At 59.2% G+C, this 54,400-nt stretch carries 56 protein-coding genes (1 of these 56 cut by a window edge); 32 read left to right on the forward strand and 24 right to left on the reverse strand.

Annotation, left to right across the window (positions count from 1 at the left end):
- The 3 genes in view from ytfR to yjfF are tightly spaced (at most 10 nt apart) and all read left to right on the forward strand, a layout consistent with a single transcriptional unit that may run on beyond the window.
- Positions 1–1,335: the 3' portion of a galactofuranose ABC transporter, ATP-binding protein YtfR gene (gene ytfR / locus BHE81_RS25155; protein ID WP_004177669.1), read on the forward strand. It extends 168 nt beyond the left edge of the window; only the last 1,335 of its 1,503 coding nucleotides appear in the window; the start codon falls outside the window, past its left edge; the stop codon is at positions 1,333–1,335.
- Positions 1,336–1,345: 10 nt separating this feature from the next.
- Positions 1,346–2,371, forward strand: a complete 1,026-nt coding sequence (gene ytfT / locus BHE81_RS25160; protein WP_004152011.1) for a galactofuranose ABC transporter, ATP-binding protein YtfT — start codon at positions 1,346–1,348, stop codon at positions 2,369–2,371.
- Positions 2,358–3,356 carry a galactofuranose ABC transporter, permease protein YjfF gene (gene yjfF, locus BHE81_RS25165; protein ID WP_002886825.1) on the forward strand — a complete coding sequence of 333 codons (999 nt, stop codon included), beginning with the start codon at positions 2,358–2,360 and terminating at the stop codon, positions 3,354–3,356. The genes ytfT and yjfF overlap by 14 nt, the downstream gene beginning before the upstream one ends.
- Positions 3,357–3,398: 42 nt before the next feature.
- Here the strand turns inward: yjfF and fbp are convergent, their stop codons facing one another.
- The gene (gene fbp / locus BHE81_RS25170; RefSeq protein ID WP_002886827.1) at positions 3,399–4,397 is read right to left on the reverse strand and encodes a class 1 fructose-bisphosphatase; all 999 of its coding nucleotides are present in this window, start codon (positions 4,395–4,397) and stop codon (positions 3,399–3,401) included.
- Between the two features lie 175 nt (positions 4,398–4,572).
- On the opposite strand from fbp, the gene mpl reads away from it, so the two are divergent.
- A complete protein-coding gene (mpl, locus tag BHE81_RS25175; RefSeq protein WP_002886886.1) occupies positions 4,573–5,946 on the forward strand; it encodes a UDP-N-acetylmuramate:L-alanyl-gamma-D-glutamyl-meso-diaminopimelate ligase in 1,374 nt (457 codons plus the stop codon).
- Between the two features lie 68 nt (positions 5,947–6,014).
- On the forward strand, positions 6,015–6,542 hold the full coding sequence (locus tag BHE81_RS25180) for a GNAT family N-acetyltransferase (protein WP_004178368.1): 528 nt from the start codon (positions 6,015–6,017) through the stop codon (positions 6,540–6,542).
- 43 nt (positions 6,543–6,585) lie between these two features.
- On the opposite strand, the gene BHE81_RS25185 is transcribed toward BHE81_RS25180, so the two are convergent.
- Positions 6,586–7,794, reverse strand: coding sequence for an aldose 1-epimerase family protein (locus BHE81_RS25185; RefSeq protein WP_004894708.1), 1,209 nt, complete (start codon positions 7,792–7,794; stop codon positions 6,586–6,588).
- Positions 7,795–7,978: 184 nt separating this feature from the next.
- Between BHE81_RS25185 and BHE81_RS28400 the strand changes: the two genes are divergently transcribed.
- Positions 7,979–8,095: a hypothetical protein gene (locus BHE81_RS28400; protein WP_032410133.1), complete on the forward strand. Its 117-nt coding sequence runs from the start codon at positions 7,979–7,981 to the stop codon at positions 8,093–8,095.
- 328 nt (positions 8,096–8,423) lie between these two features.
- On the opposite strand, the gene yjgA is transcribed toward BHE81_RS28400, so the two are convergent.
- Positions 8,424–8,975: a ribosome biogenesis factor YjgA gene (gene yjgA, locus BHE81_RS25190; RefSeq protein ID WP_023288159.1), complete on the reverse strand. Its 552-nt coding sequence runs from the start codon at positions 8,973–8,975 to the stop codon at positions 8,424–8,426.
- A gap of 95 nt (positions 8,976–9,070) precedes the next feature.
- Here yjgA and pmbA point away from each other — a divergent pair, with 95 nt between their 5' ends.
- Both pmbA and cybC read left to right on the forward strand, forming a co-directional pair.
- Positions 9,071–10,423 carry a metalloprotease PmbA gene (gene pmbA / locus BHE81_RS25195; RefSeq protein ID WP_004152265.1) on the forward strand — a complete coding sequence of 451 codons (1,353 nt, stop codon included), beginning with the start codon at positions 9,071–9,073 and terminating at the stop codon, positions 10,421–10,423.
- A 36-nt stretch (positions 10,424–10,459) separates the two neighbouring features.
- Positions 10,460–10,846 carry a cytochrome b562 gene (cybC, locus tag BHE81_RS25200; RefSeq protein WP_002886893.1) on the forward strand — a complete coding sequence of 129 codons (387 nt, stop codon included), beginning with the start codon at positions 10,460–10,462 and terminating at the stop codon, positions 10,844–10,846.
- Positions 10,847–10,900: 54 nt separating this feature from the next.
- Here cybC and BHE81_RS28405 read toward each other — a convergent pair whose 3' ends face one another.
- Positions 10,901–11,032 (reverse strand): hypothetical protein, encoded by a 132-nt coding sequence (locus tag BHE81_RS28405; RefSeq protein ID WP_004146765.1) that lies wholly within the window; start codon positions 11,030–11,032, stop codon positions 10,901–10,903.
- 103 nt (positions 11,033–11,135) lie between these two features.
- Between BHE81_RS28405 and BHE81_RS25205 the strand changes: the two genes are divergently transcribed.
- The 12 genes from BHE81_RS25205 to BHE81_RS25260 all read left to right on the forward strand — a co-directional run bounded on the left by BHE81_RS25205 (position 11,136) and on the right by BHE81_RS25260 (position 20,306).
- Positions 11,136–11,474: a PRD domain-containing protein gene (locus BHE81_RS25205; protein ID WP_002886894.1), complete on the forward strand. Its 339-nt coding sequence runs from the start codon at positions 11,136–11,138 to the stop codon at positions 11,472–11,474.
- Positions 11,475–11,484: 10 nt separating this feature from the next.
- Entirely contained in the window at positions 11,485–11,847 is a 363-nt protein-coding gene (locus BHE81_RS25210; RefSeq protein WP_002886895.1) for an SFCGS family glycine-rich protein, read from the forward strand.
- 2 nt (positions 11,848–11,849) lie between these two features.
- Entirely contained in the window at positions 11,850–12,149 is a 300-nt protein-coding gene (locus BHE81_RS25215) for a DUF4312 family protein (RefSeq protein WP_002886896.1), read from the forward strand.
- 21 nt (positions 12,150–12,170) lie between these two features.
- Positions 12,171–12,947 carry a DUF4311 domain-containing protein gene (locus BHE81_RS25220; RefSeq protein WP_002886897.1) on the forward strand — a complete coding sequence of 259 codons (777 nt, stop codon included), beginning with the start codon at positions 12,171–12,173 and terminating at the stop codon, positions 12,945–12,947.
- Between the two features lie 13 nt (positions 12,948–12,960).
- Positions 12,961–13,593, forward strand: coding sequence for a DUF4310 family protein (locus BHE81_RS25225; protein ID WP_023302387.1), 633 nt, complete (start codon positions 12,961–12,963; stop codon positions 13,591–13,593).
- The gene (locus BHE81_RS25230; protein ID WP_004152268.1) at positions 13,586–14,719 is read left to right on the forward strand and encodes an amidohydrolase/deacetylase family metallohydrolase; all 1,134 of its coding nucleotides are present in this window, start codon (positions 13,586–13,588) and stop codon (positions 14,717–14,719) included. The genes BHE81_RS25225 and BHE81_RS25230 overlap by 8 nt, the downstream gene beginning before the upstream one ends.
- Entirely contained in the window at positions 14,703–15,821 is a 1,119-nt protein-coding gene (locus BHE81_RS25235; RefSeq protein WP_023302388.1) for a DgaE family pyridoxal phosphate-dependent ammonia lyase, read from the forward strand. Before BHE81_RS25230 ends, BHE81_RS25235 begins: the two co-directional genes overlap by 17 nt.
- Entirely contained in the window at positions 15,818–16,558 is a 741-nt protein-coding gene (gene dagF / locus BHE81_RS25240) for a 2-dehydro-3-deoxy-phosphogluconate aldolase (protein WP_002886899.1), read from the forward strand. Before BHE81_RS25235 ends, dagF begins: the two co-directional genes overlap by 4 nt.
- A 66-nt stretch (positions 16,559–16,624) precedes the next feature.
- A complete protein-coding gene (locus tag BHE81_RS25245; protein ID WP_023302389.1) occupies positions 16,625–17,779 on the forward strand; it encodes a lactonase family protein in 1,155 nt (384 codons plus the stop codon).
- A gap of 22 nt (positions 17,780–17,801) precedes the next feature.
- On the forward strand, positions 17,802–19,712 hold the full coding sequence (locus BHE81_RS25250; RefSeq protein WP_009486549.1) for a BglG family transcription antiterminator: 1,911 nt from the start codon (positions 17,802–17,804) through the stop codon (positions 19,710–19,712).
- 77 nt (positions 19,713–19,789) lie between these two features.
- A complete protein-coding gene (locus BHE81_RS25255) occupies positions 19,790–20,032 on the forward strand; it encodes a type II toxin-antitoxin system RelB/DinJ family antitoxin (RefSeq protein ID WP_002886901.1) in 243 nt (80 codons plus the stop codon).
- Complete coding sequence (locus BHE81_RS25260; protein ID WP_002886902.1) at positions 20,022–20,306, forward strand: type II toxin-antitoxin system RelE family toxin; 285 nt, start codon at positions 20,022–20,024, stop codon at positions 20,304–20,306. The genes BHE81_RS25255 and BHE81_RS25260 overlap by 11 nt, the downstream gene beginning before the upstream one ends.
- Before the next feature lie 3 nt (positions 20,307–20,309).
- On the opposite strand, the gene nrdG is transcribed toward BHE81_RS25260, so the two are convergent.
- The 4 genes from nrdG to BHE81_RS28410 form a co-directional block, all read right to left on the reverse strand.
- Positions 20,310–20,774, reverse strand: a complete 465-nt coding sequence (gene nrdG, locus BHE81_RS25265) for an anaerobic ribonucleoside-triphosphate reductase-activating protein (RefSeq protein ID WP_023302390.1) — start codon at positions 20,772–20,774, stop codon at positions 20,310–20,312.
- A 308-nt stretch (positions 20,775–21,082) separates the two neighbouring features.
- Positions 21,083–23,221: an anaerobic ribonucleoside-triphosphate reductase gene (gene nrdD, locus BHE81_RS25270; RefSeq protein WP_004186701.1), complete on the reverse strand. Its 2,139-nt coding sequence runs from the start codon at positions 23,219–23,221 to the stop codon at positions 21,083–21,085.
- A gap of 356 nt (positions 23,222–23,577) precedes the next feature.
- On the reverse strand, positions 23,578–24,321 hold the full coding sequence (locus tag BHE81_RS25275) for a MurR/RpiR family transcriptional regulator (protein ID WP_021441079.1): 744 nt from the start codon (positions 24,319–24,321) through the stop codon (positions 23,578–23,580).
- A gap of 2 nt (positions 24,322–24,323) precedes the next feature.
- Positions 24,324–24,497, reverse strand: coding sequence for a hypothetical protein (locus tag BHE81_RS28410; protein ID WP_032410138.1), 174 nt, complete (start codon positions 24,495–24,497; stop codon positions 24,324–24,326).
- An 84-nt stretch (positions 24,498–24,581) separates the two neighbouring features.
- On the opposite strand from BHE81_RS28410, the gene BHE81_RS25280 reads away from it, so the two are divergent.
- The 3 genes from BHE81_RS25280 to celB all read left to right on the forward strand — a co-directional run bounded on the left by BHE81_RS25280 (position 24,582) and on the right by celB (position 27,667).
- Positions 24,582–24,890, forward strand: a complete 309-nt coding sequence (locus BHE81_RS25280) for a PTS sugar transporter subunit IIB (protein WP_012737232.1) — start codon at positions 24,582–24,584, stop codon at positions 24,888–24,890.
- A gap of 90 nt (positions 24,891–24,980) precedes the next feature.
- Positions 24,981–26,288 carry a 6-phospho-beta-glucosidase gene (locus BHE81_RS25285; protein ID WP_023302391.1) on the forward strand — a complete coding sequence of 436 codons (1,308 nt, stop codon included), beginning with the start codon at positions 24,981–24,983 and terminating at the stop codon, positions 26,286–26,288.
- A 26-nt stretch (positions 26,289–26,314) separates the two neighbouring features.
- Positions 26,315–27,667: a PTS cellobiose transporter subunit IIC gene (celB, locus tag BHE81_RS25290; protein WP_004146783.1), complete on the forward strand. Its 1,353-nt coding sequence runs from the start codon at positions 26,315–26,317 to the stop codon at positions 27,665–27,667.
- A 55-nt stretch (positions 27,668–27,722) separates the two neighbouring features.
- Here celB and treC read toward each other — a convergent pair whose 3' ends face one another.
- The 3 genes from treC to treR all read right to left on the reverse strand — a co-directional run bounded on the left by treC (position 27,723) and on the right by treR (position 31,926).
- Positions 27,723–29,378: an alpha,alpha-phosphotrehalase gene (gene treC / locus BHE81_RS25295; protein ID WP_023302392.1), complete on the reverse strand. Its 1,656-nt coding sequence runs from the start codon at positions 29,376–29,378 to the stop codon at positions 27,723–27,725.
- A 51-nt stretch (positions 29,379–29,429) separates the two neighbouring features.
- Positions 29,430–30,848 (reverse strand): PTS trehalose transporter subunit IIBC, encoded by a 1,419-nt coding sequence (treB, locus tag BHE81_RS25300; RefSeq protein WP_004177659.1) that lies wholly within the window; start codon positions 30,846–30,848, stop codon positions 29,430–29,432.
- Positions 30,849–30,978: 130 nt separating this feature from the next.
- Positions 30,979–31,926: a trehalose operon repressor TreR gene (gene treR / locus BHE81_RS25305; protein ID WP_004177658.1), complete on the reverse strand. Its 948-nt coding sequence runs from the start codon at positions 31,924–31,926 to the stop codon at positions 30,979–30,981.
- A gap of 180 nt (positions 31,927–32,106) precedes the next feature.
- On the opposite strand from treR, the gene mgtL reads away from it, so the two are divergent.
- The gene (mgtL, locus tag BHE81_RS29170; protein ID WP_219340445.1) at positions 32,107–32,160 is read left to right on the forward strand and encodes a mgtA regulatory leader peptide MgtL; all 54 of its coding nucleotides are present in this window, start codon (positions 32,107–32,109) and stop codon (positions 32,158–32,160) included.
- A 145-nt stretch (positions 32,161–32,305) separates the two neighbouring features.
- Entirely contained in the window at positions 32,306–35,014 is a 2,709-nt protein-coding gene (gene mgtA / locus BHE81_RS25310) for a magnesium-translocating P-type ATPase (protein ID WP_009309303.1), read from the forward strand.
- A 73-nt stretch (positions 35,015–35,087) separates the two neighbouring features.
- Here mgtA and ridA read toward each other — a convergent pair whose 3' ends face one another.
- The 5 genes from ridA to BHE81_RS25335 form a co-directional block, all read right to left on the reverse strand.
- A complete protein-coding gene (gene ridA / locus BHE81_RS25315) occupies positions 35,088–35,474 on the reverse strand; it encodes a 2-iminobutanoate/2-iminopropanoate deaminase (protein ID WP_002886926.1) in 387 nt (128 codons plus the stop codon).
- Between the two features lie 152 nt (positions 35,475–35,626).
- Positions 35,627–36,088, reverse strand: a complete 462-nt coding sequence (gene pyrI / locus BHE81_RS25320) for an aspartate carbamoyltransferase regulatory subunit (protein WP_002886927.1) — start codon at positions 36,086–36,088, stop codon at positions 35,627–35,629.
- 13 nt (positions 36,089–36,101) lie between these two features.
- The gene (gene pyrB, locus BHE81_RS25325; protein WP_002886928.1) at positions 36,102–37,037 is read right to left on the reverse strand and encodes an aspartate carbamoyltransferase; all 936 of its coding nucleotides are present in this window, start codon (positions 37,035–37,037) and stop codon (positions 36,102–36,104) included.
- Positions 37,038–37,039: 2 nt separating this feature from the next.
- Positions 37,040–37,099: a pyrBI operon leader peptide gene (locus BHE81_RS29175; RefSeq protein WP_227650304.1), complete on the reverse strand. Its 60-nt coding sequence runs from the start codon at positions 37,097–37,099 to the stop codon at positions 37,040–37,042.
- Complete coding sequence (locus BHE81_RS25335) at positions 37,074–37,178, reverse strand: pyrBI operon leader peptide (RefSeq protein WP_002886930.1); 105 nt, start codon at positions 37,176–37,178, stop codon at positions 37,074–37,076. Before BHE81_RS25335 ends, BHE81_RS29175 begins: the two co-directional genes overlap by 26 nt.
- A gap of 194 nt (positions 37,179–37,372) precedes the next feature.
- Here BHE81_RS25335 and BHE81_RS25340 point away from each other — a divergent pair, with 194 nt between their 5' ends.
- Positions 37,373–37,825, forward strand: a complete 453-nt coding sequence (locus tag BHE81_RS25340) for a YhcH/YjgK/YiaL family protein (protein WP_009309302.1) — start codon at positions 37,373–37,375, stop codon at positions 37,823–37,825.
- A gap of 61 nt (positions 37,826–37,886) precedes the next feature.
- Here the strand turns inward: BHE81_RS25340 and argF are convergent, their stop codons facing one another.
- Entirely contained in the window at positions 37,887–38,891 is a 1,005-nt protein-coding gene (argF, locus tag BHE81_RS25345; protein WP_004178387.1) for an ornithine carbamoyltransferase, read from the reverse strand.
- Positions 38,861–38,956: a putative translational regulatory protein ArgL gene (argL, locus tag BHE81_RS29180; RefSeq protein ID WP_370736902.1), complete on the reverse strand. Its 96-nt coding sequence runs from the start codon at positions 38,954–38,956 to the stop codon at positions 38,861–38,863. The genes argF and argL overlap by 31 nt, the downstream gene beginning before the upstream one ends.
- Positions 38,957–39,054: 98 nt before the next feature.
- On the opposite strand from argL, the gene rraB reads away from it, so the two are divergent.
- Together rraB and miaE are read left to right on the forward strand one after the other, a co-directional pair.
- Entirely contained in the window at positions 39,055–39,477 is a 423-nt protein-coding gene (gene rraB, locus BHE81_RS25350) for a ribonuclease E inhibitor RraB (RefSeq protein WP_002886947.1), read from the forward strand.
- A 58-nt stretch (positions 39,478–39,535) separates the two neighbouring features.
- Positions 39,536–40,300: a tRNA isopentenyl-2-thiomethyl-A-37 hydroxylase MiaE gene (gene miaE / locus BHE81_RS25355; RefSeq protein ID WP_004186726.1), complete on the forward strand. Its 765-nt coding sequence runs from the start codon at positions 39,536–39,538 to the stop codon at positions 40,298–40,300.
- Between the two features lie 272 nt (positions 40,301–40,572).
- Here miaE and BHE81_RS25360 read toward each other — a convergent pair whose 3' ends face one another.
- The 4 genes from BHE81_RS25360 to pepA form a co-directional block, all read right to left on the reverse strand.
- Complete coding sequence (locus BHE81_RS25360) at positions 40,573–41,076, reverse strand: GNAT family N-acetyltransferase (protein WP_004152275.1); 504 nt, start codon at positions 41,074–41,076, stop codon at positions 40,573–40,575.
- Between the two features lie 120 nt (positions 41,077–41,196).
- Entirely contained in the window at positions 41,197–44,052 is a 2,856-nt protein-coding gene (locus BHE81_RS25365) for a valine--tRNA ligase (protein ID WP_002886952.1), read from the reverse strand.
- Entirely contained in the window at positions 44,052–44,495 is a 444-nt protein-coding gene (gene holC / locus BHE81_RS25370; protein ID WP_002886953.1) for a DNA polymerase III subunit chi, read from the reverse strand. Before holC ends, BHE81_RS25365 begins: the two co-directional genes overlap by 1 nt.
- A gap of 119 nt (positions 44,496–44,614) precedes the next feature.
- On the reverse strand, positions 44,615–46,126 hold the full coding sequence (gene pepA, locus BHE81_RS25375; RefSeq protein WP_002886954.1) for a leucyl aminopeptidase: 1,512 nt from the start codon (positions 46,124–46,126) through the stop codon (positions 44,615–44,617).
- A 389-nt stretch (positions 46,127–46,515) separates the two neighbouring features.
- Between pepA and lptF the strand changes: the two genes are divergently transcribed.
- Positions 46,516–47,613: an LPS export ABC transporter permease LptF gene (gene lptF, locus BHE81_RS25380; protein WP_002886955.1), complete on the forward strand. Its 1,098-nt coding sequence runs from the start codon at positions 46,516–46,518 to the stop codon at positions 47,611–47,613.
- Positions 47,613–48,695, forward strand: coding sequence for an LPS export ABC transporter permease LptG (gene lptG / locus BHE81_RS25385; RefSeq protein ID WP_002886956.1), 1,083 nt, complete (start codon positions 47,613–47,615; stop codon positions 48,693–48,695). Before lptF ends, lptG begins: the two co-directional genes overlap by 1 nt.
- 48 nt (positions 48,696–48,743) lie before the next feature.
- On the opposite strand, the gene BHE81_RS25390 is transcribed toward lptG, so the two are convergent.
- Positions 48,744–50,246 (reverse strand): helicase HerA-like C-terminal domain-containing protein, encoded by a 1,503-nt coding sequence (locus BHE81_RS25390; RefSeq protein ID WP_002886957.1) that lies wholly within the window; start codon positions 50,244–50,246, stop codon positions 48,744–48,746.
- A 98-nt stretch (positions 50,247–50,344) separates the two neighbouring features.
- A complete protein-coding gene (locus BHE81_RS25395; RefSeq protein ID WP_002886958.1) occupies positions 50,345–51,166 on the reverse strand; it encodes a TIM barrel protein in 822 nt (273 codons plus the stop codon).
- A 350-nt stretch (positions 51,167–51,516) separates the two neighbouring features.
- Between BHE81_RS25395 and BHE81_RS25400 the strand changes: the two genes are divergently transcribed.
- Together BHE81_RS25400 and iolB are read left to right on the forward strand one after the other, a co-directional pair.
- Positions 51,517–53,022: a CoA-acylating methylmalonate-semialdehyde dehydrogenase gene (locus tag BHE81_RS25400; protein ID WP_004177655.1), complete on the forward strand. Its 1,506-nt coding sequence runs from the start codon at positions 51,517–51,519 to the stop codon at positions 53,020–53,022.
- Positions 53,023–53,040: 18 nt separating this feature from the next.
- A complete protein-coding gene (gene iolB / locus BHE81_RS25405; RefSeq protein ID WP_004186731.1) occupies positions 53,041–53,850 on the forward strand; it encodes a 5-deoxy-glucuronate isomerase in 810 nt (269 codons plus the stop codon).
- The last annotated feature ends 550 nt before the right edge of the window (positions 53,851–54,400 follow it).

The following is a 54,400-nucleotide window of genomic DNA, read 5'->3' on the forward strand; positions in this document are numbered from 1 at the left end:
GGCGTTTACCATGCCGATCGCGGCACTATCTGGCTGGAAGGCCAGGCTATTTCGCCCAAAAATACCGCCCATGCCCAGCAGCTGGGGATCGGCACCGTCTACCAGGAAGTGAACCTGCTGCCCAATATGTCGGTGGCGGATAACCTGTTCATCGGCCGTGAGCCGCGGCGGTTTGGTCTGCTGCGACGTAAAGAGATGGAGGCCAGGGCGACGGCGCTGATGGCCTCCTACGGCTTTTCCCTCGACGTGCGCGAGCCGCTGAACCGCTTTTCGGTGGCGATGCAGCAGATCGTCGCTATCTGTCGGGCCATCGACCTGTCGGCCAAGGTGCTGATCCTCGACGAGCCCACCGCCAGCCTCGATACCCAGGAGGTGGAGATGCTGTTCACCCTGATGCGCCAGCTCAGGGATAACGGCGTCAGCCTGATCTTCGTCACCCATTTTCTCGACCAGGTCTATGCGGTCAGCGACCGCATCACCGTGTTGCGTAACGGCACATTTGTGGGCTGCCGTGAGACCCGCGAGCTGCCGCAGATTGAGCTGGTGAAAATGATGCTGGGTCGCGAACTGGACCACAATGCCCTGCAGCGGGCGGGCCGTACCCTGCTGAGCGATAAACCGGTAGCGGCGTTTGAAGGCTACGGTAAAAAAGGAACCATCGCCCCGTTCGACCTGCAGGTCCGCCCGGGAGAAATTGTAGGCCTCGCCGGCCTGCTGGGTTCCGGACGCACGGAAACCGCCGAGGTGATCTTCGGCATTAAAACGGCGGACAGCGGGAAGGCGTGGATCAAAGGCAAACCTCAGACCCTGCGCTCCCCGCATCAGGCTTCCTGCCTCGGGATCGGCTTCTGTCCTGAAGATCGCAAAACCGACGGCATTATCGCCGCCGCTTCGGTGCGGGAAAATATCGTTCTGGCCCTGCAGGCGCAGCGCGGCTGGCTGCGGCCGATCCCCCGGCGTGAACAGAACGAGATCGCCGAGCGCTTTATTCGCCAGCTGGGGATCCGTACCCCGAGCGCCGAGCAGCCGATCGAGTTTCTCTCCGGCGGCAATCAGCAGAAGGTGCTGCTCTCCCGCTGGCTGCTGACCAAACCGCAGTTCCTGATCCTCGATGAGCCGACCCGCGGCATCGACGTCGGCGCCCATGCGGAAATTATTCGCCTGATTGAAACCCTCTGCGCCGATGGCCTGGCGCTGCTGGTTATCTCTTCTGAACTGGAGGAGCTGGTGGGTTACGCCGATCGGGTCATTATCCTGCGCGATCGCCGACAGGTGGCGGAGATCCCGCTCGCCGAGCTCTCTGTTCCGGCGATCATGAACGCTATTGCGGCATAAGGAGTAACCCATGATGCCTCGATCTCTTTCGCAAACCGGCCCGGAGAAGCGACGCTTCACCTGGCCGAAGGGCACCCCGCAGATTATTGCCCTGCTGCTGGTTCTGCTGGTAGACAGCCTGGTGGCGCCCCATTTTTATCAGGTGGTGCTCCAGGATGGCCGCCTGTTTGGCAGCCCGATCGATATTCTCAACCGCGCCGCGCCGGTGGCGCTGCTGGCGATTGGCATGACGCTGGTGATCGCCACCGGCGGCATCGACCTGTCGGTAGGGGCGGTGATGGCGATTGCCGGCGCGACGGCCGCCTCGATGACCGTCGCCGGGCACAGCCTGCCGGTGGTGCTGTTGGCCGCGCTGGCCGCGGGCGCGCTGGCCGGATTGTGGAACGGCATCCTCGTGGCGGTCCTTAAGATCCAGCCCTTTGTGGCGACGCTGATCCTGATGGTGGCCGGGCGCGGGGTGGCGCAGTTGATCACCGCCGGGCAGATCGTCACCTTTGATTCCCCGGCCCTGGCGTGGCTCGGCAGCGGATCGTTTCTGCTGTTTCCGACGCCGGTGATCGTCGCCGCCGCTACGCTGCTGCTGTTCTGGCTATTTACCCGTAAAACGGCGCTGGGCATGTTTATTGAGGCGGTAGGGATCAACATCCGCGCGGCGAAAAACGCCGGCGTCAATACCCGCATCGTGGTGATGCTGGCCTATGTCCTGAGCGGCGTCTGCGCGGCGATCGCCGGGATCATCGTGGCGGCGGACATCCGCGGCGCGGATGCCAATAACGCCGGGCTATGGCTTGAGCTGGACGCCATTCTGGCGGTGGTCATCGGCGGCGCCTCGCTGATGGGCGGGCGCTTTAACCTGCTGCTCTCGGTGGTGGGGGCGCTGATTATCCAGGGAATGAACACCGGGATTTTGCTCTCCGGCTTCCCGCCGGAGCTCAACCAGGTGGTGAAAGCGGTGGTGGTGCTGTGCGTACTGATTGTCCAGTCGCCGCGCTTTATCGGTTTACTGAAAGGGGTACGCGGCCATGATAAAACGTAATTTACCATTGATGATCACCCTTGCGGTGTTTGTGCTGGGCTACCTCTACTGCCTGACCCAGTTCCCCGGTTTTGCCTCAACGCGGGTGATCTGCAATATCCTGACGGATAATGCCTTCCTCGGGATCATCGCCGTGGGCATGACCTTCGTGATCCTCTCCGGCGGGATCGATCTGTCGGTGGGGTCGGTGATCGCCTTTACCGGCGTCTTCCTCGCCAAAGCGATTGGCTTTTGGGGAATTTCGCCGCTGGTGGCCTTTCCGCTGGTGCTGGTGATGGGCTGCGCCTTCGGCGCGTTTATGGGGCTGCTGATTGACGCCCTGAAGATCCCGGCCTTTATCATCACCCTCGCCGGCATGTTCTTCCTGCGCGGCGTGAGCTATCTGGTGTCAGAGGAGTCGATTCCGATTAACCACCCAGTGTACGACACCCTGTCCGGGCTGGCATGGACCATTCCCGGCGGCGGTCGTCTCAGCGCCATGGGACTGCTGATGCTGCTGGTGGTGGTGGCCGGTATTTTTGTCGCCCATCGCACCCGCTTTGGCAACCAGGTGTATGCCATCGGCGGCAACGCCACGTCGGCGAATCTGATGGGGATTTCGACTCGCAGCGCCACGATCCGTATCTATATGCTCTCCACCGGACTGGCGACGCTGGCCGGGATCGTCTTTTCCATTTATACCCAGGCGGGCTATGCGCTGGCGGGCGTCGGCGTCGAGCTGGATGCGATTGCCTCGGTGGTGATCGGCGGTACGCTGCTAAGCGGTGGCGTCGGTACCGTGCTGGGAACGCTGTTCGGGGTGGCGATCCAGGGGCTGATTCAGACCTACATCAACTTCGACGGCACCCTCAGCTCATGGTGGACGAAAATCGCCATCGGCATTTTGCTGTTTATCTTTATCGCGCTGCAGCGTGGTCTGACCGTGCTGTGGGAAAATCGGCAAAATGCGGCGGTGACGCGGGTGAGCGGGGCGGGGAGTCGCTAAGAAATGCTCCTCCCGCAGGCGCGAGAGGAGCGGGCAGGGCGCTTAGGCGTCCGGGAACGCTTTAATAAAGTTCTCGACGTCTTCTACCATGTGGTTGTTGCCGACGAAGAAGGAGCGACGCTGATGCAGGCTTTCCGGGATAATATCCAGAATACGCTCTTTACCGTCGCTGGCCTTACCGCCCGCCTGTTCGGCGAGGAAGGCCATCGGGTTGCATTCATACAGCAGGCGCAGCTTGCCTTCCGGGTGGCTGGCGGTGCTCGGATAGAGATAGATGCCGCCTTTCAGCAGGTTGCGGTGGAAGTCCGCCACCAGCGAGCCGATATAGCGTGAGGTATAAGGACGCTGAGTCGCTTTGTCCTCTTCCTGACAGTACTTAATGTACTTCTTCACGCCCTGCGGGAATTTGATGTAGTTGCCTTCGTTGATGGAGTAGGTATTGCCCTTCTCCGGGAAGCGCATGCGCTCCTGGCATAGACAGAAAACGCCAAGGGACGGGTCGTAGGTGAAGGCATGAACGCCGCATCCGGTGGTATACACCAGCATCGTCGACGATCCGTAGACCACATAGCCCGCGGCCACCTGCTTGTTGCCCGGCTGCAGGAAGTCTTCTTCTGTCACCGGCGTGCCGACAGGCGTCACGCGGCGATAGATAGAGAAGATCGTACCGACAGAGACGTTAACGTCGATGTTAGAGGAGCCATCCAGAGGGTCCATCAGCACCACGTATTTGGCGTGTTCACACCCTTCGAAGACGACAATCTCATCTTCTTCTTCAGAGGCGATCCCGGCAACAATATCGCGTGCTCGCAGTGCGGCTTTTAATTTTTCATTAGCGAACAGATCGAGTTTTTGCTGAACCTCGCCCTGAACGTTTTCAGCACCGCTGGCACCCAGGATATCGACCAGACCGGCCTTGTTGATATCGCGGTGGATGATCTTGGCGCCCAACTTTATTGCTGACAACAAAGCAGTCAGCTCACCGGTGGCGTGGGAGAACTCGTGCTGCTTTTCAACAATAAACTCACCTAACGTTTTCATAACTCGTTCCCTGCATTTTTATGTTGAGTAAAACGAACGCAACAATCTTAACAAAGAATCAAAAAAGTGCGCACAGGTGAATCGCGCCAGCAAAATACAGATTCGCCTGAAATGCATTTCGCCAGGGCCCGGGATATGGGTAAAATGTGCCCCGGATAAGAAAAGGAAATGACGAATGCGCATTCATATTTTAGGAATCTGTGGCACGTTTATGGGGGGGCTGGCCATGCTGGCGCGCTCCCTCGGTCATGAGGTAACGGGGTCGGATGCTAACGTCTATCCGCCGATGAGCACCCTGCTGGAAAACCAGGGGATTGATTTAATTCAGGGCTATGACCCCAGCCAGCTGGAGCCCCGGCCGGACCTGGTGATCATCGGTAACGCCATGACTCGCGGCAACCCGTGCGTTGAAGCGGTGCTGGAAAATAATATTCCCTATATGTCCGGCCCGCAGTGGCTACACGACTTCGTGCTGCGCGATCGCTGGGTGCTGGCCGTCGCCGGGACCCACGGCAAAACCACCACTGCCGGCATGGCAACCTGGATCCTTGAAGCCTGCGGCTATAAACCGGGGTTCGTGATTGGCGGCGTTCCGGGCAATTTCGACGTCTCCGCGCGCCTGGGCGACAGCCCGTTCTTCGTCATTGAAGCCGACGAATATGACTGCGCCTTCTTCGACAAGCGCTCCAAGTTTGTTCACTACTGCCCGCGGACGCTGATCCTCAACAACCTTGAGTTCGACCACGCGGACATCTTTGATGACCTGAAGGCGATTCAGAAACAGTTCCACCATCTGGTGCGCATCGTGCCGGGCAAAGGCAAAATTATCCTGCCGGAGAACGACATCAACCTGAAGCAGGTGATGGCGATGGGCTGCTGGAGCGAGCAGGAGCTGGTGGGCGAGCAGGGCCACTGGCAGGCGAAAAAACTGAACGCCGACGCCTCGCAGTGGGAAGTCTTACTCGACGGCGAAAAGGTCGGCGAAGTGAAGTGGGCGCTGGTCGGCGAGCATAATATGCATAACGGCCTGATGGCGATTGCCGCGGCGCGTCACGTCGGCGTGCTGCCGGCGGATGCCGCGAACGCGCTGGGCAGCTTTATCAACGCCCGCCGTCGCCTGGAGCTGCGGGGCGAAGCCAACGGCGTCACCGTGTATGACGATTTCGCCCATCATCCGACGGCAATCCTCGCCACGCTGCAGGCGCTGCGCGGTAAAGTAGGCGGTACCGCGCGCATTCTCGCCGTGCTGGAGCCGCGCTCTAACACCATGAAAATGGGCGTCTGCAAGGACGATCTGGCGCCGTCTCTCGGCCGCGCCGATGAAGTGTTCCTCCTGCAGCCGCAGCATATTCCGTGGCAGGTGGCGGAAGTGGCGGAAGCCTGCGTCCAGCCGGCCCACTGGAGCGCCGACGTCGATACCCTGGCGGAGATGGTGGTCAAAACCGCCCACCCGGGCGACCATATCCTGGTGATGAGCAACGGCGGCTTCGGCGGTATTCATCAGAAGCTGCTGGATAAGCTGGCGCAAAAAGCGGCCGCGGCTGAATAAGCGCGTACGCCTCCGGTAACTGCCCTCCGCGTGAGGGCAGTTTTATTTTAGCTACCAGGAATTGTGTGATGCTGACCTGCGAAAGCGTACGTTCTACCGACTCGCCCCATTTCGCCATGCTGGACGCGCTTTACGCGCGCGCCTTTCCGTGGCACGAGCAGCGCGAAAGCGAGGCCAAACGTCAGGCGCTGAGCCACCCGCGCTACGCGCTGGAAGCATGGTTCGATGAAGGCGTCTTTGTCGGCCTCAGCGGCTGCTGGCAGTTTGCCGGCTACGGTTATATCGAACATCTGGCGATCGACGACACGCTGCGCTCCCGCGGCTATGGTAAACAGCTGCTGGCGCAGATCCTGACGCGCGCCCCGCTGACCATTCTGGAAATCGATCCGCTAACCACGGCCATCGCCCATAAACGGCTGCGCTTTTATCAGTCGATGGGGTTCCATGCTAATCCCTGGGCGCATCATCACCCGAGCTATCATCAGGGCATTGCGGATCATGAGCTGCTGGTGCTGAGCTACCCGCAGCCGATCGGTGAGCGGCAGTATCAGCAGTTTGCCCGGGATCTCGGGCACGAGGTGATGGGGCGGGAGTAGCCCGGCTCGGCGTACCGCTCCGGGCATTCGACTGGCGGCGCTGTTACTCTTTGGCGATCGGCGTCTCGTTCTCCGCGACTTTGTTATCGCCCTGAATCTTAGCGATTTTCTGCTCAACGGCGGCTACCTGGGCGCTGTCGTGCAGCAGGGTGTAGGTTAGATCAAACTGCGCGCTGGCGCCCGGCTGCAGCTGCTTCACGCGTTTTTGTTCGCGTTCAATGGTGACTGGATAGGCGTAGCTGGTCCCCGGCTCGATACCGGTGACGTAGCCCTGCTTGACGGTATCGGTGTTTTTCCACAGTGTCAGGACCGGCAGCTGACGGGTATCAAATTGAATAGAGGCCCCTTTATCGCCCGCTTTGTTGACCACCGCGGCCAGGGTCTGGTGATTTTCATCGGCCAGGGGCTGAATATTAAATACCATCTCGTCAAAATCTTTGGTCGGTCCCTGATAAGTTTGCCAGGTTTTTAACCCGCTCTTCGCGTAATCATTGAACGGGCTGATGCTGGACATCGGGGCGAGGAAACGTGCGCCTTCTTCGAGGATCGGGGTGCCGAAGTTGCTGTGGTAGATGATCTGATAATCATGCGGATAGTCGGCATGGTTGGTTAAGACATCATGCAGGCTGAAGCTGTTGCTGCCCGGGACGTAGCGCAGTTCGGTCAGGGTCTGCAGATCGGCTTTTTTAAAGGTGCTCTCTTTCACCAGCCCGCGGATGCGGATTTCATACGGCGCGCTGTCGGCCACCTCCACCTCCACCAGAGAGGCCGGCGTGTTGCCCGCCTTGCCGTGTAGGGTATAAATTTGCCCGTCCGCGGTCACCGGATGGCCGGTCCATTCATAGCCGCAGCGGACCATCATCTCGTTGAATCCTTCCAGCCAGCCGAGGCCATTGCGGCTTTCCAGGTTGATAAACGCCGGGTTGACGACCTCTTTAACCGGCGAATCCCAGCCCATCCGGCTGCCGAAACCCTCAATACGCAGTAAGTTCATGCCGCGTGTCGGGCTCAAGGTAATGGTCAGGCCGTCTTTACTATGAATGGTGAGGATTTTGCTGCCTTCCTGCTTACCGCCGTGCAGGACTTTTTGCTCAATGCTGAACGCATGGTCTTTCACCTTCAGCTGATCGCTGTTGATCTGCCAGTTTCCTTTATCCATCCCCTCTTCAGCGTTCGTCAGCACCCATGTTTTTGCCACGGCCGAGCCGGAAACCAGCAGGGCGATCGTCGTCAGAACCAATGTCTTTTTCATTTTTATTCCCTTTTTGCTGAATCGATTGTGTCATTGACGTGTGAAATCTACCGGCATGGGGGTGATTAAAATGTGAAGCGCCTCACCTGGTGAGAAAATGGCCGATTTGCTAAGGCTAAATGGGATGGAAGCCGTATTATTTTGCTAAGTAATACGTATTTATCACCAGGATATGTGATCTATATTGTTTTCAGATTTAACGATTCAGCTTGATAAGTCAGGCTATAAACAAACGCGTCGTTGTGCGGATGAGGGGACTCAGGCGATGCGACGGGAATCCCCCTGCTGGCGCAAGCCTTAGAGCTAGGGTGACGGTAGGCCGGATAAGGCGTAGCCGCCATCCGGCACAACGACGGGAACGGAGTCTGGTACAGCTTGCCCGGCGGCGCTGCGCTTGCGCGGGCCTACGGTGTGAGTAACCGTTTGATATACAGGGCTCTGTAGGCCGGATAAGGCGTAGCCGCCATCCGGCACAATGACGGGAACGGGGTCCGGTACAGCTTGCCCGGCGGCGCTGCGCTTGCGCGGGCCTACGGTGTTGAGTAACCGTTTGATATAGGGAACCGTAGCCCGGATAAGGCGCAGCGCGCCGCCATCCGGGAGACTATTGCGGGCAAAAACAGGGGGACTTAGCCTTCGTTTTCCGCCAGTTCACGCAGATACTGGAAGATCAGGCGCGCCGATTTCGGCGGTTTGTTGCCTTCTTTCTCTTTCTTCGCATTGCGGATCAGCGAACGCAGCTGCTGACGGTCAGCCTCTGGCCACAGGTTCAGCACTTCAGCGACGGCGTCATCCCCGTCGTCAATCAGTCGATCGCGGATCTGCTCCAGCTTGTGGAACAGCGCAACCTGCTGGTTGTGACGGTTTTTCAGCTTGTCCAGCGCCTGACGAATCGGATCGACATCGCGGTTGCGCAGCATCTTACCGATAAGCTGCAGCTGGCGGCGGCGACCCTCTTTTTTGATTCGCTGGGCGAGTTCGATGGCGTCGCGCAGGTCGGTATCCAACGGAATTTTATCCAGCGCGTTTTTCCCCAGGTCAACGAGTTCCGCGCCAAGACGCTTCAGTTCTTCCGCGTCGCGCTTAATTTCACTCTTACTGACCCAGATGATTTCATCATCTTCATCTTCAACGTTATCACCGGGCACGTCGTCGAGCCAGTCTTCGGGCTGCTTTGTCATCTCAGGCTCCTTAAAAAAAGAGGCTAATGTTACCAGTTAAGGCGCGCACTGAAAAACGGTTCTCTGTTAGACTTCAGTTAACTCCTTCTTACATTATGGCATTAGCAATGAAAGTCATCTCTCAAGTTGCACAGCAGCGTAAGACGCTGGAAGAAGCCGTTACCACGGCACTGGAACTGGCGGCAGGTAAATCTGACGGTGCGGAAGTTTCCGTCAGCAAAACCACGGGCATCGGCGTCAGCACCCGCTATGGCGAAGTGGAGAATGTAGAATTCAACAGCGATGGGGCATTAGGCATCACGGTTTACCATCAGAACCGCAAGGGCAGTGCCTCCTCCACCGATCTTAGCCCGGACGCTATCGCCCGCACCGTGCAGGCGGCGCTGGATATCGCTCGCTATACCTCCCCGGACCCGTTTGCCGGCGTAGCCGATAAAGATCTGCTGGCCTTTGACGCCCCGGATCTGGACCTGTTCCACCCGGCGGAGGTCTCTCCGGACGACGCCATCGAACTGGCCGCCCGCGCGGAGCAAGCGGCCCTGAAGGCCGATAAACGCATCACCAACACCGAAGGCGGCAGCTTTAACAGCCACTACGGCATCAAAGTGTTCGGTAACAGTCACGGCATGCTGCAAAGTTACTGCTCGACTCGCCATTCCCTCTCCAGCTGCGTCATTGCGGAAGATGACGGCGATATGGAGCGCGACTACGCCTACACCATTGGCCGGGCAATCGAGGATCTGCAGTCCCCGGAATGGGTCGGGGAAGAGTGCGCCCGCCGCACCCTGTCGCGCCTGGCGCCGCGTAAGCTGTCGACCATGAAGGCGCCGGTCATTTTCGCCAACGAAGTGGCGACCGGGTTGTTTGGCCACCTGGTCGGAGCGATTGCCGGCGGCGCGGTCTACCGTAAATCGACCTTCCTGCTCGATTCGCTGGGCAAACAAATTTTGCCGGAGTGGCTGACCATTGAAGAGCATCCGCACCTGCTGAAAGGGCTGGCCTCCACGCCGTTCGACAGCGAAGGCGTGCGCACCGAACGTCGCGATATCGTCAAAGACGGCGTGCTGACCCAGTGGCTGCTGACCAATTACTCAGCGCGCAAACTGGGGATGAAAAGCACCGGCCACGCCGGGGGCATCCACAACTGGCGCATTAACGGCCGCGGCCTGAGTTTTGCAAAGATGCTTAAAGAGATGGGCACCGGTCTTGTGGTTACCGAACTGATGGGGCAGGGTGTCAGTGGCGTCACCGGCGACTACTCACGCGGCGCATCCGGCTTCTGGGTAGAAAACGGCGAAATTCAATATCCTGTCAGTGAGATCACCATTGCAGGAAATCTGAAAGAAATGTGGCGTAATATCGTGACCATTGGCGATGATATTGAAACGCGCAGCAACATTCAGTGCGGTTCTGTGCTGCTGCCGGAGATGAAAATCGCCGGGCAATAACACCTGTTTGCTTAAATAATAAAAAGGAAGTGAGCAATGCGTAAAAAACTGTTAGCGATGCTGGCTGTCTCTGCTTTTGCGCTCGGTTCAGCGTCGGCCTTCGCCGACCTGGGCGAAGACATGGACACTCTGGCAGAAAACCTGCAAGTGGTACAGAAGACCTCCGACGCCGGCGAGCTGAAAGCGGCGCTGAATAAGATGCGTACCGCCGCGGTCGATGCTCAGAAAGAGACCCCGCCGAAGCTGGAAGGCAAAGCGGCCGACAGCGCTGAGATGAAAGATTACCGTCACGGTCTGGATATTCTGATCGGCCAGATCGACGGTGCGCTGAAGCTGGCGAACGAAGGCAAGGTGAAAGAGGCGCAGGCCGCCGCGGAGGAGTTTAAAACCACCCGCAACACCTATCATAAGAAGTACCGCTAACCGTTCTTTTCGGGAGGCATCAGCCGATGCCTCCCACCTGAAAGCCTACCGATATCACATTTTTCCACTCTCTTTTTCCGGCCTTTCCGCTGCCGCGGGCGCCTTGTCCATGCTCATTGTTGTGATGCATCTCACGCCATAGCCGTCGTTTTTACCTTTTCCCTGTGAATATGTGGGGTCGATCACCCCTGCCGCCTCCCTTTCCACTTCGAAGTGGAAAACAACTCGCTACAAACTCCTGACCCCCGGCGCTACCTTGATTTCCAGAGACATCAGCGGGGTAACACAAGTGAATAACGGAGCGGTAATAAACGACGTAGGGGAGCAGGCGGCGCAGACCGAACGCCTGGCTGACAAGATGTTACAGCAGGTATTCGCCCTGTTAAGCCGTCACGACATCGTCCCTAACGACGTTCAGGAGCAAATGCTGACTTCCCACGTGCGGGCCATGGCCCACCGGTCAATCAGCGGCGAACCGCTACCGGAAGTGGATGCCAGTCTGTTCGAAGAAATTTCTGAAGATTCAATGATGCTGGCCCGCGAAGTGGTCGCACAGTTCGGCAACCTGCCTGATGAAGAGGCCTGGCTGCTCTCCGTCCACTTCGAAGTCGCGAAAGATAACCTGTAAGGAGCAAAACATGGAACAAATCACCGTAGTCATTGGCGACCGTCTGGGTAAAGGCCAAAAAGTCGCCGCAGGCGCTGAAAAAGCGGGCGCACGTGCTGTGGTCGTCCCTGGCGTTGCGGCCGACATGAAGCTTGGCGACATAATGAAAGCGGAAAACGCCACCTTCGGCATCTCCTTCTGCGGCAGCGGCGGCGCCGGCGCCATCACCGCCCAGACCAAATACGGCTACAAAGCAAAATACGGTATGCGCTCTATTGATGAGGGCGTCACCGCTATCAACGAAGGCTGCAACGTGCTGGGCTTCGGCTTTATGGATAAAGAAGAGCTGGGCGAGCGGCTGGTCGAAGCCTGGAAAAAGAAATACGGCGCATAAGTATGAAAGAGCAATTCACCACCACGGTGAGGGTTGCCGGCAAAGGCGAAAGCAAATCACGGGCCTTCGCCGATGCCCTGAACCATGTGCAGGCTGCGGTGATGAAATCATCCTCGCGCATCCTACTGCGTATTGAGCCACAGGACGTGACGGTTGTTCATGCGCGCGAAGCGGTACGAAAAGAGGCGTTTCTGTTCTTCTTTTTGCGCCGTGAACGACGGACCTACAGCGTGGAGCTGGACGTCACCGTCAACGTGACCGCCATCGATCTCGATAAAGTGGATTTCGTCACGCAAACCTGATTGTTAGCAAAAGGTCTGACTATGTTCCTGATAATTTTAATAAAATCGCTTATCATCGGCGGCCTGGTCGGCGTCGGCGTGGGCGCCGGAGCGGCACGCATGTTTCATGCCCCCACCACGCAGGGGATGGGGGCGTTTCGAACCCTGGGCGAGCTGAATTCCTGTGAGGGCGATCCGGCCTCCCACTTCTCCTTTGGCCTTGGCTTCTTCTTTAACGCCTGGGCCTCTTCCGTTGCAGCAGGCTCCTTCACCCAGGATGTTGACCACCGCATTATACCCAACTGGGGCGCGGCGGCGCTGATGCTGAAAAATCGTAACGTCGGCGAAACGCTGCACGATCCGAAAAAAATGGCCATCTCCTGCGGCATCATCGGCATGATTGTCGTCGCCTTCCTCAACCTGACCGCCTCGTCCGTACCGGAAGCGCTGCAGGTGACCGCCGTTAAGGTACTGGTGCCGGCGGCAAACCTGCTGGTAAACACCGTGATGCCGGTGATCTTCTGGCTGGCGGCGATCGATGCCGGTAAAAAATCAGGCTTCTGGGCGACGATTTTCGGCGGCGCCGCGCAGCTGATTATGGGTAACGCCGTACCGGGTCTGGTGCTGGGGATCCTGATCGGTAAAGGCGTCGAAGAGAGCGGCTGGAACCGGGTGACTAAAGTGATGATGGTGGCCATCGTCGCGCTGTTTGTCCTCAGCGGCTTCTTCCGTGGCTTCGACATGAAGATGATCGAATCCTTCCATCTGACCGTGCCGAACTGGCTGGACATGATCCACAACTCACTCAGCGGCAAGTAACGGGAGCCGGATAATGGAACAGAATAAAGGTTTTTGGTATGCCGACTGGTCGTTCCCGATCTTTGTTGGCCTGCTCTCCTCCGGCGTCTTCGCCGGGACCCACATGTACTACCTGTACGGCATCGGCGCCTTTAACGAAGTGGCCTTCGTGGCGATGCTGAAGTCGGGGATTGATACCGGCGTTTACGGCGCGGTGGCGGCGTTTGGCGCCAGCTTCCTTTTCGCCCGCATCATCGAAGGGTCGCTGGTAGGGATCCTCGATATCGGCGGCGCGATACAGACCGGTATCGGTCTTGGCGTGCCGGCGCTGCTGCTCGGCGCGGGCTTTGTCTTCCCGGTGGCGAACTTCGCCGCGTCGCTGGTCACCGGTCTGGTCCTCGGCCTGGCGGTGGGCTATATCATCATTCTGGCGCGTAAGTTCACCATCAACCAGAGCGATTCCACCTACGGCGCCGACGTGATGATGGGGGCCGGTAACGCCTCCGGCCGCTTCCTTGGTCCCTTGATCATCCTCAGCGCAATGACCGCCTCGATTCCTATCGGGATTGGCTCGCTGGTTGGCGCACTGCTGTTCTACATCTGGCAGAAACCGATCACCGGCGGCGCCATCCGTACACTCTTTTCATCAGGAGATAGCTATGTTTGATTTACTCCTGCGCCGCGCGCGCCTCGTCGACGATACCCTGACTGATATCGCCATTCAGGACGGGAAAATCGCGGCGCTGGGCGAGATTAGCGCGCCCTCCCGTAAAACCATTGAGCTGAACGGCAAGGTTTACGTCAGCGCTGGCTGGATTGACTCTCACGTTCACTGCTACCCGAATTCACCGATTTATCACGATGAGCCGGATAGCGTCGGCATCGCCACCGGCGTCACCACCGTGATCGATGCCGGCAGCACCGGCGCCGACGACGTCGATGACTTCTATCAACTGACCCGTAAAGCGGCGACGGAAGTTTATGCGCTGCTCAACATCTCCCGCGTCGGGCTGATTGCGCAGAATGAGCTGGCCAATATGGCCAATATCGACGCCGCCGCGGTGAAGCAGGCGGTGCAGCGTCATCCCGACTTTATCGTCGGCCTGAAGGCGCGGATGAGCAGCAGCGTGGTGGGCGAAAACGGCATTACGCCGCTAGCGCGCGCCAAGGCCATTCAGCAGGAAAACGACGATCTGCCGCTGATGGTGCACATCGGCAATAACCCGCCGAACCTCGATGAAATCGCCGATCTGCTGAGCAGCGGCGACATCATTACCCACTGCTATAACGGCAAGCCGAACCGCATTCTGAATCCTGCCGGCGAGCTGCGCAGCTCTATTACTCGCGCTCTGCAGCGCGGCGTGCGTCTCGATGTCGGCCATGGCACCGCCAGCTTCAGCTTTGAGGTGGCGCGGCGGGCGATTGCGCTGGGCATTCTGCCGCACACCATTAGCTCCGATATTTACTGCCGTAACCGGATCGACGGCCCGGTGCGCTCGCTGGCGCTGGTGATGTCGAAATTCCTCGCCATCGGCATGACGCTGCCGCAGGTGATTGACTGCGTGACCGTCAGCGCCGCCGAAGGGCTGCGCCTGTCGCGTAAAGGGCGGCTGGAAGTGGGCTTCGACGCCGATTTAACGCTATTTCGCCTGGAGCACCGGCCCACGCTGCTGGTGGATGCTGAAAAAGAGAGCCTGCAGGCTGACAACATTCTGGTGCCGCTGGCCGCGATCCGCGCGGGCAAAGGCTATCTGACCGAACAAGGGAGCGCGGAACATGCCTTCGATTTTTGAGAAATACCATTTAAAACAGGTGATTAATACTTCTGGCCGCATGACGGCGCTGGGCGTTTCCACGCCGCGCCCGGAAGTGGTTGAAGCCGCGATGGCAGGTATGAACCAGTACTTTGAAATGAAAGACCTGGTGAATAAAACCGGCGAGTACATCGCCAAACTGTTGGATGTGGAAGGGGCGACCGTTGTCTCCTGCGCGTCGGCGGGGATTGCCCAGTCGGTAGCGGCGGTGCTGGTGAAAGACAGCGACTGGCTGCTGGAGAACCTGCACGTTACGCCGATTGAGAATAACGAAATCGTGTTGCCGAAGGGCCACAACGTCAACTTCGGCGCGCCGGTTGGCACCATGGTGGCGTTGGGCGGCGGTAAGCTGGTGGAAGCGGGCTACGCCAACGAATGTTCTGCCCAACAGCTGGCGGCGGCGATCACTCCGCGCACCGCGGCGATTCTGTACATCAAATCCCACCACTGCGTGCAGAAAAGCATGCTCAACGTCGCGCAGGCCGCGGAAGTGGCGCGCCAGCATAACGTACCGCTGATCGTCGATGCGGCGGCGGAAGAAGATCTGCAGTGCTACTACCGCATGGGCGCCGACCTGGTTATCTACAGCGGCGCGAAAGCGATTGAAGGGCCGACCAGCGGGCTGGTGATCGGCAAAACGCAGTACGTCGAGTGGGTTAAGCGCCAGTCGATGGGGATTGGCCGGGCGATGAAAGTGGGTAAAGAGGGCATTCTCGGCCTGACCTGCGCCATTGAACACTACCTGACGGCGAGCAAAGAGAGCGGCGAGCAGATGGTGGCGAAGATGACGCCGTTTATCGAACAGCTCAACGCGCTTAACGGCGTGACCGCGCGGGTGGTGTGGGACAGCGCGGGCCGCGATATCGCCCGCGCCGAAATTAAATTTGATGAAGTCACGACCGGCGTGAAGACCGGCGATCTGGTTAACGCGCTGAAGCAGGGCGAATACGCCATCTACTTCCGCGGCTATAAAGCGAATGAAGGCATTATCGAAGCCGATGTCCGCAGCGTAAACGCCCAGCAGCTGGAGGTGGTCGCTCGCCGCATCGCAGAAGTTCTGAATAAGGAGAAACAAGCATGAAACTGACCCCAAACTTTTACCGTGACCGCGTGTGCCTGAACGTCCTGGCGGGCAGCAAAGACAACGCCCGTGAAATTTACGACGCGGCGGAAGGTCACGTCCTGGTCGGCGTGCTCTCCAAAAACTATCCGGACGTCGCCAGCGCGGTGGCCGATATGCGCGACTACGCGAAGCTGATCGATAATGCGCTCTCCGTCGGGCTGGGGGCAGGCGATCCAAACCAGTCGGCGATGGTGAGCGAGATTTCTCGCCAGGTGCAGCCGCAGCACGTCAACCAGGTCTTCACCGGCGTGGCTACCAGCCGCGCGCTGCTCGGGCAGAACGAGACGGTGGTCAACGGCCTGGTCTCTCCCACCGGTACGCCGGGAATGGTGAAGATCTCCACCGGCCCGCTGAGCAGCGGCGCGGCGGATGGCATTGTGCCGCTGGAAACCGCCATCGCGCTGCTGAAAGACATGGGCGGCAGCTCCATCAAATACTTCCCGATGGGCGGCCTGAAGCACCGCGCCGAGTTTGAAGCCGTCGCCAAAGCCTGCGCCGCGCACGATTTCTGGCTCGAGCCGACCGGCGGTATCGATCTGGAAAACTACAGCGAGATCCTGAAAATCGCCCTCGATGCCGGGGTGAGCAAAATCATCCCGCATATTTACAGCTCGATTATCGATAAAGCCAGCGGTAACACCCGCCCGGCCGATGTTCGCCAGCTGCTGGAGATGACCAAACAGTTAGTGAAGTAGTGCCCTTGCCCCTCACCCTCAAAGGGTGAGGGGCAGCTTATCCCACTGAACCATCAAGGAGTTGCTATGCCTGTCGCTCGTCATCTGCTTGTCGCTTCACTGTCCCTGTTTGCCGCCGCCGCGGGCGCCGCGCAAACCCACTATGCCTGGGTAGGCACCTATAACCCCAATGGCGAAGGTCTGTATCGCTTTACCGTCGATGCCAAAACTGGCGCCCTGCGCGATAAGACGCTGGTGAGCTCGTTGCCGAACGTCGCGCAGTTAACCGTGTCGCGCGATGGCAAAACGCTTTATGCCGCCAGTGAGGTCGAAAAAGGCGTGGTGCAGGCGTGGCGCATTGAAAAGAACGGCGAGCTGACCGCGCTCAGCCAGGTCGCCTCCGGCGGCGCCGGGCCGGTGTATCTCTCCCTGACGCCGGACGGTAAGCATCTGCTGGTGGCTAACTATGTCAGCGGCAGTATCGCCGTGCTACCGGTGCAAGAAGATGGTAGCCTGGCTGAGGCGGTGGACAGGCATCAGGATGAAGGCCCGGCAGGCGCCGAACGCCCGGCGGCGGCCGTCGAGGGCAGCTTCGCCATCAGCGATCACAATGGCCCTCACGCCCATATGATCGCCGCGGATCCCAGTGGGAAGTTTGTTTACTCCACCGATCTCGGGCTGGATCGGATCTATCAGTATCGGCTGGATAGCGCCAGCGGCAAGCTAGCGCCGAACGATCCGCCGTTTATCGCCGCCTCGTCGCCGGGAGCCGGCCCGCGCCACTTCGTCTTTACGCCACAGGGCGACGGCCTGTGGCTGATTAATGAGGAAGCGTCGACGCTGACCTTCTATCATCTGGATAAGCAAAGCGGCCTGCTGCGTGAAGGCAAAACTGTCTCCGCGCTGCCGGAAGGGTATAAAGGCACCAGCTTTGCCGCCGGACTTGTGTTGAGCAACGATGGCAAACAGCTATACGTCGCCAACCGCCTGCATAACAGCATTGCCCACTTCACGGTGCTGGCCGACGGCAGCCTGAGTCACCAGGAAGATATCTGGACGCGTGGCGATTATCCCCGCACCCTGACGCTGGATAATCAGGGGCAGTGGCTGTACGTCATGAACCAGCGTAGCGATAATATTACCCGCTTCAGCGTGGCGCCGAAGGATGGCAAATTAACCTTTGCCTCCGACTATACGCCGGTCGGTAGCCCATCGCAGATGGTGATATCCGCCCAACCCTGAGCCGTAATTACAAGGAACTGACATGCGATTTCCCAACCAACGCTTAGCGCAACTCTTCACCCTGCTGCGGAATGAAACGCTGCCGCAGGATGAGCTGGCGCAACGCCTGTCGGTTTCCACCCGTACCGTGCGCGCCGATATTACCGCCCTGAATACGCTGCTGGCGCAGTATGGCGCGCAGTTTATCCTTAACCGCGGCAGCGGTTATCAGCTGAAGATAGATAATCCGACGAGTTTCCAGGCGCTGGAGGAGACCGCGCCGAAGGCGCAGCACGTGCCGCGTACCGCCCAGGATCGCATCACGTTTCTGCTGGTGCGTTTCCTGACCTCGGCGTTCTCCATCAAGCTGGAAGACCTGGCGGATGAGTGGTTCGTCAGCCGCGCCACGTTGCAAAATGACATGGTTGAGGTGCGCGAGCGCTTCCAGCGCTATCAGCTGACTCTTGAAACCCGTCCGCGCCACGGCATGAAGCTGTTCGGCAGCGAGGTGTCAATTCGCGCCTGCCTGACCGACCTGCTGTGGGAGCTGACCCAGCAAGGCGATATCGCGCCGCCGATCGGCGCCGAGGCCTTTGCGGCGGAGGTGCCAGCGCTGCTGGAGCCGGTGCTTCAGGAGACGCTCACGCGGCATCATATTCGCCTCACCGACGCCGGCGAGCGCTTTGTCTGCCTGTATGGCGCGGTGGTGGTGCGCCGCGTCAGCGAAGGCTACCCGCTGGCCGAATTCAGCGCTGAAGATGTGGCGCAGAACGTCCGCGACGCCGCGCGCGAGCTGACGGGCGAGCTGCAGCGGTTGGCCGGGAAACCTTTATCGCCCGCCGAAGAAGAGTGGCTATGCGTGCATATCGCGGCCCGTCAGGTGCAGGATGTCGATCCGGAAACTATCAGCGCCGACGATGATGAAGCGCTGGTCAATTACATCCTGCGCTACATTAACAGCCAGTATAATTACAACCTGCTGGACGACGCCCAGCTGCATGCCGATCTGCTGACCCACATTAAAACCATGATCACCCGGGTGCGCTACCAGATCATGATCCCCAATCCGCTGCTGGATAACATCAAACAGCACTACCCGATGGCCTGGGATATGACCCTGGCCGCGGTCTCCAGTTGGGGGAAATATACTCCGTACACCATCAGCGAAAACGAAATCGGCTTTCTGGTGCTACATATCGGCGTTGGGCTGGAGCGCCACTACAACATCGGCTACCAGCGTCAGCCGCAGGTGCTGCTGGTGTGCGATACCAGCAATGCGATGGTACGGATGATCGAGGCGATCCTGCAGCGTAAATATCCGCAGCTGGAGATCGCCGCTACCATCTCCCAGCGCGAGTACGAACAGCGGGACGCGATCGAGGCGGATTTCGTTATCTCAACGGTGCGGATCGGCGAAAAAGACAAGCCGGTGGTGACCATCGCGCCGTTCCCCACCGACTATCAGCTGGATCAAATCGGCAAGCTGGTGCTGGTGGACCGTACCCGTCCGTGGATGCTGAATAAGTACTTCGATGCCGCCCACTTCCGGGTGGTCGATAAGCCGATGGATCAGCAAACGCTGTTCGCCGAGCTGTGCCAGCAGCTGCTGGAGGAAGGCTTTGTCGATGCCGAGTTTCATGCTTCGGTAGTGGAACGTGAAGCGATTGTCAGCACCATGCTGGGGGATGGCATTGCGCTGCCGCACTCCCTGGGGCTGCTGGCGAAAAAGACGGTGGTTTATACCGTTATCGCCCCGCAGGGCATCGCCTGGGGCGACGAAACCGCCCATCTCATCTTCCTGCTCGCTATCAGCAAGCGCGAGTATGAAGAGGCGATGGCGATCTACGATATTTTCGTGACTTTCCTGCGCGAGCGCGCCATGAGTCGCCTCGCCGCGACCCGCAGCTTCGATGAGTTTAAAACGGTGGCGATGGAGTGCGTCAGCCGGTTTTGAGAGGCGTTTTCCAGATTCGAGTGTAATACAAATGTAATGCTATACTGCATTACAAAATTCCCCTTTCCGGAGGCATAATGGCCACGCTCAATGTTCGACTGGACGATAAACTCAAAAAAGAGGCTTATGCCGTGCTGGAGAAACTCGATATGACACCAACGGAGGCGGTACGCCTGCTGTTTCAATACATTGCGGAAAATGGCCGCATGCCGGTGAAAAGTATGACCATCAGTGATGGCGAAGCGGCGTTATTACGCACCGTTCGCGAACGGCTGGAAAACCCACGGCCGGGGGTTAAGGTGAGTCTGGATGACCTATGAACTGGAGTTTGATCCACGAGCCTGGCGCGAATGGCAGAAGCCTGGCGAGACGGTCAAAAAACAGTTCAAAAATAAGCTCCAGCAGATTGTGCAGAATCCGCGAATTGAGTCGGCCAGGCTGAGCGATTTACCGGATTGCTACAAAATCAAGCTTAAGGCGTCAGGTTATCGGTTGGTGTATCAAGTACGAGATAGTGTGGTGGTGGTTTACGTTATTGCCATTGGCAAAAGAGAGAAAGCGGCCGTTTATCATCAGGCGAATAAACGGCTCTAAACGCTATCGCAAATGATGTACGACCTGGTTGCTGCTGCCGCGCCAGATCAGCGCCGGATCTTTCAAATCCTGCACAAACTTACCGTCAACCAGCACGTTAATCAGGTTCACCACCTGCATTTGCGCCTCATCCAGCTCATCAAGTTTATAGCCGGTCCAGACCCAGATATCTTTGCCGGGGCATTCGGCGCGCACGCGCTGAACCAGTTTGATGATCTCCGCGACGTTCTGCGGATGCAGCGGATCGCCGCCGGAGAGCGAAAGCCCCTGGCGTTTGATGCGGGTGTCGTTGAGGTCGGCGATGATACGGTCGGCCATCTCAGCGGTAAACGGCATACCGGAGTTCACCCGCCAGGTGCTTTTGTTGTAGCAGCCGGGGCACTCGTGGACGCAGCCGGAGACAAACAGGGTGCAGCGGGTGCCGGGGCCGTTGACAATATCTACCGGGTAGTACTGATGGTAATTCATTTTTCGCTTCTCAATTAACGCCATAGCCGCGTTGGCTGCGCTCGCTCACCCCAGTCACGTACTGAATGTACGCTCCCGGGGATTCCCTCGTTTGCCGCCTTGCTCTGACGCTAATTGCTTTGCGAAAACGAAGGAGTGCGGCCATTTCCTGGCGTCGCTGCGCTCGGCCGAGCTACAACAGTGGTAGTGGTAGCCCGGATAAGGCGCTGCGCGCCGCTATCCGGTAACGGCTCCTTAGTGGCCAAACGGCTACGGGGCCGGTCCCTTCTCCCCGTTGGGGAGAGAGTGAGGGGCTAAACCAGCTGGAATTAACCAATCTGCCCATTGCCCAAGTGCTTCACGCGGCGCTTCACCTCTTCCTGCTTGCCGGCGTTGAACGGCCGCGCGTCCGGGCTGCCGAGATAACCGCACACCCGGCGGGTAACGGAAACGCGGGCGGCGTCGTGGTTACCGCATTTCGGGCAGGTAAAGCCCTTGCTGGTGCACTCGAACTCGCCGGTAAAACCGCACTCGTAGCACTCATCGATCGGCGTATTGGTCCCGTAGTACGGCACGTGCTGATAGCTGTAATCCCACACGTCTTCCAGCGCCTTGAGGTTATGCTGGATATTCGGATATTCGCCGTAGCAAATGAACCCCCCATTGGCCAGCGGCGGGTACGGCGCTTCGAAATCGATCTTGTCGTACGGGTTGACCTTCTTCTCCACGTCGAGGTGGAAGCTGTTGGTGTAGTAACCTTTGTCGGTTACCCCTTCCACCACGCCAAACTCGGCGGTGTCGAGACGGCAGAAGCGATCGCACAGGTTTTCGCTCGGCGTGCTGTACAGGCTAAAGCCGTAGCCGGTTTCTTCCTTCCACAAATCGACAGCGTCGCGCAGGCGCTGGACGATGGCCACGCCTTTCTCACGCAGCGCCTCGCTGTCGTACATATGCTGGTTGCCGTACAGCGCATTGATGGTTTCATGGATACCGATATAGCCCAGAGAAATGGACGCGCGGCCGTTTTTGAAGATCTCGGAGACGTCGTCGTCGGCTTTCAGCCGCACGCCGCAGGCGCCTTCCATATACAGGATCGGCGCCACGCGAGCCTTCACTCCTTCCAGGCGGGCGATACGGGTCATCAGCGCTTTGCGCGCCAGCTGCAGGCGCTCGTCCAGCAGCGCCCAGAAGGCGGCTTCATCGCCTTTCGCTTCCAGGGCGATGCGCGGCAGGTTGAGACTGATCACGCCGAGGTTATTGCGTCCATCATGCACCTGCTCGCCGTTCTCGTTTTCCCATACCCCGAGGAAGCTGCGGCAGCCCATCGGCGTTTTAAACGACCCGGTGACTTTCACCACCTGATCGTAGTTGAGGATATCCGGGTACATGCGCTTGCTGGCGCACTCCAGCGCCAGCTGTTTGATGTCGTAGTTCGGGTCACCGAACTTATGGTTCAGGCCGTCGCGGATCGCGAACACCAGTTTCGGGAACACCGCGGTTTTGCGATTTTTACCGAGGCCGGCAATGCGGTTGCGCAGAATCGACTGCTGGATCAGCCGCGATTCCCAGCTGGTGCCAAGGCCGAATCCGAAGGTGACGAACGGCGTCTGGCCGTTGGCGGTATGCAGTGTGTTAACCTCATACTCCAGCGACTGGAAGGCGTCGTAGCACTCTTTTTCGGTACGGGCGCGGGCATAGCCTTCGGCATCCGGGATCTGCCACTCTTCGGCGATTTTGCGATGCTTTTTGAAGCTTTCGCTGACGAACGGCGCCAGCACTTCATCGATGCGGTTGATGGTGGTGCCGCCGTAAATATGGCTGGCGACCTGGGCGATGATCTGCGCCGTCACCGCGGTGGCGGTAGAGATAGACTTCGGCGGCTCGATCTCCGCGTTGCCCATCTTAAAGCCCTGGGTCAGCATGCCTTTCAGGTCGATCAGCATGCAGTTGAACATCGGGAAGAAGGGCGAGTAATCGAGGTCATGATAGTGGATCATGCCGCGCTCGTGGGCCATCACCACATCGTGGGGCAGCAGGTGCTGCCGGGCGTAGTGCTTGGCGACGATCCCGGCCAGCAGGTCGCGCTGGGTCGGGATGACTTTACTGTCCTTGTTGGCGTTCTCGTTGAGCAGCGCGGAGTTGGTCTGCTCGACGAGGCCGCGGATCTCCTGATTGAGACGGCCGCGCTTCTCTCGCTGGCTATCGCGGTCATGGCGATACTCAATGTAGGCGCGCGCCAGCTGCTTATAGGGGCCGGACATCAGCTGGTTTTCCACCGCGGTCTGGATCTCGTTGATGTCGACCTGGGCGCGGCCCTGCATTTGTTGGCTAACGACTTCTGCGACGGTGGCGCAATAGTCTGCGTCATCGACTCCCGCTGCTTTAGCTGCACGCAGAATTGCTTCCTGAATGCGCTCTGAGTTGAACGGCACTTTACAGCCATCACGTTTCATCACATGCGGTGTCATGATCACTCCATATATAGAACAGGTTATCCACAGAGGCGGAGGTTATCCCGAAGGCGCTGCACGCTACGGCTCGTGCTGTTTACCTTCGGATCCGGCCCGTTTTATCCACATCTCATCACCGCCAGACATCGACAAGATATGGTGACATAATAGACGATTAATACAACATGTTGGGCCGAGGCGCATTTTAAGTTCTATATGTAGTGATTTGCATCAAAGATGTTTGCGATTTTATTGACCCAGAACAAGGTAAAAAGGTGAGAGTACGGATGATGGGCGCTGGCGATAAATGTAAATTTAGGCGCTTAAAATATAAGCAAAAATCGAGCCCGTTCAGGCATGAAACGGGCAAATATTCAGGCAATCAACGTATCGTTAAGCAGATCGACCAGCAGTAGCAGGGCATAGCGAGCCTGCTGCGGGTCAGCGGGCAGCGGCAGGATGGCGCTGGCCATATCGCCAAGGGCGTGCTGTTCCGGCGTCAGAGCAATAATGGTCACTCCCTGCGTACGCGCCTGCAAGGTGGCGCTTTGCAACACAGGGTTGGCCTCGGTAGTGGCCAGCACCAGCAGCAGATGATCGTCATTGAGGGTGCTGGCGGTCAGCCGCATCAGCGCCGCATCCTGACAGAGATTAATCGCGATGCCGGAGGGCAGTAGCTGATGCTGGAGCAGCGCGGCCAGCGTCACGTCCTGGGCGCCAAGGGCGAAGCAGTGTACCGCACGGGCGCTCAGCAGGCGCGATTTACACTTTTCCACCGCCGCTTCCGCGGTATGGCCGAGCTGACGAGTTAGGGTAACGCCAAGGCTGCTAAGTTTGTCGCGCCAGGCGACGGGCAGGGCGGCGCTGTCCGGCGTAAGCCAGCTGGCGCGCCGTTCGCTGGCCTGCGCCAGCTGTTTACGCAGATCACGAATATCATCGCAGCCCACCGAGCGGGCGAAGCGGGTAATGGTGGCAGGGCTGACCCCCGCGCTGGCTGCCAGCTCGTCAATAGAGGCGCTGGCGGTAAAGCTTAGATTTTGTAGAATAAAGGTGGCGACGCGCGACTCCTGGGCACTAAAGCGGCGCATTCCTTCCTGCAGCTGACCTACGATATCCATCCTCATGTTCCCTTTGGCAAAACCCGCATTTGAAAATATTTTTCAATTATCGACTGTCTCTCTTTATAGCACTCACGCCGCATATTTCCTATGGTCAGAGCAGTAAAGAGTGAAACCCTGGCGATAAAAATGCGCAAAAATTGAGCCTCGATCACATCGGTGAAAATTATTTTCATATAGCCTTCACTATCACACAATATTAACAATATAGTCGTCCAGGCCCTGAGGGCTGAAGCGATAACACGTAAAGGGGAAGCGCAATGCCACGAATCGTACTCTGTTGTGCCGCAGGCATGTCGACCAGCATGCTGGTGAACAAAATGAAAGCAGAAGCCCAGCAGCGTGCGCTGGCGCTGGAAATCTATGCGGTGGCGGTGGCGGAATTTGAACGCGAATTGCCAAACGCCGACGTCATCCTGCTCGGGCCGCAGGTTAAATATGAAGCCGGACGGCTAACCGCGCTGGCCGCGCCGCAGGGCAAGGCGGTGGCGGTGATCGATATGGCTGACTACGGCATGATGCGCGGCGCTGCGGTGTTGGATAAAGCGCTAGCCCTGCTCGAACACTAATTTTCTCATCCCGTTTTTCATCATCATCACGTGCGGTTCTGGCGATCGCGCGCGGCGTTCTGTATGCCGAAAATCCGAAAAGAGGACACTATGCAAGCACTGAAAATTGCCGTTATCGGCGGCGGCAGCAGCTACACGCCGGAGCTTATTGAAGGGATTATCGTTCGTTACGAGCAGCTTCCGGTTACAGAGCTGGCGCTGGTAGATGTCGAATCCGGCCGGGACAAGGTGGAGATCATCGCCGCGCTGACCCGGCGGATGCTGAAACATAAAGGGCTGGAGCAGGTGGCGGTCAGCGTCCACTTTACGCTCGATGAGGCCATCCGCGGCGCCAGCTTTGTGCTGACCCAGCTGCGTGTCGGACAGCTGGCGGCGCGCGCCGCCGATGAGCGGCTGGGTCTCAAGTACCACCTGCTGGGCCAGGAGACCACCGGCGTCGGCGGTTTTGCCAAGGCGCTGCGGACGATCCCGGTGATCCTTGAGGTGGCGCGCAAAGTGGAACAGCTGGCGCCGGAAGCGTTCATTCTCAACTTTACTAATCCGGCGGGGATCGTCACCGAGGCGGTCAGCCGCTACAGCACGGCGAAGATCATCGGCCTGTGCAACGTGCCGATCAACATGCAGCACATGATCGTCGGGATGCTGGGCGCCCAGGAGTCCGAAGTAAAACTGCGCTTTGCCGGGCTCAACCATATGGTTTGGGTGCATAAGGTGCTACAGGGGCGCGAGGATGTCACCGGCAAGGTGATCGACATGCTGTGCGACGGTAAGGCGCTGTCGATGAACAACATTAAAGAGCTGCCGTGGCCGGCGGAATTCCTGCGCGCGCTGAAGGCGATTCCGTGCCCCTATCATCGCTATTTTTGGCTGACGCCGGCGATGCTGGCGGAAGAGATCGCCGCGGCGAAAACCAAGGGCACCCGCGCCGAACAGGTGATGAAAGTCGAGCAGGAGCTGTTTGCGCTGTACGCCGACCCGCAGCTGGAAGAAAAACCGGAGCAACTGAGCTTTCGCGGCGGCGCCTACTACTCGGAGGTGGCCGTCGAGCTTATCAACGCGATCTACAACAACCTGGGCGCGGAGATGGTGGTGAATACCCGCAACAACGGCGCGATTCATGGTCTGGATGATGATGCGGTGGTGGAAACCAACAGCATTATTGATGCGCAAGGGGCGCGGCCGCTGGCGTTCGGCCCGCTGCCGCCGGCGATGAACGGCCTGACCCAGCAGGTGAAAGCCTTCGAGCGGTTGACGATTGAAGCCGCGGTACACGGCTGTCGCGAAAGCGCACTGCTGGCGCTGGTGACCAACCCGCTGGTCGGTAACGTCACCGATGCCCAGGCGCTGCTGGATGAAGTATTAACCATCAACCGTCAATGGCTGACGCAATTTAACTGACCGCTATTTCCCCTTGGGAGCACACCATGTCGAATACAAGCTGGATTGAACGTTACGTCATGCCGGCGGCGCTGAGAATCGCCGGGCAAAAGCACGTCCTGTCGGTGCGCGACGGCATCATTCTCAATATGCCGTTTATGTTGATTGGCTCATTCTTCCTGATTTTCGCCTACCTGCCGATCCCCGGCTATGCCGATATGATGAGCAGCCTGTTTGGCGAGGTCTGGCGCGATAAAATGTTGTACCCGGTGAAAGCGACCTACGACATCATGGCGCTGATTTCCAGCTTCGGCATCGCCTACCGGCTGGCGGAGAAGTATCGCACTCTCGATCCGCTGAGCGCTGGAGCGATGTCGCTGGTGGCCTTCATGATGACGATCCCGCAGAACACGCTGTTTACGCCGGTACACGGCGCGGCGGAGGTGATTAAAGGGGTGATCCCGGTGAGCATGGTCGGCAGCCAGGGGCTGTTTGTCGCCATTGTCATTTCGCTGCTGTCGACGGAGATTTATCGTTTGGTCGCCAGCCGCAATCTCGTTATCCGCATGCCGGACGGCGTGCCGCCGGCAGTGGCGAAATCATTCCTCGCCCTGATCCCCGGCTTCTGCGTGCTGGCGGTGGTGCTGGCGCTGCGCCTGGCGGTCGAGGCCTCGCCGTTCGGCGACATCAACAGTATGATCGCCACCCTGATTGGTATTCCGATGCACCACGTCGGCGGTACGCTGCCGGGCATGATTATTTCAGTCATTTTGATTGGTATTTTGTGGACCCTGGGCCTGCACGGCGACGCGATTGTGCTGGTGTTTATCCAGCCGGTATGGCTGTCGAATATGTCCGAGAACCTGACGGCCTTCCAGAACGGTCAGCCGATCCCGCATATCATTACTCAGCAGTTTTACGATCTGTGGATTGCCCCCGGAGGTACCGGCGCGCTGCTGGGGCTGGTGATTTTTATGTTGCTGCGTAGCCGTAGCCAGCAGATGAAACAGCTGGGGAAAATTGCCGCGCCCGGGGCATTGTTTAACATCAGCGAGCCGATGGTGTTTGGCATCCCGCTGGTGATGAACCCGTACTTTTTCCTGCCGTTTATTTTAACGCCGGTGCTGCTGGTGATCGTGTCCTATACCGCGATGGCGACCGGGCTGGTGGCGCCGCCCGCCGGAATCGCACTGCCGTTCACCACGCCGATCTTCATCAGCGGCTATCTGGCGACCGGAGGGCATATCTCCGGCACGGTGCTGCAGGTGGTGAATTTAGCGATTTCGCTGGTGGTCTACTATCCGTTCTTCCGCGCCTGGGATCGGCTAAAGGCAAAAGAAGAGCACGCCTCGGCGCAACCACAAGCGAGCGCTGCGATTGCTGATGCCGACCGCGCATAACTTCCAGCCTGACGAATCGTAGCCCCGGTGAGCGTTGCGCCACCGGGGAAAAGCGTTATCCCTGCAGCCACCATATCGCTTCGAACGGCCGCAGCGTCAGCCCGGTCGGGCGCGGGGTGGTCTCGGCATAGTTGCTGATGATCATCTTCCACTCGCCCGGGGCCTCAGCGGGCTGCCAGGCCTGCAGCTCGCGGCTCAGGTTAGCGGCGACTACCAGCGTTTGCCCCTGCCACTGACGACGATAGCACCACAGCGACGGATGCTCCGGCAGCAGATCCTCGTAATCGCCCCAGGTCAGTAGCGGCAGGGTTTTACGCAGCGTAATCAGCTGCTGATAGGCATAAAACACCGAATCGGGGTCCGCCAGCGCCGCCTCGACGTGGATCTCCTGGTAATTATCGCCAAGGCCGATCCACGGCTCACCGTCGCTGAAGCCACCGTTCTCGCCGGCGTGCCACGGCATCGGCGTGCGGCTGTTGTCGCGCGACTTGCTGGCGAGGATCGCCAGCAGTTCGTCCGGGCTTTGCCCCTGCGCCGCACGTTCGATAAACATATTGTGGCTTTCGACGTCACGGTAATCGCTGATGCTGCTGAAGTGCGGATTGGTCATGCCGATCTCTTCGCCCTGGTAGATATAGGGCGTGCCCTGCATGCCGTGCAGCACCATCGCCAGCATCTTCGCCGCCGTCACCCGGTACTCGCCTTCGTCGCCAAAGCGCGACACGATGCGCGGCTGATCGTGGTTACACCAGAACAGCGCGTTCCACGCCCGATTGTGCATTCCCTGCTGCCAGTGGCGGAACAGCGCCTTCAGCGCCACATAGTCCGGGCGGGCGAGGGTCCATTTCTCTCCGCCGGGATAATCGACCTTTAAATGGTGGAAGTTAAAGGTCATCGACAGCTCGCGGCCGTCCAGCGCGGCGTACTGCTGGCAGTGCTCCAGCGAGGTGGAGGACATCTCGCCGACGGTCATCAGGTTACGCGGGGTGAACACATCGCGGCTCATCTCCTGCAGGAACTCATGCACCCGCGGGCCGTCGGTATAGAAGCGGCGGCCATCCCCGTCCAGATCGCAGGGAAAGGTCTGGTCTTTTGAGATCAGGTTGACCACGTCGAGGCGCAGACCGTCGACGCCGCGGTCAGCCCAGAATTCGCAGACCTTTTTCAGCTCGGCGCGCACCGCCGGATTCTCCCAGTTGAGATCGGCCTGCTCAATGGCGAACAGGTGCAGATAATACTGCCCGCTGTCGGCGTGCCACTGCCAGGCGTTACCGCCAAATTTGGAGCGCCAGTTGTTCGGCAGGGCGTCCGGTTCGCCATCGCGCCAGATATAGAACTGGCGGTAGGGACTCTCCTTATTCAGCGACTGACGGAACCATTCATGTTCGGTCGACGTGTGGTTCAGCACCATATCCAGCACGATACGGATGCCGCGGGCCTTCGCCTCCGCCACCAGGGCGTCAAAGTCGGCCATCGTGCCGTAGGAGGGATCGATGGCGGTGTAGTTCGCCACGTCGTAGCCGTTATCTACCTGCGGTGAGACGTAGAACGGCGTCAGCCAGATGGCGTCGACCCCAAGCTTTTGCAGATAGTCGAGGCGGGAGGTGACGCCGCGCAGGTCGCCGGTACCGCTGCCGGTGGTATCCTGAAAACTCTTCGGATAGATTTGATAAATAACGCCGTTTTGCCACCAGTGGGGGAGATGATTCATAGTACTTTCCTGCTGCAACGAGGGGCGCCAAAGGCGCCCCGAAAGAAGAAGTTAGACAATCTGCAAGGTGCCCTGACGGTACTTGCGCTGATACACCACGCTGGTGAGGATAATTGGCACCACCACCGCGATAGCCATCGCCATGGCGTACACCTGCCAGTAGGTAGGCTGGATGGAGAGGATCCCCGGCAGGCCGCCGACGCCGATGCCGTTCGCCAGCACGCCGTTCAGGCCGCACAGCAGGCCGGCGAGGCCAGAGCCAATCATTGCGCACAGCATCGGGAAGCGGTATTTCAGGTTGATACCGTACATCGCTGGCTCGGTGACCCCGAGATAGGCGGAGATCGCCGCCGGTACCGAGATTTCACGTTCATTCTGCTTGCGGCTGGCGATGATGATGCCAACCACCGCCGACGCCTGGGCAATATTCGACAGCGCAATCAGCGGCCACACCGGGGTGCCGCCCATGCTCTGGATCATCTGCATATCGATAGCGAGGGTGGTCTGGTGGACACCGGTAATCACCAGCGGCGCGTAGAGGAAGCCGAACAGCGCGGCGCCGATCGGCGCGAAGCTGCCGGTTAACAGATGGCGTACCGCGAAGGCCACGCCGTCGCCGATCAGGCGGCCGAACGGACCGATAATGGCGTGCGCGAGGAACACCGCGAGGATCAGCGAGCAGACCGGGACAATCACCAGGTAGAGGTAGTCAGGCACAATGCGCTTGAGGCGCGTCTCGATAAATCCTAAGGCCAGGCCAGCCAGCAGGGCCGGGATCACCTGCGCCTGGTAGCCGACTTTGGCAATGGTAAACAGGCCGAAGTTCCACACCTCCGGCACCTGCTGGCCGAGGAGATAGGCGTTCATCAGCTGCGGGGAGACGAGGGTGACGCCAAGGACGATCCCGAGGATCGGCGTGCCGCCCATCTTCTTCACCGCTGACCAGCAGATCCCCACCGGCAGATAGAAGAAGATCGCCTCGCCAATCAGCCACAGGAAGTCATAGATGGTTTTCAGCGATGGATACATCTGGGCCAGCGTCTGGCCATTGCTCATGGGCAGGTCGCCGATAACGTTGCGGAAACCGAGGATCAGACCGCCGCTGATCAGGGCCGGCAGCAGGGGAAAGAAGATCTCGGCGAAGTGCGAGATTAATTGTTCATGCCACTTCATATTTTGCCGCGCGGCCTGCTTGACCTGCTCTTTGTCGGCGGAGGTCTGGCCGGTGGTCGCCAGCAGGGCCTTGTAGTAATCGCCCACCTCGGTGCCGATGACCACTTGGAACTGGCCGGCGTTAGTGAAGCATCCCTTCACCATGCGCAGCTGCTCAATCTCTTTTGGTCTGGCGATGGCCGGGTCGTTCAGCACAAAGCGCAAACGGGTAATACAGTGGCTGACGGTGGCGATGTTACCGCGCCCGCCCACCAGTTCGATCAGTTTATCGATGTCCTGCTGGTTTACTTTGCTCATGATGAAGCCTCAAAAACAGAGGGGAGAGATGCCGTTTTTACCTTGAGGGCATCCTAACCGTTCCGCTTAATTTGCAAAATGGGAACGTTCCCGAAACCCGGCGACGATCACATAAATCGTCCGAGCGAGATTAATTGAGGGCGGCGGGAATCACGATCTGGCGGGGATCGACGCTGCCGGCGATCTGCTCGATCAACTGCCGGGCGGCCCGGCGTCCGGACTCGGCATAGCCCGGATCGACGGTCAAGATTTCCGGGTGGAGAAACTTCATCAGCGGCGTGCTGCCGACGCTGGCGAGCTGCAGCGCATCGCGACCCTGCTGCTGGAGGTACTTGCTGGCGCCGAGAGCGAGGGTATCCGTCGCGCAGACCAGGGCGCTGGTTTCGGCCGTCAGCACGCTGGCGACGGTGTCATATCCCTGCTTCATGCCCAGCCCCGGCAGGGCGGCGGTGGGCGTCAGACGATGCTTTTCACAGAAGGCGAGGTAGGCCAGATGGCGGCGTTCGCCGGTGGTGACGTCGCTGTGCGGTACGCCAAGAAAACTGATGTGGCGGTGTCCGCGATCGTAGAGCCGCTGCATCAGCAGCGTGATGGCCCCCTCGTCGTCATAGCACACCGAGGCGAAGCCGGGAGCGTCGCGGGCCATCAGCACCAGGGTGTCGCGCCAGGGGGCGAGCATCGCTTCGTCGATGCCGGTAAAACCGAACAGCACCACGCCGTCAATATTGCGCCGGGCGAGCATGCCGAGATGCTCCTCCACCAACGCCGGGGAGAACTGGCTCTCCATCATAATCGGATCGTAACCCTGCTCATAAAAGGCGGGCAGCATGGTCTGCACGGCAAGGTTTTCCGACAGCGAATCGAGACGGGTGACGATAATCGCCACCACTTTATCGCTCTGGCCGCGCATGGCGCGGGCGGAACGGGAGGGCGAGAAACCGTGCTGCTGCATCACCGCTTCGACGCGCTCGCGGGTCCGTTCGCTGACCCCGCTCTCGTTGTTAAGGACGCGGGATACCGTCGATTTCCCTACGCCGCTTAAGCGCGCGATATCTTTGATGGTCAGCCGGTTCTGCATGCGGAATTCTCGTCAGGGATGGTAGAAGTGAGCCTAATGCTACTCAACCAAACCGCAATGAGCAAAGTCTGGTTTACGTTCGGTTTAGTTGCGCGGGTTTATCATCGCCATTATTGCCACACAATCCTCAGCGAGGGCGCTATAATTCGCGCCGTTTATATTCACTTACCGGAGATAGTTATGGACCCCGATCCCACTCCTCATCCTCGATGGAGCAACCTTTCTTTCCGGTAAGCCTGTTTAACACTGCTTTACCGGAAAGCGTAAAGCAGTGACGTCCTTGATGTCCCTGCCATAAAAATAACATGCCTGACAGGTAGGTTTTGCTACGCCCGTCGGCAACGCTGCGTTCGCTTTGGCGAGCGCGGAGGGACTGTTTATGCTGAAAAATTATACCCGGCAGCTGTTCGCGCAGCTTAGCCGCCATCTGCCACGTCGTTTAGTCCAGCGCGATCCGCTGCCGGACGCCCGCCATCTGGCGAGTGGCCCCATTCCTGAATCGCTTGGTCAGCATTGCCTGAACGTGGCGGCGATGGACGACCAGGAGATCTGGCGCGCCTTTGACAGCCACCCTGAAGGGCTCAATGAAGGCGAAGTGGCGGCGAAAATCCTCAAACATGGTGACAACCAGATCCCGGCGCAGAAGCCCTCCCCGTGGTGGGTGCATCTGTGGACCTGCTATCGCAACCCGTTCAACCTGCTGCTGACCGTGCTCGGCATCGTCTCCTATTCCACCGAGGATCTGTTCGCCGCCGGGGTTATCGCCCTGATGGTGGGGATCTCGACATTGCTCAATTTCATCCAGGAGGCGCGCTCGACCAAAGCGGCGGATGCGCTGAAGGCGATGGTGAGCAACACCGCCACCGTGCTGCGGGTGGTGAACGAGCAGGGGGAGAGCCGCTGGCTGGAGCTGCCTATCGACCAGCTGGTGCCGGGCGACATTATCCGGTTGTCGGCGGGGGATATGATCCCGGCGGACCTGCGTATCCTGCAGGCACGGGATTTATTCGTCGCCCAGGCCTCGCTGACCGGCGAATCGCTGCCGGTGGAGAAAGTGGCCCGCAGCCGCGATCCGCTGCAGCAAAACCCGCTGGAGTGCGACACCCTATGCTTTATGGGCACCAACGTGGTGAGCGGCTCGGCGCAGGCCATCGTCTTCGCCACCGGCGGCCGCACCTGGTTTGGCCAGCTGGCCGGCCGCGTCAGTGAACAGGAGAGCGAGCCGAACGCCTTTCAGAAAGGCATCAGCCGGGTCAGCATGCTGCTGATCCGCTTTATGCTGGTGATGGCCCCGGTGGTGCTGCTGATCAATGGCTACACCAAAGGCGACTGGTGGGAGGCGGCGCTATTCGCGCTGTCGGTGGCGGTCGGCTTGACGCCGGAGATGCTGCCGATGATCGTCACTTCGACGCTGGCGCGCGGGGCGGTGAAGCTGTCGAAGCAAAAGGTCATCGTGAAGCACCTCGACGCCATTCAGAATTTCGGCGCGATGGACATCCTCTGCACTGATAAAACCGGCACCCTGACCCAGGATAAGATTGTGCTGGAGAACCATACCGACGTCTCCGGCAAGGTCTGCGAGCGGGTACTGCATGCCGCCTGGCTCAACAGCCACTACCAGACCGGCCTGAAAAACCTGCTCGACACCGCGGTGCTGGACGGGGTTGAGCTGGATGCCGCCCGCGGGCTGGCGGAACGCTGGCAGAAGGTGGATGAGATACCCTTCGACTTCGAACGCCGCCGCATGTCGGTGGTGGTGAAGGAGGATGACGCCGCGCATCAGCTGATCTGCAAAGGGGCGCTGCAGGAGATCCTCAACGTCTCGACCCAGGTGCGCTACAACGGCGATATCGTACCGCTGGACGACACCATGCTGCGCCGCATTCGCCGGGTGACCGATACCCTCAACCGACAGGGGCTACGGGTGGTGGCGGTGGCGACCAAATACCTGCCGGCCCGCGAAGGCGACTACCAGCGCGCCGATGAGTCGGACCTGATCCTTGAAGGTTACATCGCCTTCCTCGATCCGCCGAAAGAGACCACCGCCCCGGCGCTGAAGGCGCTGAAGGCCAGCGGCATCACGGTGAAGATCCTCACCGGCGACAGCGAGCTGGTGGCGGCGAAGGTGTGCCATGAAGTGGGACTGGATGCTGGCGAAGTGGTGATTGGCAGCCAGATTGAAGCCATGAGCGACGACGAGCTGGCGGCGCTGGCCAAACGCACCACGCTGTTCGCCCGCCTGGCGCCGCTGCATAAAGAGCGTATCGTGACGCTGCTGAAACGCGAAGGTCACGTGGTGGGCTTTATGGGCGACGGCATCAACGACGCTCCGGCGCTGCGCGCGGCGGATATTGGCATCTCGGTCGACGGCGCGGTGGATATCGCCCGCGAGGCGGCGGATATCATTCTGCTGGAGAAGAGCCTGATGGTACTGGAGGAGGGGGTAATCGAAGGCCGCCGCACCTTCGCCAACATGCTCAAGTACATCAAAATGACCGCCAGCTCCAACTTCGGCAACGTCTTCAGCGTGCTGGTGGCCAGCGCCTTCCTGCCGTTTCTGCCGATGCTGCCGCTGCACCTGTTGATTCAGAACCTGCTGTACGATGTTTCCCAGGTGGCGATCCCGTTTGATAACGTCGATGATGAGCAGATCCGCAAACCGCAGCGCTGGAACCCGGCCGATCTCGGGCGCTTTATGGTCTTCTTTGGACCGATCAGCTCGATTTTCGATATCCTCACCTTCGGCCTGATGTGGTGGGTGTTCCACGCCAATACCGTGGAGATGCAGACCCTGTTCCAGTCCGGCTGGTTTATCGAAGGGCTGCTGTCGCAAACGCTGATTGTGCACATGATCCGCACCCGGCGCATTCCGTTCGTTCAGAGCCGGGCCGCCTGGCCGCTGTTCGCCATGACCCTGGTGGTGATGGCGGTGGGGATCGCGCTGCCGTTCTCGCCGCTGGCGAGCTACCTGCAGCTGCAGGCCCTGCCGCTGAGCTACTTCCCATGGCTGGTGGCGATCCTGGCGGGCTATATGGTGCTGACCCAGGCCGTGAAGGGCTTCTACAGCCGCCGCTACGGCTGGCAGTGAGGGACGCGTTTTCGGATGAACCACGTAAAAAAGGCAGCCTGCGGGCTGCCTTTTTTCATGCCGACGAGAGCGATCAGCGACGCACGGCGATGGCTTCGATCTCGATCTTCACGTCTTTCGGCAGACGTGCGACTTCAACGCAGGAGCGCGCCGGGAAGGTGGCGTTATGCTCGGTGAAGAACGCTTCGTAAGTGGCGTTAACGGTAGCGAAATCGTTGAGATCTTTGACGAATACGGTGGTCTTGACGATATCGCCGACGGTGAGGCCAGCGGCTTCAACGATCGCTTTCACGTTGTTCAGCGACTGGCGCGCCTGCGCGGACACGTCTTCCGGGACGCTGCCGGTTTTCGGGTCGACCGGGATCTGGCCAGAGGTGATGATCATGCTGCCGAGGTCAACGCCCTGAACGTAGGGGCCAATCGCCGCTGGTGCATTTTCCGTCGCAATAGTTTTGCTCATGTTATCTCCAGATGAACTGAGTAATGTTACGCAAAATCATTCAGGTTGCCGCCAGGCGGTAAGCGCTGTATCGCCGGCGCAGACGCCGCCTGAAGGACGAAGCGTAGGGTGGTAGCCATTATAGGGAGGCCTACCACCAATACCAACCGCATTTAGTTGGCCAGCACCACATAATGAGAAAACTCTTTTTCGCAGTATTTGCATTTGAGTGCGATGTCATCAGCGCGTTTTTTCACTGCAAAACTGGAAGAAACCGGTTCGGCGTGGCTGATACAGTTGCTGTTCGGGCAGACCAGCACGCTATCGATACGATCCGGCAAGCTCGGGCGGGATTTGCCCACCACTTCGTAATCATCAATGCGGTTTACCGTCGCCTGCGGGGCGTACAGCGACAGCTGGTTAACCTGCTCGTCGGTCAGGAAGGTGTTCTCGATTTTAATCAAATCCTTGCGGCCCATCTCGCCGGAGGGCAGGTTCAGGCCGATGGTGATGCGCTGGTCGGTTTCGGTCAGTTTGAACAGGGTGAGCAGCTTAAAGCCGACCTGCGCCGGGATATGGTCAATCACGGTGCCGCGTTTGATCGCTTCTACCTGCAGTTTATTGTCGTGTGTCATCTCTCATTCCCCCTTACAGTGCCAGCTCGCTATTCAGTACCAGTGCCAGTAACGCCTGGCGGGCGAAGATGCCGTTACCGGCCTGCTGGAAGTACCAGGCGTGCGGTGTTTTATCGACATCGGTGGTGATTTCGTCAATGCGCGGCAGCGGGTGCAGCACCTTCATATTGGCGCGCGCCCCTTCGAGGTCGGCGGCGCGCAGGACGAACTGCGCTTTGACGTTGGCGTATTCCGACGGATCCAGACGCTCTTTCTGCACGCGGGTCATGTACAGAATATCCACTTCCGCCATCACGTCGTCGATGGCGCTATGCAGGCTCCAGGCGATGCCTTTTTCATCGAGCATATCGAGGATGTACTGCGGCATGGCCAGCGCGTCCGGGGCGATGAAGTAGAAGCGGTTGCCGTTGAATTTGGCCAGCGCCTGGGTCAGGGAGTGGACGGTACGGCCATACTTCAGATCGCCGACCATCGCCACGTTGAGGTTTTCGAGGCGGCCCTGGGTCTCCTGAATGGTGAACAGGTCGAGCAGGGTTTGGGTCGGGTGCTGGTTAGCGCCGTCGCCGGCGTTCAGTACCGGCACGCCGCCGGAGAATTCGGTCGCCAGGCGCGCGGCACCCTCCTGCGGATGACGCATCACGATGGCGTCGACGTAGGTGCTGATGACGGAGATGGTATCCGCCAGCGTTTCCCCTTTTTTGCCCAGCGAGGTGTTGGCGCTGTCGGAAAAGCCGACCACGCTGGCGCCCAGGCGGTGCATCGAGGTTTCAAAAGAGAGGCGGGTGCGGGTCGAGGCTTCAAAGAAACAGCTGGCGATAACCTTATGCTTCAGCAGCTCGGGTTGTGGATTGGCTTTCAGCTTTGCCGCCGTCGCCAGCACCAGTTCGAGGTCTTCGCGGCTGAGATCGTTTATGGAAATGATATGTTTTTGATATAGCGGGTTAGCCATGCTTATCTCCTGACGCCTGGGCAAAAAAAAAGCCCCTTAAATAAGGGGCTTCGGGAATCCAATGAGCAACGGAAAGAAAAACGGCAGGCCAGCGTCTGCATTGAGACGTGCTAAGACAGAATGTCGTACGCAATTGGCCATGCTTCCTCCCGGCAAAACGACTGGCATTATACGCAGACCGTTATGACGATCAAGCGATTCATTCACAAACAGGTAATCGTTTGCCTGTCGAAAAGTGCGCCAGCGCAAAGAAGCGTGAAACTGTACTGGTATGGCAGCCGCGATGGGGGTATAAAACAAAGAAATGAAATGATGTTTTATATTTGAGGTTAGCAATGATTATTGGCAATATCCACCATCTGCAGCCATGGCTGCCTGCCGCGCTGCGCGAGGCTATCGAACAGGTTATCGCTCAGGTCAGCGAGGCGACGCCGCTGGGTAAACACGCTATCGACGGCGACAACCTGTTTTATCTGATTTCTGAAGACACCACCGAGCCGCAGGCCGCGCGCCGCGCGGAATACCATGCTCGCTATCTCGATATCCAGATTGTGCTCCGCGGCAGCGAGGGGATGACCTTCAGCACCTTGCCGCCAGGAGAGCCGCAGACCGACTGGCTGGCGGAGAAAGACATCGCTTTTCTTGCCGAAGGCCAGCAGGAGAAAACGGTGATCCTTAACGAAGGGGACTTTGTGGTGTTTTATCCCGGCGAAGTGCATAAACCGCTGTGCGCCGTTGGCGCCCCGGCGAAGGTGCGCAAAGCGGTGGTGAAGATGCTGATGGCGTAAAATGGCGAACCGAATCCCGGATGAACGCCGTGCCATCCGGGACACAGCCGCGAGCGAGGGGCTATTTGCTCAGCGTCGCCACCATCACCGCTTTGATGGTGTGCATCCGGTTTTCCGCCTGGTCGAAGACCACGCTCGCCGCCGACTCAAACACCTCGTCAGTCACCTCCATGCCGCCGTGCAGGCCGTAATCGGCAGCCATCTGTTTGCCCAGCGTGGTCTGGTCGTCGTGGAACGCCGGCAGGCAGTGGAGGAACTTGACCTGCGGGTTGCCGGTCAGCGCCAGCATCGCGCTGTTAACCTGATAGTCGCGCAGCAGGGCGATACGTTCGGCCCATTTTTCCTTCGCCTCGCCCATTGAGACCCAGACGTCGGTATAGATAAAATCGGCGCCTTTCACCCCCGCGGCGATATCTTCCGTCAGGGTGATGTTGCCGCCCTGCTGTTTGGCCAGCGCGGTGCAGGTCTCCACCAGCGCGGCCTCCGGCCAGCAGGCCGATGGCGCCACCAGGCGCAGATCCAGACCGGTCAACGCGGCGGCTTCCAGCATCGAATTGCCCATGTTGTTGCGCGCGTCGCCGGCGTAGACCAGCGTCATCTGGTTAAAGGCTTTGCCCGGCAGATGCTCTTTCATGGTCAGCAGGTCCGCCAGCAGCTGGGTGGGGTGGAACTCATTGGTGAGGCCGTTCCACACCGGCACGCCGGCGTATTGCGCCAGGGTCTCTACCACTTCCTGGCCGTGGCCGCGGTACTGAATGCCGTCGTACATCCGTCCGAGCACGCGGGCGGTGTCCTTGATCGACTCTTTATGGCCAATCTGGCTGCCGCTGGGGCCCAGGTAGGTCACGCGGGCGCCTTGATCGTATGCGGCAACTTCGAAAGAGCATCGTGTACGGGTTGAGTCTTTTTCGAAGATGAGCGCGATGTTTTTTCCTGCCAGTTTCTGGACTTCGATACCGTTTTTCTTATCGGCTTTCAGCTTTGCCGCCAGCTCGAGCAGGGCGGTGATTTCTGCAGGCGTAAAATCGAGTAACTTTAAAAAATGCTTCTGGTAAAACGCAGACATGGTTCCCTCACCTGGCATAGGCCACTAATTGAATTAAAATTCAATTTATATGTATGAATATTCATTTGCAAGTCTGTGATCGAAATCTTTCACTGAGAAGTGGAGGCAATGACGGCGGTATGTGAAAATAGGGATAACTGCCGCACATTATGAGGAACGAGCCATGGCAAACCCGGAACACCTGGAAGAACAGCGTGAAGAGACGCGTCTGATTATCGAAGAGCTGCTGGAAGATGGCAGCGATCCGGACGCACTGTACACGATTGAGCATCACCTCTCTGCAGACGATTTCGAAACCCTGGAGAAAGTGGCGGTTGAAGCGTTCAAGCTGGGCTACGAAGTGACCGAGCCCGAAGAGCTGGAAGTGGAAGAGGGTGACATGGTCATCTGCTGCGATATTCTGAGCGAATGCGCGCTGAACGCAGACCTGATCGATGCCCAGGTGGAACAGCTGATGACGCTGGCAGAAAAATATGACGTCGAGTATGACGGTTGGGGCACTTATTATGAGGACCCGAACGGTGAAGACGGCGACGACGATGACGAAGAGTATGTCGATGAAGACGACGATGGTGTTCGCCACTAAGTCGCAAATGTCGTAGATGGATACGGCGGCGCCTGCCGCCGTATAGCAAGGAACTTTCATGGATTACCCGCAGATTCTTTCCCCGATTATCAACTTCCTGCACTGCCCGACGCCGCAGGCGTGGATTGACGAAGCCCGCAAGCCGGAAAACCTGCCGCTGCTGCTGACCGACCACATGGTGTGCGAGCTGAAAGCGGCGCAGAACGCCATGCTGCTGGTGCGTCGCTACGTCGCGGATAAAGCTGACGCCGACGAACTGTTGGCCTGCCTGAAGCCGTACGAAGACTTCACCTACCGCCGGGGGCCGGAGCCGGATTTTGTCGCCCTGCATAAACGGATCAACAAAAGCGCCATGCCGCAGACCGACGACCCGTGGGGCCGCCAGCTGCTGGACAGCATGATTTTATTGATTAAAGAGGAACTGCATCACTTCTGGCAGGTGCGGGAGATGATGCTGGCGCGCGATATCCCCTACGTCAAAATCACCGCCAGCAACTATGCCCGCGGCCTGCGGCGCGAAGTGCGCTCGCATGAGCCGGTGATGCTGATCGATAAGCTGATATGCGGCGCCTATATCGAGGCCCGCTCTTGCGAACGCTTTGCCGCCCTGGCGCCGTGGCTGGACGACGATCTGCAGAAGTTCTACCTGTCGCTGCTGCGCTCCGAGGCGCGTCACTATCAGGACTATCTGGATCTGGCGCAGAAGATTGCCGGAGAAGATATCAGCGAGCGGGTGCGCCAGCTCGGCGAGGCGGAAGCGGCGCTGATCCTCCGTCCGGAGGCCGAGTTCCGCTTTCACAGCGGTGTGCCGGTAGCGGCGTAATCCACGATATTCGGGCCCTGTAGCCCCGGTAGTCACTAACACCGGCAGTTTCAGTAGCCATGGGGAGAGATAGCGTTGAGAGCTTCAGCTCGCAATGGTACGGGCCGTAGGTCGGGTAAGGCGTTAGCCGCCACCCGACAAAAAAACGGCACCGCGAGCACGGGTAAGGTGCCATCCGGGACATACCCCGGCTCGCGCTGCGCTTAGCCGGGCTACCGAACTGTAGCCCCGGTAAGCGTAGCGCTACCGGGGACGCCTGCGATATCGAGGCGCTACAGCGTTTTCAGCATCCGTACTTCGCAGTCCACGTGGCCGGTGCAGCCCAGCGGCCCGTCAATGTGCTCGAAGCCGAGATGTTCATATAAGCCGATCGCCTCCGTCAGGAAGGCGGTGGTTTCCAGATAGCAGCGCTTAAACCCTTGTTCGCGGGCGTAGTCCAGCGCCAGCAGCGCCAGCTTCTTCGCCAGCCCCTGGCCGCGGGCGCTGGTCATAAAATACATTTTCTGCAGCTCGCAGATATCCGGCTCGCTGCAGGCGAGCGGCGCGACGCCGCCGCCGCCAACCACTTCCCCCTCTTGCTCCACCACCCAGTAGGCGGAGCCCGGCTGGCTGTACAGCTCATACAGCTCATCGAGATTCGGGTCGGCGACCGTATAGCCTTTATCGGCGGTCAGGCCATATTCAGCCGAGACCTGGCGGATGACCCTGGCGATGGCGGCATTGTCTGCCGCCGTAATGCGACGCAGCAACGTCGCCGCGGGGACGCTCGTATTCATACAATGACTCATTACCCAAAAAAGACGAATGATGATGTTAATAACATCGCGACAGGGGAAAGCGCAAGCGAGGATGTTTCATAAAAAACGCCCCTTGCCGGGTGGCAAGGGGCGGGAGGATCACAGCGCGGCGATCACCGCCTGCTGCTCAATCAGCTTCGCTTTCGCTTCCGCGTAGCCTTCCAGCTTCTCGCGCTCTTTAGCGATCACTGCTTCCGGCGCGCGGGCGACAAAGCCTTCGTTGGCCAGCTTGCTCTCGATGCGGCCAATTTCACCTTCGATTTTGGCCACTTCTTTCGCCAGACGCGCCAGCTCATCTTCTTTATTGATGAGGCCCGCCATCGGGATCAGCAGCTCGGCGCCGTCGACAATCTTGGTCACCGAGACCGGACCTTTATCATCGGCAGGCAGCACGGTAATGCTTTCCAGACGCGCCAGGTTCAGCAGGAAGCTGCGGTTGTCGTTCACACGACGCTCGGCATCTTTGCTGCAGCCGCGCAGCAGCAGTTCCAGCGGTTTGCCCGGAGCGATGTTCATTTCCGCACGGATGTTACGCACGGCGACGATCGCCTGCTTCAGCCATTCGGTGTCGGCCAGCGCCGCGTCATCCACCTGAGATGCATCGTACTGCGGGAACGGCTGCAGCATGATGGTGTCGGCGGTGATCCCGCAGATCGCTTTCACGCGCTGCCAGATGGTCTCGGTAATGAACGGAATGATCGGATGCGCCAGGCGCAGCAGACCTTCCAGCACGGTCACCAGCGTATGGCGAGTCCCGCGCAGCTCCGCTTCGTTGCCACCGTTCATAACCGGCTTGGTCAGCTCCAGGTACCAGTCGCAGAACTGGTTCCAGGTGAACTCGTACAGGATGCCGGCGGCAATATCGAAGCGGAAGTTATCCAGCGCTTCGCGATATGCTTTCACGGTGTGGTTGAATTCCGCGATGATCCAGCGGTCGGCCAGGGAGAGCACCATTTCGCCGCCGTTGAAGCCGCAATCCTGATCTTCGGTGTTCATCAGCACGAAGCGGCTGGCGTTCCAGAGCTTATTACAGAAGTTACGGTAACCTTCCAGACGCTTCATATCCCAGTTGATGTCGCGGCCGGTAGAGGCCAGCGCCGCCAGGGTGAAGCGCAGGGCGTCGGTGCCGTGCGGCTCGATGCCGTTCGGGAACTGTTTCTCGGTACGCTTGCGGATTTTATCCGCCAGCTGCGGCTGCATCATGTTGCCGGTACGTTTTTCCAGCAGCTCCGGCAGGGTGATACCGTCAACCATATCCAGCGGGTCAATGACGTTACCCTTGGACTTGGACATCTTCTGGCCTTCGTCATCGCGGATCAGACCGGTCATGTAGACGGTCTTAAACGGTACCTGCGGCTTGCCGTTTTCATCTTTGATGAAGTGCATGGTCATCATGATCATGCGGGCGATCCAGAAGAAGATGATGTCGAAGCCGGACACCATCACGCTGGTCGGGTGGAACTGACGCAGGGCATCGGTGTTTTCCGGCCAGCCGAGGGTGGAGAAGGTCCACAGCGCGGAGGAGAACCAGGTATCGAGAACGTCTTCATCCTGACGCAGGGCAACGTCGGCGCTCAGGTTGTTTTCCTGACGCACTTCGTCTTCGCTACGGCCTACGTAGACGTTGCCGTCGTTGTCATACCATGCCGGGATGCGGTGACCCCACCACAGCTGACGGGAGATACACCAGTCCTGAATATCGCGCATCCAGGAGAAGTACATGTTTTCGTACTGCTTCGGTACGAACTGGATGTCGCCGTTTTCAACGGCTTCGACTGCTGGCTTGGCCAGCACGTCCGCGCGCACGTACCACTGGTCGGTCAGCATCGGCTCGATCACCACGCCGCCGCGATCGCCGTAAGGGACGGTCAGGTCGTGCGGTTTGATCTCTTCCAGCAGGCCGAGGGCGTCAACCGCCGCAACAACGGCTTTACGCGCCGCGAAGCGTTCCAGTTTCTGGAACTCCGCCGGGATCTCGCTGGAGTAGACGTCGGATTCATTGCCTTTGGTGTCGTAGACTTCCGCGCTTTCGCGGATGTCGCCGTCAAAGGTAAGGATGTTGATCATCGGCAGCTGGTGACGACGACCCACTTCGTAGTCGTTAAAGTCGTGCGCCGGGGTGATCTTCACGCAGCCGGTGCCTTTTTCCATGTCGGCGTGCTCGTCGCCCACGATCGGGATGCGGCGGTTAACCAGCGGCAGCACCACGAATTTGCCAATCAGATCTTTGTAGCGCGGATCTTCCGGGTTAACGGCCACGCCGGTATCGCCCAGCAGGGTTTCCGGACGGGTGGTGGCGACCACCAGGTAATCTTTACCGTCAGCGGTTTTCGCGCCATCGGCCAGCGGGTAGCGGATGTGCCACATGGAACCTTTCGATTCGCGGTTTTCCACTTCGAGGTCGGAAATGGCGGTGCGCAGTTTCGGGTCCCAGTTAACCAGGCGTTTGCCGCGGTAGATCAGGTCTTCTTTGTACAGGCGAACAAAGACTTCTTTCACGGCATTGGAAAGCCCCTCGTCCATGGTGAAGCGCTCGCGCTCCCAGTCCACGGAGTTGCCGAGACGGCGCATCTGACGGGTAATGGTGCCGCCGGATTCCGCTTTCCACTGCCAGATTTTGTCGATAAAGGCGTCGCGGCCGTAGTCGTGGCGGGTTTTCCCTTCTTCAGCGGCAATCTTACGCTCAACCACCATCTGGGTAGCGATACCTGCGTGGTCGGTACCGGCCTGCCACAGGGTGTTTTTGCCCTGCATGCGCTGGTAGCGAATCATGGTATCCATGATGGTTTGCTGGAAGGCATGACCCATATGCAAACTGCCGGTGACGTTCGGCGGCGGGATCATGATGCAGAAGCTCTCCTGGCTTTCATCACCATTCGGTTTGAAATAGCCCTGCTTTTCCCAGTGCTCGTAAAGCGGCTGTTCGATATCTTGTGGGTTGTATGTCTTTTCCATTATTTCCAGGTTGCCGTGTTCAGGTTGAAACCAGCCATGCGGTACGCCTTATAGCGTTCGCGCGCCAGTTGTTTCAGATTGTCTTCGTAAGGGACAAAGTCTATCACTTCTGTGAAAGCGGTGGCAAAATCTGCAAAGTTTAGCCGCAGGCTGATAAGAATATCCCGCGGGCTGCTGTTGCGCTTTTGCGGCCAGGCAATCTCTACCGGCGCGCCGCCTCTCGGGCCTTCGCCCGCCAGATTATGCGGCACAAAGCTCTCCGGCGGCCGCGACCACAGCGCCTCGTCGAGGCGAATCGCCTGCTGTTCATCTTCGCAGGCGATCAGGACGCGCTTGCCGTTGCGCCAACGTTCTGCGGCAATGTCACACACCAGCTGCTCGACGGCGCTCAGGCCGTCGACGGTGGCGTCATTGTCCAGAAGATAGAACGTTGCGTTTTTCATATATGGGGCTTCTTGTTGTGGATTCAAATGCAAAGCCGGGCGGCGCTACGCTTACCCGGCCTACAGTGTGCTGCCGTTTGTAGGCCGGGTAAGGCATCGCCGCCACCCGGCATGTCACATCACTCTTCGCCGTTAAAACCCGCACGATTGAGCAGGAACTGCGACAGCAGCGCCACCGGACGACCGGTCGCGCCTTTGGCCTTACCGGAACGCCAGGCAGTACCGGCGATGTCGAGGTGCGCCCAGTTGTACTTGCGGGTGAAACGCGACAGGAAACAGCCGGCGGTGATCGCGCCGCCAGGACGGCCGCCAATGTTCGCCATATCGGCAAAATTGGACTCCAGCTGATCCTGGAACTCGTCGGCCAGCGGCAAACGCCATGCGCGGTCGCCCGCCAGTTCGGAGGCGCCGATCAGCTCATGGGCCAGCGGGTTATGGTTCGACATCAGGCCGGTGATGTGATGGCCGAGGGCAATCACGCAGGCCCCGGTCAGCGTCGCCACGTCGATAACCGCTTCCGGCTCGAAGCGCTCAACGTAGGTCAGAACGTCGCACAGCACCAGGCGGCCTTCGGCGTCGGTGTTCAGCACTTCCACCGTCTGGCCGGACATAGTGGTCAGGACGTCACCCGGACGATAGGCGCGGCCGCCAGGCATGTTTTCACAGCCCGCCAGCACGCCGATGACGTTCAGCGGCAGCTGCAGTTCGGCAACCATCCGCATCACGCCGTACACCGCCGCCGCGCCGCACATGTCGTACTTCATCTCGTCCATGCCTTCGGCAGGCTTGATGGAGATACCGCCGGAGTCGAAGGTCAGGCCTTTACCGACCAGCACGATAGGGCGCGCGTCCTCAGCCGGGTTACCTTTATATTCGATGACCGACATCAGCGACTCGTTCTGCGACCCATTGCCGACGGCGAGGTAGGCGTTCATCCCCAGCTCGCGCATCTGCTGTTCGCCGATCACCCGGGTGATGACGTTTTTGCTGTAGGTATCGGCCAGCTGACGCGCCTGAGAGGCCAGATAGGCGGCGTTACAGATGTTCGGCGGCATATTGCCAAGATCTTTCGCCGCTTTGATGCCGGCGGCAATCGCCAGGCCATGCTGAATGGCGCGTTCGCCACTGGTCAGCTCGCGACGGGTCGGCACGTTAAAGACCATTTTACGCAGCGGGCGACGCGGCTCGCTTTTGTTGGTCTTCAGCTGGTCGAAGCTGTACAGCGTCTCTTTGGCGGTTTCAACCGCCTGGCGAACTTTCCAGTAGTTGTTACGGCCTTTGACGTGCAGCTCGGTCAGGAAGCAGACGGCTTCCATTGAGCCGGTATCATTCAGGGTATTGATGGTTTTCTGGATGACCTGCTTATACTGACGCTCATCCAGCTCGCGCTCTTTGCCGCAGCCAATCAGCAGAATGCGCTCAGACAGAATGTTTGGCACATGGTGCAGCAATAACGTCTGGCCAGGTTTGCCTTCCAGCTCGCCGCGACGCAGCAGGGCGCTGATGTAGCCGTCGCTGATTTTATCGAGTTGTTCGGCGATGGGGGAGAGGCGACGTGGTTCAAAGACGCCGACCACGATACAGGCGCTCCGCTGCTTCTCCGGGCTACCGCTTTTTACACTGAACTCCATGCACTATGCTCCTGAATCTTAAAGACAACAGTGGTGGCTACGGCTATACTCGTCGCCTTTCAAGTTGCAGATGCGCCGGCTGCGCCTGCTTACCCTGACGTGGCACATTGTGCGCGCCAGGGGCCACAGCCCTGCTGCCTTCTTACAACTCGAAATCCATTGAGTATATAATTGCAAGCTTTCGTAACTCATATCCGCTGTTGCGGTGACTTCGTGTTAATCTTAACGTTATTAAGGCCTGGGTTCGTCAGAAAAGATCCTGACATGCAGAACCGATGAGTCATTTAATCTTAGCGACGTTTTCGACGACCAAAGAGAATAAATGACGTTTAAGCCATGAAACAAGCAATTTTCCTGCACTAAAACGGGTTTTTACGGGCGTATTTATAGTGATAATCATAAGATATCTGGTTCGTGAGACGCTGAAAAGCCAGTTGGCGATCCTATTCATCCTGTTACTGATTTTCTTTTGTCAGAAATTAGTCAGGATCCTCGGCGCCGCGGTGGATGGCGATATCCCAACCAATCTGGTGCTCTCGCTGTTGGGGCTCGGCATCCCGGAGATGGCGCAGCTTATCCTGCCGTTAAGTCTGTTCCTTGGCCTGCTGATGACCCTCGGCAAGCTGTACACCGAAAGTGAAATTACGGTGATGCACGCCTGCGGCCTGAGCAAAGCCGTGCTGATCAAGGCGGCGATGATTCTCGCGCTGTTCACCGGCGCGGTGGCGGCGGTGAACGTTATGTGGGCGGGGCCGTGGTCGTCGCGCCATCAGGACGAAGTGCTGGCCGAAGCTAAAGCTAACCCCGGTATGGCGGCGCTGGCCCAGGGCCAGTTCCAGCAGGCCAGCGATGGTAACGCGGTGATGTTTATCGAAAGCGTCAACGGCAACCGCTTCCATGACGTCTTCCTTGCCCAGCTGCGTCCGAAAGGCAATGCGCGCCCCTCGGTGGTGGTGGCGGATTCCGGCGAGCTGTCGCAGCAGAAAGACGGCTCGCAGGTGGTGACCCTCAACAAGGGCACCCGCTTTGAAGGCACCGCGATGCTGCGCGACTTCCGCATTACCGACTTCAATAACTATCAGGCTATTATCGGCCACCAGGCGGTGAGCGCCGATCCGGACGACACCGAACAGATGGATATGCGCACCTTGTGGAAAACCCACACCGACCGCGCGCGCGCCGAGCTGCACTGGCGCTTCACGCTGGTGGCGACCGTCTTCATTATGGCGCTGATGGTGGTGCCGCTCAGCGTGGTGAACCCGCGTCAGGGCCGCGTGCTGTCGATGCTGCCGGCGATGCTGCTTTACCTGGTGTTCTTCCTGCTGCAAACGTCGATTAAGTCGAACGGCGGCAAAGGCAAAATGGACCCGGCTATCTGGATGTGGGCGATTAACCTGCTCTATTTTGCGCTGGCGGTGCTGTTAAACCTGTGGGACACGGTGCCGATGCGCCGCTTCCGCGCCCGTTTTAATAAAGGAGCGGCCTGATGCAGGCGTTTGGCGTACTTGACCGTTATATCGGTAAGACGATTTTCAACACCATCATGATGACCCTGTTCATGCTGGTGTCGCTCTCCGGCATTATCAAGTTTGTCGATCAGCTGAAAAAGTCCGGGCAGGGCAGCTACGATGCGCTGGGCGCTGGTCTCTACACCATCCTCAGCGTGCCGAAGGACATCCAGATCTTCTTCCCGATGGCGGCGCTGCTTGGCGCGCTGCTGGGGCTGGGGATGCTGGCCCAGCGCAGCGAACTGGTGGTGATGCAGGCATCAGGTTTCACCCGGCTGCAGGTAGCGCTGGCGGTAATGAAAACCGCGATCCCGCTGGTGCTGCTGACCATGGCCATCGGCGAGTGGGTGGCGCCGCAGGGCGAACAGATGGCGCGCAACTACCGTGCCCAGCAGATGTACGGCGGCTCGCTGCTCTCAACCCAGCAGGGGCTGTGGGCGAAAGATGGCCACAACTTTGTCTATATCGAACGCGTAAAAGGCAACGATGAGCTGGGGGGCGTCAGCATCTATGCCTTCAACCCGGAGCGTCGTTTACAGTCGGTGCGCTATGCCGCTTCGGCAAAATTCGATAGCGAAAATAAAGTGTGGCGTCTGTCGCAGGTGGATGAATCCGACCTGACCGATCCAAAGCAGGTGACCGGGTCGCAGATGGTGAGCGGCACCTGGAAAACCAACCTGACGCCGGACAAACTGGGCGTGGTTGCCCTGGATCCGGATGCGCTGTCGATCAGCGGGCTGCACAACTATGTGAAATACCTGAAGTCCAGCGGCCAGGATCCGGGACGCTACCAGCTCAATATGTGGAGCAAAATCTTCCAGCCGCTGTCGGTGGCGGTGATGATGCTGATGGCGCTGTCGTTTATCTTTGGCCCGCTGCGTAGCGTGCCGATGGGCGTCCGGGTGGTGACGGGGATTAGCTTCGGCTTTATCTTCTATGTCCTCGACCAGATTTTCGGCCCGCTGACCCTGGTCTACGGCATACCGCCGATCATCGGCGCGCTGTTGCCGAGCGCCAGCTTCTTCCTGATAAGCCTCTGGCTGATGATGCGCAAGGCCTAGCGGGTAAGCCTGAAACGTAAGCCCCCTCAGCGATGAGGGGGCTTTTTTTTAGCGCTTGCGTCCGCCCAGCAGGCTGCCCAGCATGCCGCGGACGATCTGATTGGTGACCTGGCGAACCGCGCTTTTCGCTGCGGTCTGCACGATACCGTCGCGTTTACCGCCTCGCGGGCCGGTGCTGCCGAACAGGATATCTTTCAGGCCGCCAAGCAGCCCGTCGTCATCGCCGTTCTGCTGGCCCTTCGCCGGCGGAGCCGACTGCTGCCCGGTGGCGACCTGCACCCCTTGCTGCAGCATTTCGAAAGCCGACTCGCGGTCCACCTCCTCCTCATACTTGCCGTACAGCGGCGAGTGGTTCAGCAGACCATTGCGCTCGTCATCGCTGACCGGCCCCATTCGCGAGCAGGGGGCGATAACCATCGCCCGCTCGACCACCGACGGGCTGCCTTTCTCATCGAGGAAGGAGATCAGCGCCTCGCCGGTGCCCAGCTCCTGGATCGCCTGCTCGGTACTGAAGGCCGGGTTGGCGCGCATGGTCTGGGCGGCGGTTTTCACCGCCTTCTGGTCCTTCGGCGTAAAAGCGCGCAGGGCATGCTGCACGCGGTTGCCCAGCTGGCCGAGCACGGCGTCGGGAATATCCGCCGGGTTCTGCGAGACAAAGTAGACGCCGACGCCCTTGGAGCGGATAAGGCGGATCACCTGTTCAATTTTATCCAGCAGCACCTGCGGCGCGTCGTTGAACAGCAGATGCGCCTCATCGAAGAAGAACACCAGCTTCGGTTTATCGAGGTCGCCGGCTTCCGGCAGGCGCTCGTAGAGCTCGGAGAGCATCCACAGCAGGCTGGCGGCGTACAGCTTCGGCATCTGGTAGAGCTTTTCGGCGCTAAGGATATTGATCACCCCTTTACCGCTGGCATCGACGCGCATCCAGTCGGCAATATCCAGCATCGGCTCGCCGAAGAAGTGCTCGGCGCCCTGTTGCTCCAGGGTCAACAGCCCGCGCTGGATGGCGCCGATCGAGGCGCTGTTAATATTGCCGTACTGGTTCTGGAAAGACTTGGCGTTATCGCCGATAAACTGGGTGATGGCGCGGAGGTCTTTGAAGTCGAGCAGCAGCAGGCCGCGGTCGTCCGCGATGCGGAAAATAATGTTCAGTACGCCGCTCTGCACCTCGTTGAGATTGAGCAGGCGCGCCAGCAGCAGGGGGCCGAGATCGGAAACCGTCGCCCGCACCGGGTGGCCCTTCTCGCCAAAGATATCCCAGAGCACCACCGGGTTGGCATGCGGCTCCCAGTCGCTGACGCCGATCTTCTCCAGCCGCGCCTGCAGTTTCTCTGAGCTCTGCCCCGCGGCGGCAATGCCGGTCAGGTCGCCCTTGACGTCGGCCATAAATACCGGCACGCCAATCTCCGAGAACGACTCAGCCAGCTTCTGCAGGGTGACGGTTTTACCGGTGCCGGTCGCACCGGTGATAAGCCCATGGCGGTTGGCCATCGCGGGCAGTAAATAGAGCGCGTTATCCAGCGTGCGCGCAATCAACAGGGGTGAGCTCATGGTCGATTCCTCCATTTATCCTGCGACGATTATAGGCAACCTCGTCGTCCGGCGTTGGGAAAATCGTCACGCGCCGCGCACGCTGTACCGTGAGGGTCTCAGGCGCAGTGGCGCTGGATGAGCGCGATGCTCTGCTCAATTTCGCGCTCGATATCCGCTTCGCTCCATTGCGCCAGCTCGGGGGCGAAGGGCTCAAAAGCGTACACCCCCTGATAGCCGCGGGCTTCCAGCGCTTTAACCTGCTCGCAGGTGCCGAGACGATCCTTCGGGGTTAGCATGATGCGCTCGGCATCGGTGAGCTGCTCGCGCGGACGGCTATCGTCAACTCCTGAAAGGTGCACCAGCCCGATATCCGCCACCTCCACCTGGCTGAACTCGTCCGCCGCCTGCGGGTAAAGATGGTGATGGAAGGTGTCGAGCAGCAGCTTAAACGGCACGCGGGCGTCGTGGATCAGCGTCTGCGCCTGATGTGCAGAACGCAGCGAGCTTTGCGGGAAGCCCAGCGGCTCCACCAGGCCGTGGATGCCATAGAAGGCAAACAGCGGCGCCAGGTCGCGCAGGGCGCCCAGGGTTTCGCTGGCCGGCACCTCGCTGCCGTCGTTGAGCGGACAGAGCACCAGCGATTTGGCGCCGATGGCCTGGGCCTCTTTCAGCAGCGATTCGGTCAACTGCCGCACCTCTTCGCTACGACGGTTAAAGGGGTAGACCGCGTTAATCGTCAGGATCTCGATGTGGTAGCGCGCCGCCAGCTCGCGCACCTGCTGATGGCTCAGATCGTCGGTCACTTTTCCACTGGGTAAATCGTTGCGCAGCTCGACCTTATTCAGGCCCAGACGGTTCACCAGACGGAAAAACGCTTCAATGCTGAGCGCTGGCGCGATTTTGCGGTTAATACAAAAACGTTGCATTGCGATGGCCATAGGACACTCCTGACGGAAGAGGGGTAGGTTCGTTCAATTGGCTAACAGTCAAAACGTTTATTCCAAAATTAGCAAGAATGGAAATGATGAATGTTTGAGCTGTCTCGCAAAATATCACCGGCACCGACTACCGGCGCGACAGCGGCGGGAAGCCTGGCGTCGAGGGCAACGAGGCGCGATGCGGGAAGCGCACAGGCGACCGGTTAGCGCAAAATGCGACTGTTATCACCAAAATGAAATTTCATTTCACAACAATGTTGAAATATAAATTTCATTTTACTACGGTTATAGCACAGCAGAATCAGCGACGGGCCGGTGTGCGCTGGCCCCCTTCACTATGAGGCGAGAACATGACGATCACAGGAAACTTTATTGGCGGGAAAACCGTTATCAGCAGCAGCAACGAAACGATGCCGGTGTATGACCCGGCGACGGGCAAAGCGGTGCGCGAAGTCACGGTGTCAACCGCGCAGGAAGTCTCCGAGGCGATTCAGGTTGCTCGCGATGCGTTTGACAGCTGGTCCCGTACCACGCCGCTGCGCCGCGCCCGCGTGCTGTTCAACTTCAAAATGTTGCTGGAGCAGCACGTGGAAGAGCTGGCGGGGATCATCGTCAGCGAGCACGGTAAGGTGTGGTCGGATGCGCTGGGCGAGCTGACCCGCGGTATGGAAGTGGTCGAATTCGCCTGCGGGATCCCGCACCTGATTAAAGGCGAATACTCCTCTGACGTCGGCACCGGCGTCGACAGCTACTCGTTGATGCAGCCCCTGGGCGTGGTGGCAGGGATCACCCCGTTCAACTTCCCGGCGATGGTGCCGATGTGGATGTTCCCGCTGGCGCTGGCCTGCGGCAACAGTTTCGTCCTCAAGCCGCCCGCGCTGGCGCCGACGGCCGCTGTGCGTCTGGCAGAGCTGTTGAAAGAGGCTGGTCTGCCGGACGGCGTGTTTAACGTCGTGCACTGCAGCAATGAAGATGCTGAGCAGCTGTACACTGATCCGCGTATTGCGGCGGTGAGCTTCGTCGGCTCCTCCGGCGTGGCGGAGTATATCTATAAGACCGCCAGCGCCCACGGCAAGCGAGTGCAGGCCTTCGGCGCCGCCAAAAACCACGCGATTGTGATGCCGGATGCCGATCTCGACGCTACCGTTAACGCCATTATGGGCGGCGCTTTTGGCTCCGCAGGCGAGCGCTGCATGGCGCTGCCGGTGGTGGTGGCGGTGGGAGATGAAACCGCCGACAAACTGATCGCCCGCCTGAAGCCGCTGGTGGAAGCACTGAAAGTAGGCCCGGGCTGCATGCGCGGCCAGGAAGAGAACGAGATGGGACCGGTGGTGTCTGATACCCACCAGAAAAAAGTGCTCGGCTATATTGATAAAGGCGAAAGCGAAGGGGCAAAACTGGTGGTCGATGGCCGCAAACTGCGCGTGCCGGGTTACGACACGGGCTACTATGTCGGCGGCACCCTGTTCGATCACGTCACCCCGGAGATGACCATCTGGCGCGAAGAGATCTTTGGCCCGGTGCTGGGGATTGTGCGCGCGGCGGACTATGACAGCGCTCTTGAGCTGGTCAACAGCCACGAGTTTGGCAACGGCAGCGCCGTTTTCACCAGCAACGGCCACACCGCGCGTGAATTCGTCCACGACGTGCAGGCGGGGATGGTTGGGGTGAACGTGCCGGTCCCGGTGCCGATGGCGTTCCACAGCTTCGGCGGCTGGAAGCGCTCGGTGTTTGGCGCGTTGAATGTCCATGGGCCGGACGGCGTACGCTTCTACACGCGTATGAAGACCGCCACCGTACGCTGGCCGGCAGGTCAGCAGACCGTATCTGAATTCAGCATGCCGACGTTAGGTTAATCGGCGAAGGAGAGCGCCATGTCGTTACTGGCTAAATCGCGAAAAGAGGGACAGATCCAGCATATTACGCCGCAAAGCGCCGGTTGGCGCTATATCGGCTTTGATGTCTGGATGTTGAAAAAAGGGCAGACCGTGACGCTGGAGAGCGGCGATCGCGAGCTGTGCCTGGTGCTGGTCGCCGGGCTGGCGTCGGTGAAAACGCAACATGCCGATTTCCCGAATCTCGGTAAACGGATGTCGCCGTTTGAACGCACCCCGCCGTGGTCGGTCTACGTCCCGCCGCAGGATAAAGTCGAGGTGACTGCCGATTCCGATCTGGAGCTGGCGGTATGCAGCGCGCCGGGCAAAGGCCGCTTCCCGGCACGCCTCATTCGGCCGGAAGACGTCGGGGTAGAGCACCGTGGGAAAGGGCGCAACCAGCGTCGGGTGCATAATATTCTGCCGGACAGCGCCGAGGCGGACTGCCTGCTGGTGGTGGAAGTCTACACCGACGAGGGGGCCACCAGTTCGTGGCCGTCGCATAAGCATGATACCGCCCAGCCGGGCAAAGAGACGCAGCTGGAAGAAACCTACTATCACCGCTTCGATCCGCCGCAGGGCTTTGCCTTCCAGCGGGTCTACACCGACGACCGCAGCCTGGACGCCTGTATGGCGCCCTACAACCACGATGTGGTGATGGTGCCGCGCGGTTACCATCCGGTGGCGGCGATTGCCGGTTACGATAGCTACTATCTGAACGTGATGGCCGGGCCGGACCGGAAATGGCTGTTCACCTGGGAAGATGACCACGCCTGGATCAACACGCCGGAGTACCCGCGCCACGACTGACGCGCGGTGCAGAAGCGGATAAAGAAGGCCGGTTAGCGATGCTAACCGGCCTTCCTGTTTGAGGGCGGTAGGTGTTTTTTCGCGAAACGCTCCGCGGAATCCCACTCCCGACCCGGCAAGCGCAGCGCCGCCGGGGAGGACACCTCCGGCGCCATACCCGCCTTTGTGCCGGATGGCGCTACGCTTATCCGGCCTACGGCATCCTCACGTAAGCTCCTATACCCCAGGCCCGGCAAGCGCAGCGCCGCCGGGCAGGACACCTCCGGCGCCATACCTGCCTTTGTGCCGGATGGCGGCTTCGCCTTATCCGGCCTACGGGAGCCTCCCGTAAGCCCATATACCCCAGGCCTGGCAAGCGCAGCGCCGCCGGGCGATGACCACAGGCACGGCGCTGCTTTTATGCCGGGCGGCGGCTCACGCCTTGCCCGGCATACGGTTCGTGCGACCTGCCGTTAATTTATTCACCATTGTTGCTGAAACTGCCGGTGCTGACGGCCTCAAAATCGCTGAGACGTTCCCGGAAGGCCGGGGCAGCCCGCATGGATGCGGG

This window comes from Klebsiella sp. AqSCr (assembly GCF_008452795.1).
GTDB lineage: Bacteria > Pseudomonadota > Gammaproteobacteria > Enterobacterales > Enterobacteriaceae > Klebsiella > Klebsiella pneumoniae.

Coding starts and splice junctions, on each gene's coding strand:
- ytfT (WP_004152011.1), top strand. CDS start 1,346: ATGATGCCTCGATCTCTTTCGCAAACCGGCCCGGAGAAGCGACGCTTC.
- yjfF (WP_002886825.1), top strand. CDS start 2,358: ATGATAAAACGTAATTTACCATTGATGATCACCCTTGCGGTGTTTGTG.
- fbp (WP_002886827.1), bottom strand. CDS start 4,397: ATGAAAACGTTAGGTGAGTTTATTGTTGAAAAGCAGCACGAGTTCTCC.
- mpl (WP_002886886.1), top strand. CDS start 4,573: ATGCGCATTCATATTTTAGGAATCTGTGGCACGTTTATGGGGGGGCTG.
- BHE81_RS25180 (WP_004178368.1), top strand. CDS start 6,015: ATGCTGACCTGCGAAAGCGTACGTTCTACCGACTCGCCCCATTTCGCC.
- BHE81_RS25185 (WP_004894708.1), bottom strand. CDS start 7,794: ATGAAAAAGACATTGGTTCTGACGACGATCGCCCTGCTGGTTTCCGGC.
- yjgA (WP_023288159.1), bottom strand. CDS start 8,975: ATGACAAAGCAGCCCGAAGACTGGCTCGACGACGTGCCCGGTGATAAC.
- pmbA (WP_004152265.1), top strand. CDS start 9,071: ATGGCATTAGCAATGAAAGTCATCTCTCAAGTTGCACAGCAGCGTAAG.
- cybC (WP_002886893.1), top strand. CDS start 10,460: ATGCGTAAAAAACTGTTAGCGATGCTGGCTGTCTCTGCTTTTGCGCTC.
- BHE81_RS25210 (WP_002886895.1), top strand. CDS start 11,485: ATGGAACAAATCACCGTAGTCATTGGCGACCGTCTGGGTAAAGGCCAA.
- BHE81_RS25215 (WP_002886896.1), top strand. CDS start 11,850: ATGAAAGAGCAATTCACCACCACGGTGAGGGTTGCCGGCAAAGGCGAA.
- BHE81_RS25220 (WP_002886897.1), top strand. CDS start 12,171: ATGTTCCTGATAATTTTAATAAAATCGCTTATCATCGGCGGCCTGGTC.
- BHE81_RS25225 (WP_023302387.1), top strand. CDS start 12,961: ATGGAACAGAATAAAGGTTTTTGGTATGCCGACTGGTCGTTCCCGATC.
- BHE81_RS25230 (WP_004152268.1), top strand. CDS start 13,586: ATGTTTGATTTACTCCTGCGCCGCGCGCGCCTCGTCGACGATACCCTG.
- BHE81_RS25235 (WP_023302388.1), top strand. CDS start 14,703: ATGCCTTCGATTTTTGAGAAATACCATTTAAAACAGGTGATTAATACT.
- dagF (WP_002886899.1), top strand. CDS start 15,818: ATGAAACTGACCCCAAACTTTTACCGTGACCGCGTGTGCCTGAACGTC.
- BHE81_RS25245 (WP_023302389.1), top strand. CDS start 16,625: ATGCCTGTCGCTCGTCATCTGCTTGTCGCTTCACTGTCCCTGTTTGCC.
- BHE81_RS25250 (WP_009486549.1), top strand. CDS start 17,802: ATGCGATTTCCCAACCAACGCTTAGCGCAACTCTTCACCCTGCTGCGG.
- BHE81_RS25255 (WP_002886901.1), top strand. CDS start 19,790: ATGGCCACGCTCAATGTTCGACTGGACGATAAACTCAAAAAAGAGGCT.
- BHE81_RS25260 (WP_002886902.1), top strand. CDS start 20,022: ATGACCTATGAACTGGAGTTTGATCCACGAGCCTGGCGCGAATGGCAG.
- nrdG (WP_023302390.1), bottom strand. CDS start 20,774: ATGAATTACCATCAGTACTACCCGGTAGATATTGTCAACGGCCCCGGC.
- nrdD (WP_004186701.1), bottom strand. CDS start 23,221: ATGACACCGCATGTGATGAAACGTGATGGCTGTAAAGTGCCGTTCAAC.
- BHE81_RS25275 (WP_021441079.1), bottom strand. CDS start 24,321: ATGGATATCGTAGGTCAGCTGCAGGAAGGAATGCGCCGCTTTAGTGCC.
- BHE81_RS28410 (WP_032410138.1), bottom strand. CDS start 24,497: ATGAAAATAATTTTCACCGATGTGATCGAGGCTCAATTTTTGCGCATT.
- BHE81_RS25280 (WP_012737232.1), top strand. CDS start 24,582: ATGCCACGAATCGTACTCTGTTGTGCCGCAGGCATGTCGACCAGCATG.
- BHE81_RS25285 (WP_023302391.1), top strand. CDS start 24,981: ATGCAAGCACTGAAAATTGCCGTTATCGGCGGCGGCAGCAGCTACACG.
- celB (WP_004146783.1), top strand. CDS start 26,315: ATGTCGAATACAAGCTGGATTGAACGTTACGTCATGCCGGCGGCGCTG.
- treC (WP_023302392.1), bottom strand. CDS start 29,378: ATGAATCATCTCCCCCACTGGTGGCAAAACGGCGTTATTTATCAAATC.
- treB (WP_004177659.1), bottom strand. CDS start 30,848: ATGAGCAAAGTAAACCAGCAGGACATCGATAAACTGATCGAACTGGTG.
- treR (WP_004177658.1), bottom strand. CDS start 31,926: ATGCAGAACCGGCTGACCATCAAAGATATCGCGCGCTTAAGCGGCGTA.
- mgtA (WP_009309303.1), top strand. CDS start 32,306: ATGCTGAAAAATTATACCCGGCAGCTGTTCGCGCAGCTTAGCCGCCAT.
- ridA (WP_002886926.1), bottom strand. CDS start 35,474: ATGAGCAAAACTATTGCGACGGAAAATGCACCAGCGGCGATTGGCCCC.
- pyrI (WP_002886927.1), bottom strand. CDS start 36,088: ATGACACACGACAATAAACTGCAGGTAGAAGCGATCAAACGCGGCACC.
- pyrB (WP_002886928.1), bottom strand. CDS start 37,037: ATGGCTAACCCGCTATATCAAAAACATATCATTTCCATAAACGATCTC.
- BHE81_RS25335 (WP_002886930.1), bottom strand. CDS start 37,178: ATGGCCAATTGCGTACGACATTCTGTCTTAGCACGTCTCAATGCAGAC.
- BHE81_RS25340 (WP_009309302.1), top strand. CDS start 37,373: ATGATTATTGGCAATATCCACCATCTGCAGCCATGGCTGCCTGCCGCG.
- argF (WP_004178387.1), bottom strand. CDS start 38,891: ATGTCTGCGTTTTACCAGAAGCATTTTTTAAAGTTACTCGATTTTACG.
- argL (WP_370736902.1), bottom strand. CDS start 38,956: ATGAATATTCATACATATAAATTGAATTTTAATTCAATTAGTGGCCTA.
- rraB (WP_002886947.1), top strand. CDS start 39,055: ATGGCAAACCCGGAACACCTGGAAGAACAGCGTGAAGAGACGCGTCTG.
- miaE (WP_004186726.1), top strand. CDS start 39,536: ATGGATTACCCGCAGATTCTTTCCCCGATTATCAACTTCCTGCACTGC.
- BHE81_RS25360 (WP_004152275.1), bottom strand. CDS start 41,076: ATGAATACGAGCGTCCCCGCGGCGACGTTGCTGCGTCGCATTACGGCG.
- BHE81_RS25365 (WP_002886952.1), bottom strand. CDS start 44,052: ATGGAAAAGACATACAACCCACAAGATATCGAACAGCCGCTTTACGAG.
- holC (WP_002886953.1), bottom strand. CDS start 44,495: ATGAAAAACGCAACGTTCTATCTTCTGGACAATGACGCCACCGTCGAC.
- pepA (WP_002886954.1), bottom strand. CDS start 46,126: ATGGAGTTCAGTGTAAAAAGCGGTAGCCCGGAGAAGCAGCGGAGCGCC.
- lptG (WP_002886956.1), top strand. CDS start 47,613: ATGCAGGCGTTTGGCGTACTTGACCGTTATATCGGTAAGACGATTTTC.
- BHE81_RS25390 (WP_002886957.1), bottom strand. CDS start 50,246: ATGAGCTCACCCCTGTTGATTGCGCGCACGCTGGATAACGCGCTCTAT.
- BHE81_RS25395 (WP_002886958.1), bottom strand. CDS start 51,166: ATGGCCATCGCAATGCAACGTTTTTGTATTAACCGCAAAATCGCGCCA.
- BHE81_RS25400 (WP_004177655.1), top strand. CDS start 51,517: ATGACGATCACAGGAAACTTTATTGGCGGGAAAACCGTTATCAGCAGC.
- iolB (WP_004186731.1), top strand. CDS start 53,041: ATGTCGTTACTGGCTAAATCGCGAAAAGAGGGACAGATCCAGCATATT.